This window comes from Pseudomonas sp. MPB03 (genome assembly GCF_046605385.1).
GTDB classification, from domain to species: Bacteria; Pseudomonadota; Gammaproteobacteria; order Pseudomonadales; family Pseudomonadaceae; genus Aquipseudomonas; species Aquipseudomonas zanjanensis.
Genome location: NZ_CP176770.1, coordinates 5,030,857 through 5,088,527, shown reverse-complemented (window position 1 = coordinate 5,088,527; position 57,671 = coordinate 5,030,857). Strand labels below are relative to the sequence as shown.

The window sequence follows — 57,671 nt, the reverse complement described above, 5'->3', positions numbered from 1 at the left end:
CCCGTTGCGAGGGATGCAGTTGAAGTTGGTTTATGTGAACAGGAACGGTGACGAAATCCAAGAGCCCATCGAACAAACGACCTTCACGCAATTATATGGCGACGGTAGCATTACAGAGGCTGGTTGGTATGTCCCGTCCCCAAACTCAACGATGAAGTTCGCCGTGTGTATGGCAGAAAGAGCGAGTGATGAAGATTGGAAGTTTGCTTGCATTATTTTGCCGCTCCCGCTTTTGTAGGTGGATTAATTCACCTGTCTTGAATTAACGGTCTCGCCGTTAACAAGTACAGTCAGAAATATTGTATAGCAGTTAGCTACCGTTCAAAGGAGTTAATCAAATGCCCTCCTCAGAGACGCAGTTGCCTGTCCCACAGATCAAGGAATCCCATGATCTGCACATCTATCCGCGCCCGAGTGGACCAACGATTACCGCGGTCATTGCACCGTATCGGGCCATGCAGGTAGGTGACGTCGTCACCCTCAAGTTTGAAGGTTACGACGACACAGGTGAATTGGACGAGGTTTGGCGACAGCCGAAGACTTTGGAAAAAAGTGATATTGACAAACCCCTGCTGATGAATATTCCCAGAGACCAAATTGACTTTATCGGCGGCGGTCACGCATTGATCAGCTACACCGTGGACTATGTCGGTACCGGTATCTGCGGGCCTTCCATGGTGCAATCGCTGGGAGTTACGGAGCCGACCACACCGTTGGCACCGCTCATTGAGATAGAAGGGTTGTCTGGCGATACGCTGGATCCCACACAATTCCCTGACGGTATTACGCTGCGAGTCGCGCCCTATGGGGAGGCCAATATCGGCGACGGGATAGCCTTGTATTGGTGGACCTCCAGCCTTGATAAGCGTGTGGTTCAGGCCTTCTTGCTCGATCCGTCGAATATTCAGAGCGAGGTCCTGCTGTTTCGGCTGTCTGCCCCAGTGCTGCAAGCCAGCATGGGGGAAGCGGTCCAAGTGTTCTATCAGTATGCTCGGGCCGGTGTGGCTCAGACTTCGCAAGTACTGGAGCTGAGAGTGCGGGCACCGCTGGATCTGAAGCCCCCATCCGTCGAGGGCGCCACTGCCGAAGGCATGCCTGGCGACAATCTGGCCTTTCTAACCGCTGAGTCCACCACGCAAAACGGTGCGTTCGTCACGCTGCCGGCGTCGCTGGCAATCGGCGCTGGCGATCGAGTCGCTGTGCATTGGCAGGGGGATCGGGCGGGAGGCATGCATGTTGCGACCCAACCCTTTGAGCCTGGAAATCCTCGGCGCTTCCAAGTGCCGGTCAGTGCCATCGCCGCCAATATGGAAGCGAGCGACAACGGTGACGCCAAACGCTTTCCAGTGTTCTACCGATTTACTCCGGCCGGGGAGGGTTATCAAGATTCCGATTTATTACACCTACGAATTAAACCGTTACCGATAGAAGTTTATCCCACTGTTCAATGTACCGAGGTGGTAGGCAATCGACTCTCATTGCGTGATGTACATGAAACAGGGGCAAACGTTACCTTGGCAAGATGGTCTTTTATTGCACCTGGACAACAATTAACTATTCGTGCCCATGGCATCAGTACGACGAGTAATCCGATTTCTTTTGATATTCGTAGACCTTCTGTACTTGTCACGACCCAAGAGGCTTTGAACGGTATAAGGGATCAAAAATTATCGAAAGCGTTTTTGCAGCAGTTGAAGTTGAATTCGCACCTCAGATTCGCGGTGACAGTCAGTTTCGATGGAGGGAAAACGAATTTCAATTTTCCTTCGCTTGACAATATTCAAGTAATGGAATGAAAAGGGGGCGTTTTGGCGCCTAGGAACGGCTGGTAAACAGTATCCAATCATTAATTGCGGGAGAACTATCATGGCGCGCGAAACAGTGGCACAGTTCATCGAGTGGCTGGGAGAGAAACCGCGCACTTACGGTTTTGATGCAATCCTGGCTTATGATCAATACAAAACCAATGTGTTGTTGATACAGGAGTATATCGGGCGATTTACCAGTGAACATTATTTTGATCCCGTCAGTTTTGATGCTGAGTTCAGCTCGGGTACTAACTGGGAATATATCTACGACTATCTTCTCGACGCGCCGCGTCTGTCGTTCGAAACCGCGGAAATCACTAAATCTGAAGCAACGCTGACGATGCGAATTATTGGCGGGACGCAGCTTTCCGTGAATAAAGGCGTGGGAGAAAAGGTCAGGTGGGTTTCACGGGTACGATTGGCCGATGCCCTGAACGGTCCTTTATTGCGTATGAGCGTCGATTTGCTGAAAAGCGGCGGCTCGGTGGGTGATGATGGACGTGTGTTGTTGGATATTTCAAAGGGCTCGCGGCTGTTTGTCACTATCGGCGACAGCATGGAGCAGGACCTGATCGCCGGTGAGAAATTTCAGAAAAAATTCGACGAGTGGCCGGAGGAAGAGAAAGTATTCGAATTGAATACCCTGCCCGCCGACCCTACCAACCTTCTTCAACCCGAAAAATTCACGATTCGCACCCATCCGGCGGAGGGAGGTGATGACCGTAATTCGCCCAGCTTTGGCGAGGGCGAGGTATTGTTGTTCATCCAGATGCAAGGGGGCGCGCCGGACGAAGACGTCGCTATTCCAGCTAATAATGCAGGGATGCATTATTTGATCCCCTTGGGCGGGGGTGACGATCCGCTGTCCGCGACAGTGTTGTTGGGCAACCATTTCATGCTCAAGAACATTGTTGCCACTGGGTTCAAGCGCCTCACCGAGCAATCTATCGAGGTCATTCCAGAAGGGGTGGAAGGGCAACATATCTATAAACTGACCCCGGGGAGTGGAGCACGGGCGGTGTCGGTGGGCACACTAACCGGTATTCCCGGCATCAAGAACCTTACATTGCCATCCAAACTCACCTTGCCGTTCCAGGCTGGGACTGGCGGGAAGTTCTTCGCAGAAATAGTCAATAAGGACGTTTTGACATTAATCTGGGACGGGCAACACTCGAACCCAGTGGTTGTGGTGACCGATGACAATCAGACGGTCTCTAAATCGGTGACGATGAAGTGGAGCTGGCAGCAACGCTTCAAGTTCGAGACAGACCCAGAGGGCAATTTGTCGTTGAAGCTACATGGGACGGACCATTTTACTACTTGTAAAGTATCGCCTGACGGTCTTATTGGTACACCTGCAGAGCCGCACTTGGGCGCGATCATTGAACGCCTTGAGTCGTTGCTCGGGGAGCAACTGACGGAAAGCTTCAGGGTCTTTACCGGCACGGTACTCGAGATCAACACCTATCGGCTCCATGGCTTGTTGTTCCGTACGAAGAATGCGGTGGTGCCGAGTGAAGGATACTTCACCGGTGACCTGGCGTTGCTCGGCAGGATTGCTCCAAGCATGACCAACTTTGTCATCGATCCAATCGAACCGGTTGTCGGGCCTGAAGGGACGGTCGAGTTCAAAATCGAGCCAGGAGCGGTCGGCGTTGAGTGGACCGTCATGAATTTGCCTGATGAGGACGGGGATCCTGGCGTGATCGATCGCCAAACCGGCGCTTACCAGGCCCCCCGCGAAATCGACATTCCGGGTTACCAGAAACGTGTACTGGTGAACGCCCGGGCAGCCAATGGCAATACCAGCTTGGCGTTGGTGAGCATCGTCAAGCGCGATATTGGTATCGACCCGTTGGTGTTCGTGGTGACGGCAAGGTCCGAGGGCGACCAGGTATCGGGCCACAAAATGTCCGCCGCAGCGTTGGATGGGGCTCCTCTTACCTGGTCGCTGGCTAGCGGATCCACCGCCGAGATCCGGGATGAGCACGAGCCGACACCGGGTCTGCCCAACCAGAAACGCTTCATACCTCCTCTTTTCCAAGGTAACGACGAGACGCCCATTACCCTTGAAGAAATAACGGTGGCCCGTGTAGCGGGCGGCCCGCAACAAAAGGCTATTGCAGTCGTGGTGCATCAGGCCTCCACCTATTACATCAAACCCGAGATCAGTGACGATAAGCGGAAGGTGACGGTCAAGTTGTACTACACGGACCGGAGTGGGAATGAACAATGGGTACCGACTGATCAAGTCGAGTTCACCAAACTCTACGGCGACGGTACTTTCTCAACGACGGGGGAGTATGAGTTACCGGCCGTCCCGGACGCCAAGTTTGCTGTGCTCATGGCCATAAGGCCGGACGATGAAGTCTGGAAGTACAGTTTTCTAATCGTGCCCAATCCCATTGTGGATGTGCAGTCTTTTACTGATGCAACAGGGTCGTGAGGAGAGTCGTCATGGCTTCGAATAGTGCGGCAGATACATTGATGATCGGCCATTCCAAAACTGAACTGCTTCGGAAACTTACGGGCAAGGGCGTCACTTTAGGTTGGGGGGCGATCGTGGCTTTCGACCGTGCCCATATCAATCAGATATTGCAAAAGCAATACCTGTCTCATATGAACGACTTGAGTTTCCTGATGCCTTTCAATCGTCGGTTCTTTACTCATGAGGAGGAGTTCGAGGAAATCCAACTGGAACGTATGGTATTGGGAGAGCCGCGACTGTCTTTCGAGTCCGCGAGCTTGGTCAACTCCGAGGTGACGCTGACGATGAATATTATCAGCGGCAGTTATACCACGACCGACCATTCGCCGATCTTCCCGAGCATGGTCCGGGAAAGCTTCAACATTCTTGAAGACATGGGTTATCAGGTGCGAATGACCGTCAGCCTGGCAGTGGCGCAAGGGACGGTCGATGAGCGAGGCCGGGTCATACTCGACTTGTCCAAAGGGCTCGATGTCATGTGTAACCTGGGTTCCAGTGACTTTGCCCAGCGTCGTATCGGTGATGCGGTCAAGGCTTACCTTGAACAACACCCTGTTTATCGCAAGATTTTCGTGCTCGGCATCATCGATTACAACGACTACAGCCCATTGGCGCCTCGTTCGTTTGCGCTGCGTACCCAAGCGGCGCCCGGGGCGGCGGATGCCCGGTCGGCGAACTATGGGGAAGGCGCGTTGGTAATGTTCGTTCAACTGACCTCCAATCCTGAACCAGGGAGCCTGCCCGCAAACGATCGAGGCCTTCCTTACTTGATCCCCAATGACTTGGAGAACGGCAAGCCCAAATACTCCGCCACGGTGCTGGTGGAAAAACGCCTGATTCCGTTTGTGGATGGGGCGGAGCTGGAGTTGCTCAAGCATTTGCTGTTTCCCAACAGCTATGTCTTTACGGACAGCGAGCCTCCCCACAAGCCCCATGATTTGGTGGTGTTCGGTAATATTTCGCTGGCATCTGACGGGAGGGTTGTCGAGCCTGCACGTGTCGCGGTGAAAGGCGGTGTGCCGACTCGCTTCAGCGTTGTCAGCGGCACGGGGCGCGCGTCGGCACCGGACGGATGGAGTGCCAGCAGCCTCGATAGCCCTTGGGTGGTCGGCGACATGCAAGGCGACACCTACACACCGAAGGCCTCGGAATTGATGGGATTCAACCAGCAGGTCTCGGTAGTGACGGCCCATTACCAAGACAGTCTCGGAGAGCGAAGCTACTCGGGACTGGTGGTGGAGTCTTACCAGAGCATCGCGGTTTCTCCGCGTATCTGCACATGGGGTGAAGGGATGGACCCTGTCCACCTTAAAGCCTCGAGCCTGGGGAACAATCGATTGGAATGGCGGTTGGTAGGCGATCCGAAGGGGCAGTTGGAGGTGGAGGACGACAGTTACAACGCTGTTTTTACGCCACGATGGGAAACAGGCCAACCGGTATGGATTCAAACCATTGAAGTGAAAGACACCAGCACGGCGGAAACTACCCGTGCAGCGGTCATCATTATCGTGGCGCCGCAGTCTCTCAAGATCGTGCCTTATCATGTGCCCTCCCTCACGGCATCCAGTCGTATACGGTTCAGTGTGGACAATTCGGCTAGGCCGGCCAATTGGGAGGTGTTTGGCGAGGGAACGATTACCTCGGATGGGGTATTTACTCCGCCCATCAGTAACGAGACACCGGTCAGCGTCGTGCTCGGTGAGACCAGTGAGAGTGACTGGGGCTATGCCATTGTGCAGTTGGTCGAGCGGCAGCGGGAAGCGCCGCGTTGGACAGAGCTGAGTGTATTTTCAATCGAGGCGCTGGACACGACGCAGTGCTACATCAATGGTCTGCAGCAAATTCCGCTGCGGATCAAAATCGAAACCAAGGCAGTCGACTATGAAGGGTATTCGATTGATATTCCACTGAGCGACGTCGAGTTGTCGACCTTGAAGCTGGTCGATCTTATCAGCGGTGCTGAAGTACCTTTTATCGAGGCGCATCGGGAGGGGATAGAGGACGGTGAACTGCCTTGGGCGGTCAACGTCCAGCGCAACCGTTTCAAGCTTTACTCTCCGGGCGCCGTCAAGGAGGTAGATCCCAACCGTCCCATGGAACCCCACAACGACCGGACACGCTATCGTGAGTTTTATGTGCAGTCGACATCCGAAGGTACCCGTGAGTTTTATGCCAAGTTCCAGGCTGCCGATAACCGGACATGGTCTTCAAATATGCGTGAGTGGGCGAATGGCACTATTCGGCTGCAGGGCGTTGTACCGCCCACCCCATTGAGAGAAGTCGGGCCCAATGGCCACTATGACTTCGTTCGGACGCGCGTTTTCAATGGGGTAGGTGAGGAGAAACCCGATGATCCGTTTTCTTATCTGCTGGACTCGATCGATTACTGGAAGTTTGCTTACCGAAAGTCGGGGATATACCCCGTCCGCATGGCCACGCTCAAGGTCGCCGGTAACGCTTCGACCTTGCAATACGAGTCGGAGCAGTTGGATGAAGTGTTCGCCAGTTACACCGGGTATGGTTTTTATCCCCAACCCTTTGGCCGGGAAGATAACCCACCGACTAAATTGGTGTTCGATGCTTATTTTAGAGTCTTATGCCACGACCTGAATTATGACGGGCCTTCATCGGACTTTATTGAGCAACATCGCCCTTCCCCGGGCGAACTTATCGTCAGCCTTCATCGAGTCGCGGATATGCCCTACTGGAATGACGGCATGACCGAGGAACCGCTCATGAAGTATCGCGAACGGCTGGATACGCCTGTGGATTTTACACTGACGGATGTGGAAGGTAACCGCCATCGAATGAGTGTGAGTTTTGAGATACCGAGCAAAGCAGACAGCCGCAATCAACTGCTGATCAATTTTAGATAGCGCCGAAGGCGAATCATGGATGATTCGCTGGGTTGCTTCATATCTTGTCCAAGGCGGTGACACATTATGACGTCTTCAACGGTTGTTCATTCCAATGCCTTCAACTTCATGAGTTTCCTGTCGGCCAGTGTTGATCCACGCACCGGTCAATACACCCTCGCCATCGACTTGCCGGAACTCAAGTCCAATGACCTTTGCGGCCCCGCCGTACCGCTGAAGCTGGTGTTCAACCCGCTCAATACCCTGGATTCGGGCTTCGGCGTCGGCTGGAACTTCAACCTGTCCCAGTTCACCCCCCATGACAGCATCCTGGCCTTGTCCACTGGCGAAACCTTCAAGGTCACCGGCAGCGGTGCCACGCCGGAGATCAAGGAAAAGAAACTCGACAGTTTCCATTTCTTCAACGAGGGCAACGAGCTCTATCGGGTCGTGCACAAGGCCGGGCTGGTCGAAACCTTGAAGGTGGGCGGCAGCGGTGAGCAACGAGTGGCCTTGCCCGAGCAGATCCATGCCCCGTCCGGGCACAAGGTCGACCTGGCCTACGTGGGGTTCAATGGTGGCCAACGCCTGGCATCGATCAGCGATGCCCTCGGGCGCCTGCTGCAGATCAACCGCTTCGATGACCGCGCGCTGGTCGAGATGCTTCTGTATCCGGATGCCGGACCGGGTGGCACACCGTTGGCGCGCTTCGAACTCAAGCTCAACGCCAGGCACCAGGTCATCGAGATAGTCCTGCCCACGGATGAGCGCGCCAGTTGGCGCTTCGATTATCAGGACGTGCGCGGCATTGGCTGCATCAGGGAAGTCAAGACCCCGGTGGGCGGGCGCGAAGTCATCGAATATCTCGACGCGGGCCATGCCTATCCGGGCAACACCGGACGGCCGAACCTGCCGAGGGTCACCCGCCATCAGCTCTTTCCCGGCTTCCAGCAGCCGGAGATGGAGGTGAGCTACGAATACACCTTGGAAAATTTCATCGGTAACGGCGCGAACATCCAGTGGGAAAGCAACGGCCTGGATCAACTGTACAAGGCCTCGCGCACCTACTCCTACGGTTCCACCGCCAAGCATAAAATGGCCGGCGTGGTGGCGCGCACGGTGCAGCGCACCTTCAACAGCTTTCACCTGCTCACCGAGGAAAGTACGACCCAGGGCGATTGCGTCCAGCGGGTGCGCACCACCTTCCACACCGTCGACGGCCCCTTCGAACAGCAGCCGGCCTATTTCCAACTGCCTAAAACCGTGGAAAAGCGCTGGGAACTCACCAGCGATGTCACCCAGGTCCGCAGCGAAACATTGGCCACCACCTATGACAATTTCGGCAACCTGCTGCAAGAGCGCCAGCCCAACGGTATAACCACGGACTACGAATACTACCCGGTCGACGGCTACGTCGATGACGACGGAGACGTGCATTGCCCCGCCGACCCGCACGGTTTCGTGCGCAATCTGCGTTGCCAAACGGTGCACCCGGCCGAAGGGCACGAGGGTCAGGCGCCGGTCTTGCGCACCCGGTATCGCTATGTGGAACTGTCGCCGCTGGACAATAGCCTGCCTGAGGGCAGTTTGCTCATGGCCAGTGAAGTGCTGCTTGAGGTTCGGGGGGATGTGGAAACAGAACAGCACAGGAGTCTCTTCGAGTACATCGACCACCCCACCGATGCCTTTCGGCACGGCAGGCCCCTGCAACACGTTGAATTGAAGAATGGCAACGCCACGACCACGGATTTTTGCTATGAAAAGATAGACGGGGAGGCGGGTGCCGAGACCGTGTTGCAGACCCTGGAAACCCTGACGGGCTTCGACCATGGCGAGCCGGATCGAAATGGCAAAGCCCGAAATGTGCAAAAAATAATCACCCGGCAGCATTCAGTGCTTCATGGCCAGGTGCTGCTCAGCCAGGACGACAATGATGTCGTGATCCGCACCACCTACGATGCGCTCCAGCGAGTGACCAGTGAAACCGTGGCGCCGGAAACCGAGTTCGAAGCCACGCGCCACTACACCTATGTCTTGACGTCCCTGGATGGGCAACAAGCGATGCAACAGCTTATCGACGTCAAGGGGGTGCGGACGCGCAGTTTCTTCGATGGACTAAACCGGGTGGTCCTGGAAGATCGCCAAGACGTGGACGACGACCCGGTAGGCAAGCCATGGCGGCCTGTATATTCGGCTCGATACGATGTGTTTGAGAACCTGGTCGAAGAAACCGAATTTGATTGGTTGGAAACACAATTACTGCCATTGGCCAGCGTCTACGAATTTGATGATTGGGGCCAGCAGTCCTGCGTGACCGGTCCGGACGGTGTCAAAACGTTCGAAATCACCGACCCGATCGGTGACAGGGTTGTGCCGATCGTACGTGCCTGGCGTCAGAGCTCCAGTGATGAGCTCTTGCACACGGGCGTGGAGACAACGTGGTTAGGTAAGTTCGAAAAACCGGAACGCATCGAACGTCATGATCTGGCAGGACAACTGATCAGTGTGCACCGTTATGTTTACGATGGTCTCGGGCGTACGGTACGAGAGACTGACGCGCGCGATGCGATCACCGAGTATCGCTACGATGCCTATGACCGCATGACAGTGACCGTGCTGCCCGATAACGCACAGATCGTACGTGCATATGCTGAACACAGCAGCGAGGATCTGCCAACGAAGATCAGTGTCGATGGCGTGGTATTGGGTGAGCAGCGTTTCGATGGGCTCGACCGTATGACGCTGTCCAATACCGGTGGCCGTGTACGTCACATGATTTATGAGCCTGGCCAGGCCCAACCCGCTTCGGTACTCACTGCCTCGGGGCAGGAAGTAGTTTACGAATATGTGCCGTCATTAGGTGAGGAGCCCACACGGCGGCGTTTGCCGGGCGGTGACTCCAGCTACAGCTATGACAAGCTTACCGCTCGTTTACTCGATTGCCAGGAAGGCGATCAGCAACTGGTTCGGGAGTACTACAGCACCGGAGAGCTGAGAAGCGAGACGCGCCGCGAAAACGACCGTCAATACCAGATGGGATATGTCTACAGTTTTCGCGGGCGGCTGTTGCGCTATACCGATGTCCTGGGTCAGACCCAAAGCTATGACTATGACAACGCTGGACGCCTGAGATCGACCCGACTTGGCACTACCGTGTCGCAATTTACTTACGATGATCTGGGGCAGACCTGCGTCATTGAAACCCATGATGGGGTACAGATGTTGTGGTTGCGTATTGGCCTGACATATGACGCGCTTGGCCGCGAGATCTTGCGCACGTTCGACCGGGCGGGCTGGCAGCAGCAATTGATGCAGGCGTACAACGCCGTGGATGCCCTGGAACATAAATGTCTGAGCGAGGGTGGCGAGATTTTGCGTGACGAGCGTTATGAATACGATCTACGGGGGCGTTTGACGAACTACTTCTGCACAGGGCCCCTGTCTCCAATCGACCCTTATGGTAAGGCGATCAGAGCGCAGACATTCAGATTCGACGCACTGGATAACCTGACGCGTGTGCTGACCGACTTCCCAGAGGGGCGCAACGACGCTCACTATTTTTTCGAGGGCGAGGATCCGACACAGCTGAGCAGGGTGACCAACACGCATGCTGACTATCCTCGGCAAATCCAACTTGAATACGATGCCGATGGCAACATGACGCAGGATGAGTTGGCGCGCACGCTGGATTACGACGCGCTGGGGAGACTGATGACGGTTAGTGAGGGCGTCAGCGTTCGGGCCGGTGCCTAAGGTTGAGCGACCCTCTGCTCGTTCGGCACACCGCTGGATTGGGCATGACCGCCATGCTGGGTCAACGATGGCGGTCTCTTGAAGCTTGAGGGATTGCGAGGAGGAGGGTTACTTAATGAGTGGCTTATTGATCAAACCCAGTTCCAGCGCCTTGAACGCCGCCGTCCAGCGCGAATTCACACCAAACTTTCGCCGGATATTGCCAAAGTGATAGTTCACGCCGGCTTCGCTGCAGTTGATGATTTGGCTGATCTCCCAGGAAGACTTTCCGGCGGCGCTCCACTGTAGAACCTCTGTTTCCTTGCGGGTGAGTTTGACCGCTGTCGGTTGTTGCGAATCTTCGGACTGGAAATTGCCTTGGGCAGGTGCGGGATGGGTGCTGATTGGGTCGGTGCGATACATGATGAACACTCCCATTTAACGAAAATGGCATGGGGCGGCGAAGTCTCCCTACTTCTTGACGTGGCTCGCACGACCCTGATTCAGACCTTGGGGGCTGTAGGAACGGTTTCGTTATAGCTCGATTCAAACCACTTGAAACCTGTCAGACATGACAGGTGGTGGATGCGAAATGATGAATGGTTGAAAGGCTGTCATACCGAAACTATTGATATCTTTGGTATTTTTTAAAATTTGGTTGATTCACTGTGGTAAGGGGATTCGCTAGATCCTTCAGCCCAGGTTTAATATTTCTCCATTTAAATTTGCATTCAATCAATCCCGGGTATATACACGCACCATGCTTCCTTCCCAATGTCTGTGCATCAACCTGCGTCGCGCCGCCCGTGGCGTCAGCAGGTACTACGACGGCGCTCTCGATGGCTTCGGGATCAACGTTGCCCAGTATTCCTTGCTCAATAACCTGGCGCGCCTGGACCAGCCGAGCATCTCATCCCTGGCCGAGGCCATGGGGTTGGACCGCAGCACCCTCGGACGCAACCTGAGGGTGCTGGAAGGCGAGGGGCTGGTGAAGCTGGCTGAGGGCGACGATTTGCGTAATCGCATCGTTGTGCTCACCGAGGCGGGGCAGGCCCGGTTGACGGCGGCATTGCCGGCCTGGGAAGCGGCGCAACAGAAACTGATCGATAAGCTGGGTGCCGAAAAACGTGCGACCTTGCTGGCCTTGCTGGATGAACTGGCGTGAAGCCGGTTCGTCCGATGATAAGTGGGTATATACCCGCGACCGGAGAATAAGAATGACATCGATGTGGCGTACCTGTGGTTGGGTCCTGGTGGGCAGCGCGCTGATCCTGGCGTTGTCACTGGGGGTGCGGCATGGCTTCGGGCTGTTCCTGGCGCCCATGAGTGCCGAGTTCGGCTGGGGCCGTGAGGTGTTCGCCTTCGCCATTGCCTTGCAGAACCTGATCTGGGGCCTGGCGCAGCCTTTCACCGGCGCCTTGGCCGACCGCTTCGGCGCGGCGAAAGTGGTGCTCATCGGCGGGGTTCTTTATGCCGTCGGCTTGGCGTTCATGGGCATGGCCGACTCGCCATGGTCCTTGTCGCTGAGTGCGGGGCTGTTGATTGGCATCGGCCTGTCGGGCACGTCTTTCTCGGTGATCCTGGGCGTGGTCGGACGGGCCGTGCCGCCGGAAAAACGCAGCATGGGCATGGGCATCGCCAGTGCTGCCGGTTCCTTCGGCCAGTTCGCCATGCTGCCGGGTACGTTGGGGTTGATCGGCTGGCTCGGTTGGTCGGCGGCGCTGCTGGCGCTGGGGTTGCTGGTGGCGTTGATCGTGCCACTGGTGAGCATGCTCAAGGATTCGCCGTTGCCGGTGGCCGGCCATGAACAAACCCTGGCCGAAGCCTTGCGCGAAGCGTGCAGCCATTCCGGGTTCTGGCTGCTGGCGGTGGGCTTCTTTGTCTGCGGTTTCCAGGTGGTGTTCATCGGCGTGCATCTGCCGGCGTACCTGGTGGACCAACACCTGCCCGCCAGCGTCGGTACCACCGTGTTGGCCCTGGTCGGTTTGTTCAATATTTTCGGCACCTATACCGCCGGCTGGCTGGGCGGGCGCATGTCCAAGCCGCGCCTGCTGACCGGGTTGTACCTGATGCGGGCGGTGGTGATCGGTTTGTTCCTGTGGCTGCCGGTAACGACCACCACGGCGTACCTGTTCGGCATGGCGATGGGCTTTCTGTGGCTGTCGACGGTGCCGTTGACCAATGGCACGGTGGCGACGTTGTTTGGTGTACGAAATCTCTCGATGTTGGGTGGGATCGTGTTCCTGTTCCACCAGTTGGGCTCGTTCCTCGGTGGTTGGCTGGGCGGGGTGGTGTATGACCGCACCGGCAGCTACGACTTGATCTGGCAGGTGTCGATCCTGCTCAGCCTGTTGGCGGCGGCGTTGAACTGGCCGGTGCGTGAGCGGCCAGTGGCGCGCTTGCAAGTCCAGGTCGGTGCGGCATGAGTCGCGTCGGCCCGTGGTTGATCGCTGTCGGTGCCGGCCTGCTGCTGGCGTTTGCCTGGTGGGGTTGGCATCAGGGCGGCTTGGCGTTGATGCAACTGGGCATGGGCACGTGCTGAACAATGGACGGCATCGGACGCGGCGAGTAACGTCGTGGTCTGACACGTTTTTAAGGACATACCGACATGTTGATGCGCTGGTTTGCTGTTCCCGCCCTGTTGCTGGCTGTGACCGGGCAAGTCTGGGCCGCCGACTGCCCGCCGTTGCTGGAGGGTTCGTTGCCCAAGCTGCGGGCCAAGGAAACCGTCGACTTATGCCAGCGCTTCGCCGGCAAGCCCCTGGTGGTGGTCAACACTGCCAGCTTCTGTGGGTTCGCCCCGCAATTCAAAGGCCTTGAGGCGCTCAACCAGCGCTACAAGGACCAAGGCTTGCAAGTGCTGGGCGTGCCGTCCAATGATTTCAAGCAGGAAGCCAAGGACGGGGCAGAAACCGCCAAGGTCTGCTACGTCAATTACGGCGTGACCTTTACCATGACCGAACCACAACCGGTGCGTGGTGCGGATGCGATACCGCTGTTCAAGCACCTGGCTGAACAATCCGCCGCGCCGAAGTGGAATTTCTACAAGTACGTGGTGGACCGCCAGGGTAAAGTCGTTGGCAGTTTTTCCAGTCGGATCAAGCCTGACGATCCGGATTTCATCAAGGCTGTGGAGACGGCCATCGCCTCAAAACCCTGATTGCCCGTCACGAAAAAGCCCCGCTTCCTTGCAGAGAGCGGGGCTTTTTTTGCTTCAGGTGGCGAGAGGTTCAGTTTCGCCGTGAAACATTAGAAGCGGTAGGTTGCACCCACACCGAAACCGTTGGCGCTGTTTTCGTATTTGGCGTTGTAGGACTGGCCGAGGGCGTTGTCGCCGCTGACGTTGACTTTTTCTTCCTTGAGGTAGGAATAAGCGACGTCGATGGTCAGGTCATCGGTCGGGCTCCAACCGGCGCCCAGGCTGAAGATGGTCCGGTCGCCGGTCGGGATGCGTGGCGAGCGGTCGGTGTTGTTGGTCGGCGCCTGGTCGAAGGTCAGGCCGGTACGCAGTACCCACTGCTTGTTCAACTGGTAGGAGGTCCCGATGGCGTAGGCCCAGGTGTCGTGCCAGTTCTGTTCTTCAGTAATGGAGCTGAAGAACCCCGGCGCGAAAGCGCCACCCGTCGCTGGCGTCACACCGTCATTGTTCACGGTGATTTCTTTCAGGCGGCTCCAACGCGTCCAGGTGCTGCCCGCGTAGACGGTCCAGGCATCGTTGATTTGCTGCGTGACCGAAAAGTCCACCGATTCAGGCGTCGTGATGTCCAGCGAAGCATCGTAGCGCGCGCCGTTCAGCAGGCTGGGAGGCGTGCCCGCCCCAGGGCTGATTTCGGTGTGGCCTTCGAGCTTGTACTTGACCTTGGAGTGGTAGGTCAGGCCAACACGGGTGGTATCGGTCGCCTGGACCAGCAAGCCGATGTTGTAGCCATAGCCGATGTCGTCACCCTTGATCTTCACACTACCGTCATTCGGCGACAGCGGCGAGGTCAAATCCGATTCCAGGGAGCCGGAAATACGGTTGATGGTCGGGCCGAAACCGATCGAGACCTTGTCGTTGAAGGCATAGCTGACGGTTGGCTGGAAAGTGACGACCTTCACTTCGCTCTTGCTGCCGAAGTTACGGCCTTGGAAGCCATTTTCATAATCGGTGATCAAGCCGAACGGTGCATAGACACCCAAGCCGAAAGCCCACTGATCATCGATAGGCTTGACGTAGTAACCCATCGGAACGCCAGTGAGCGGAACCATGTCGCCCTTGTTGGTACCGGACTGGGTGCCGCTGGCATCGTCGATGTCGGTCGAGGCATCAATGGCGGCGAAACCACCAGTGACTTGCTGGCGCTTGAGGCGCGACATGCCGGCAGGGTTGCCGAACACGGTGCTGGCGTCATCGGCAGAAGAAGAACGTCCTGCGAAACCAGTGCCCATGCCACTGATGCTTTGTTCGTTCAAGGCAAAGCCACTGGCGAAAAGTTGCGTGGATGCCAAGGTAACGGCAAGGCCAAGTGTGGTTTTGAGCATCATTTTTTTCATTGTTAGAACTCCTGGTGATCACCGGGGCGAAAATTACCAACATTTTCGTTCAAGCGCTATAGCCTGGATGGCTTGATTTAGAGCGGTTTTGTAGGACAATCCGACCAGATTCGCGACCGTTGTGGGAAGTTTCCAAATTTCCCGTCAGCAAGCGACCTGATTCAGCGGTGAAATACAGCTTCGCCAAGCGCAGGTGAAATCTCGCAGGCGCCCTTGGGGATGAAAGGTCTGGCGCCAGATGCGAGCCATGCCCAGCAGGTCATCGGCGTCGGGAAGCGCGGTGTTCTGTTCCTCCACCAACAGCCAGGCGATGGCGGTGGCGTAGCGCAGGTTGACGGTCAATTCCAGGTGCGGGCCGCTGAGAAAGGCGTGCTGGCTGGCCAGGCCGCGCACCAGGCTGGCCCGTTCCGGATCCCGCGCCAGGTAATGGTCCCAAAGGGCTTGGTGTCGGGGCTCTGTGATGCGATACAGGCCATGTCCGCGGCGATCATGCAGGGCTGAACCCAGGGCAGATTGGCTGGCGGCAATACCCAGCAACAAGGATTCCGCGGTTGCGCTGTGACACTCCAGGTAGAGGAGCGTCGGGCGGATCACATATCGACACAGTTCGCTGGCAGCGATACCCATAAAACCCTCGTGATGTGAGGTGGGCGGAGCCTGAGGAGTGTGGGCTTGGCAGCAGTGGATCGGTCCAGGCTCCGCCAGAAGCGGATCATGCCGCTTGACTTGAAGTGTAGTGTCATATTCCCGCTGTAAAGGACTGTTTTTAAAACATCTTCGGCGAACGGTTATAACTGTTATATCCCTTGGTGCTTACGCCGTTTCGCTTTATCGAGAAATTTCGGGCAATAAAAAGCCCCGCTTCATGGGCGGGGCCTTGGGGGTTTCAGCCTTTCTGCGTCTCAGGCAACCAGTGCCTGACGGGTACGCTCGATCACGGCCTGCAGCGGTTCGGCGCTGGAGTACTGGTCGGGGTACAGGCGTTCGCTGTGACGGGCGATGCCGTGTTCGTTGACCAGCGTGAAGCTGAAGCAGCCTTTGCGAGCGGCCATGATCAGGCAGTTCATTGGAGCAAAAGCGTTGGTTAGGGTGCGGATGGCATCCTGTGTCTGGATTTGAGTAGACATGTTATGGGTGTTCCTACAAATGACACGGTTAAGAACCGTGCAACGTTAAAACGTTCCAGTAACGTCGACCACCATTGGTCGAACGAAGAACCCGACTGGAACAAAGCAGCCAGTTTGAGCGCTATATAAAGTGCGCGCTTGGGCTGGCAGGTAGGTACTTAGGAGGGCAGGCAACACATCGAGGGCAAAGGTTCTGGGCCCGGGGTGAAGATCCTGATCAATTTTGCAGGTTGGTTCGGTCAGAGTAATGAGCCTGGCAACACCCTTCGCATTCGATCGAAGGCTGTGTTGGCGCAAGGTTTACCTGGAAACCATCGAGGGGGTCGGTCTCCTTTTTTCGGTGAGCGTCCTTTGGAGGATGGCTGACCGCGGAGATGTGTTCGACCCGGAATTGACTTTCAGCTTGGTACTAACGCCGCGGATACTAACGGATTGAATCTGTGAAGGGAAGGGTGTTGATTAAAAAATATTCAAACGAGCCCTGGCAATGAGTCGAGCCATGACCCGTGGCGAGGGAGCTTGCTCCCGCTGGGCTGCGCAGCAGTCCTAAAGATAGGGCCGCTTCGCGCTGGAGCGCCAGCCCGGCCCAGCGGGAGCAAGCTCCCTCGCCACGGGGTCGGTTTTCAATCTGATCCAAGGATGAACGGCTTAGCACAGGATTCTAACGTCTGCTGGTGTGGTCAGGTTACCCAAGCGTCGCGCATGGCCTCAGGTTATCCCCAGCTTCATACCGCCAGATGCGCCAAAAAATCGCAGCGTTATAACCCGTTCAGCTGTTACTTGTGCACACTCGCCGCACTACTTGTCACCTTACTGTCATGTCGAAACAATCCGGGGTGGGTGCCTGTATCCAAAATTTAAGTCAATGAAAAACATCGCTTTTTTTTACTGGTGAAAAAATCGTCAGTTTGAGCCCAGGCCCCGTTCCACAGGGCTTTGCGCGAGTTCAGGGTGGGTTGTCCACTGACTTATCCACAGCTTCTGTGGATTGTCCCAAGCGCTTGCTCTAGCACGGGCGTGCCGGTTTTTTTTCGGCTTTACCCGTACGAAAAAAGGAGTAAAGTGGCGCGCCTTCCGATCTGTCCCACAGTGTTTATGAAGTTTCGCTCAGTATCAAATCCTGTTACTTCCGCACCCTCTGGTGTTACCCCACCCAAGCGTATGTCGATGCGGGTGGCTGAGTGGCTGCTCGACAGCCCGCGGCTCGGGGACAGCCCCAGCGTCAAGCACCTCGCCGGTCGTTTGCTCAAGCAACCGGCCCGTGAAGGCGTGGTGGCTGCGCAAAGTCGTCTCGGGCAGTTGATGTGCCGTGAATGCGGCAACGCTCGGGATCGACGCATCGGCCACGACCTGCTGCGCCAGGCCGCCCGGGCCGGCGATGATCGTGCCCGCCGGGCCCTCGGTGAAATCGAAGACTGAAATCGCAGACTGCGCTGGGCAACCCCCAGCCGCTTGGTTAACCTTCGGGCTTTATTTGATCGGCAGGAATTGTCATGGCTATGGATTTGACCAGCCTGTTGTTTGGCCTGGCAGGCGCCGCGGTGCCGTTGCTGGCACTGGCCTGGCACCTGCAACGCCAAGCCGCCACTGCCCAGACCGAATTGGCTCTGCTGGAAGAGCGCCTGGCCACGGCCCACATGGCCCACGATGGCCTCAACGCCCAGCTCGATGCCTGCCGCGACGAGATCAGCGACCTGAGCCAGGCCAACGCCGCCAAGCAAGCCGAGCTTGCCGCGGCCTGTCGCGAAGTCGATTTGCTGCAGATCGAGCGCGACAATGCGCGGGATGCGGCCCACGCCTGGAACCTTGAACGCGCCAACAAGGAAGCCGAGCTGCGTCGGCTCGATGCCCAGGCGGCGTCGTTGCAGGCCGAACTGCGCGAGCAACAGGAAAGTCATCAGCAACGCCTGGATGACCTGCAAGGTTCGCGAGATGAGCTGCGGGCACAGTTCGCCGAGCTTGCTGGAAAGATCTTCGATGAACGTGAGCAACGCTTCGCCGAAACCAGCCAGCAACGCCTGGGCCAGTTGCTCGATCCGCTGAAAGAGCGCATCCAGTCCTTCGAAAAACGCGTTGAAGAAAGTTATCAGGCCGAGGCCCGGGAGCGTTTCTCCCTGGGCAAGGAACTGGAACGCCTGCAACAACTCAACCTGCGCCTGAGCGACGAGGCCACCAACCTCACCCGCGCGCTCAAGGGCCAGAAAACCCAGGGCAACTGGGGCGAGCTGATCCTGGAGCGGGTGCTTGAACATGCCGGCCTGGAGAAGGGCCGCGAATATCAGACCCAAGTCAGCCTCAAGGGTCCGGACGGTGAGCGTTTCCAGCCGGACGTGTTGATTTACCTGCCGGGCGACAAGCAAGTGGTGGTCGATTCCAAGGTCAGCCTCACGGCCTACCAGCAGTACGTGGCGGCCGAAGATGACGCCATCGGCCAACTCGCCCTCAAGCAACATGTGCTGTCGTTGCGAACTCACGTCAAAGGCTTGGCCGGCAAGGACTACAAGCGCCTGGACGGTTTGCACAGCCTGGATTTCGTGTTGCTGTTCGTGCCGATCGAAGCGGCGTTTTCCGCCGCCCTGCAAGCCGAGCCGAACCTGTTCCAGGAAGCCTTCGACCGCAACATCGTGATCGTCAGCCCGACCACGCTGCTGGCGACACTACGGGTGATCGACAGCTTGTGGAAGCAGGAACGCCAGAGCCAGAACGCCCGGGAAATCGCCGAGCGGGCCGGGTGGCTGTATGACAAATTCGTTTTGTTTATCCAGGATCTGGACGAGATCGGCAGTCGCTTGCAGCAGTTGGACAAAGCCTACAGCGCAGCGCGCAACAAACTGACGGAAGGGCGCGGCAACCTGGTCAGCCGCAGCGAACAACTCAAGCTGCTTGGCGCCCGGGCCAGCAAGAGCTTGCCCAGCGAACTGCTCGAACGGGCGATGACCGATGCGGATGGGCTGCCGGAGTTGCCGGAAGAAGCCAGCGAGAAAACCCAGGGCTGAAGCGAACCCAAAGCTGAAGCCGCCCTCGGGCTGAATCAGATCTCAAGGCAAAAACAGCACCCTGTGGCGAGGGAGCTTGCTCCCGCTGGGCTGCGCAGCGGCCCTCTTTCTTGTGAGTGCTGCGCACTCAAGCGGGAGCAAGCTCCCTCGCCATAGGAGCTATCATTTGCCGAAGTTACAACGGCAAATGCCGACTCAACAACGCCCGCAACGCCGCCGGCTTCACCGGCTTGGCCAGGTAATCCAGGCCTGCCGCATGCACCAGTGCCACCGTCTCGGGCCGACCATCGGCGCTGATCACCACGCCCGGCACCGGTTCTCCCATGCGCCTGCGCAACCAGGCCATCAGTTCGGTGCCGGTCTCGCCGTCGTCCAGATGAAAGTCCACCAGCGCCAGTTGCGGTCGGCCGCCCTGGGCCAGCCAACGCTCGCATTCCTCGCGGTTGCGCGCCGTCCACACCTGGCAACCCCAGCGCGTCAGCAGGCTATTCATGCCGATCAGGATGCTGTCTTCGTTATCGACGCACAGCACCTGCGCGCCGCTTGGCAAATGACCGTTGGGCTCGGTCACGGCGCTCGGTGCGACAGTTTGCGTCTGGGCCAAGGGAACGCTGACACTAAACACGCTGCCACGCCCCGGCCAGGAGCGCACCTGCAGGCTATGGTCCAGCACGCGACAGAGCCCGTCGGCGATGGCCAGGCCCAGCCCCAGGCCTTTTTCGGCGCGGGTCTGGTGGCTGTCCAGGCGCTTGAACTCTTCGAATATGACCTGCAGCTTGTCCTCGGCGATGCCCGGCCCGCGATCCCAGACCTCCAGGCACAACTCGCCGTTGCGCCGGCGCACGCCCAGCAACACCGGCCCCTTGGCGTAGCGGAACGCGTTGGTCAAGAAGTTCTGCAAAATACGTCGCAGCAGCTTGATATCGCTGTCCACGCGCAGGGATGAGCCGCGAACCCGGAACTTCAAGCCTTGCTCCTGGGCCAGCGCCGTGAACTCTGCACCGAGGGTGTCGAACAGGTCGTTGAGGGCGAAGGGCTTGCGGTCGGGGTTGATCTTGCCGTTTTCCAGGCGGGAGATATCCAGCAGGTCGGTGATCAGGTCTTCCGCCGAGCGCAGCGAACTGTCCAAGTGGTGCACCAGTTGCCGGGCCTCGCTCGGCAACGCGTTGTGCTGATGGGACAACGCTGCGGAGAACAGGCGCGCGGCGTTGAGCGGTTGCATCAGGTCGTGGCTGACCGCGGCCAGGAACCGGGTCTTGGACTGGTAAGCCGCTTCGGCGGTGCCCTTGGCGTCGGTCAGGGCCAGGTTCAGTTGGGACAATTCCCGCGTGCGTTCGGCCACCCGTTGCTCCAGCCCCTCGTTGGCTTCCGTCAACGCCTGCGCGGCCTCGCGGAAGGCGGTGATGTCGGTGAAGCTCATGACGAAACCACCACCGGGCATGGGGTTGCCGATCAGCTCGATGACCCGGCCGTTGGGGAACAGTCGCTCGGAGGTATGGGCGCGGCCCTGGCGCATCCAGTGCAGGCGCCTGGCGACGTGGACTTCCGCCTCGCCCGGCCCACAGAGGCCACGTTCGGCGTTGTAGCGGATGATGTCGGCAATGGGCCGGCCGACACTGATCAAGCCATCCGGGTAGTTGAACAGTTCCAGGTAGCGACGATTCCACGCCACCAGCCTAAGGGATTGGTCGACCACGCTGATGCCCTGGCTGATGTTTTCGATGGCGCCTTGCAGCAGTGCGCGGTTGAACTGCAGCACTTCCGACGCTTCGTCCGCGATCCGGACCACGTCTTCAAGCTGCATTTCCCGACCTTCGATAGCGGCTTTTACCACGGCGCGTGTCGAAGAGGCGCCGAGTACACCGGCCAGCAGGCGTTCGGTGTGGGCGATCCATTCGCTGTCGGCGTTCTGGTTCGGGTTGAAGCCTTTGCCTTGGCGGTAGGCAAAGCGGATGAAGCTCTGCCGCGCCCGTTCTTCACCGACGAAACGCGCGGCCAGTTGCAACAGGTCTTCGATGTGCACCGCCAGCATCGAGCGGGGGTTGGGACGGGCGCTGATTTCCTGGCCGATGAAGCGTCCGGCCTGCCAGTGCTCCGAGACCCGGGTGCGCGACAGCACGGACACCCAGGCAAACAGCGTGAAGTTGCCGGCCAGGGAAAGGACCACCCCTTGGGTCAGCGGGGTAATCGGCAGGTTCAGCGGATTGCCGTGCAACCAGGCCAGGCCCGGGAAGGTGCTGAGCGACCAGCCGAGGCTGTGGGCGGCGATCGGCAGGACCAAGGTGTAGAACCACAGGAAGATCCCCGTGGCGAGGCCAGCGAATACGCCGCGGCGGTTGGCCTGTTTCCAGTACAGCGCACCGAGCATGGCTGGGGCCAGCTGGGTCACGGCGGCGAAGGCGATCTGGCCGATGGTCGCTAGGCTCGCCGTCGAACCCAGCAGACGGTAACTGACGTAGGCCAGCAACAGGATCACCACGATGCTCACTCGGCGCACCGAGAGCATCCACTGGCGGAACACCTCGAAAGGGCGTTCGGCGGCGTTGCGGCGCAGCAGCCACGGCAACAACATGTCGTTGGAAACCATGGTCGACAGCGCCACGCTGGCGACGATCACCATGCCGGTGGCCGCCGAGGCGCCGCCGATGAACGCCAGCACGGCCAGGGCCGGGTGGGCCTGGGCCAGCGGCAGGCTGATGACGAACGAGTCCGGCAGCACCGAGCTGGGCAGCATCATTTGCCCGGCGAGAGCGATGGGCACCACGAACAGCGCGGCCAGGGCCAGGTAGGCGGGAAACACCCATTTGGCCAGGCGCAGGTCCTGGGGCTCGATGTTTTCCACCACGGTCACGTGGAACTGCCGTGGCAAGCAGATGATCGCCATCATCGCCACCCCGGTCTGCACCACCATGGACGGCCAGTTGATGGTTTCTTTCCAGTATTGCTCCAGGCGTGGGGCGAGCATCGCCTGATTGAAAAGGTCGTCGAAGCCGTCATACAGGCCGTACGTGACGAACGCACCGACGGCCAGGAAGGCGAACAGCTTGACCAGGGATTCGAAGGCGATCGCCAGCACCATGCCGCGGTGGTGTTCGGTGGCGTCCAGGTTGCGGGTACCGAACACGATGGTGAACAGCGCCAGGATCAGCGAGACGATCAGCGCGGTGTCCTGGGCGCGCGTGCCCATGGCATCGGCGCCGGCGCCGATCAACAGGTTCACCCCGAGCACGATGCCCTTGAGCTGCAAGGCGATGTACGGCAGCACGCCGACCAGGCAGATCAACGCGACCACCACCGCCAGGGATTGGGATTTGCCGTAGCGGGCGGCAATGAAGTCGGCGATGGAGGTGATGTTCTCCTGCTTGCTGATCATCACCATTTTCTGCAGCACCCACGGCGCGAACACCAGCAGCAGGATCGGCCCGAGGTAGATCGGCAGGAATGACCAGAGCTGTTCGGCGGCCTGGCCCACGGCGCCAAAGAACGTCCAACTGGTGCAATAGACCGCCAGCGACAGGCTGTAGACCCAGGCCCGCACCCGTGGCGGCAGCGGCGTGCTGCGCCGGTCGCCGTAGAAGGCGATGGCGAACATGATGGCCATATAGGCCAGGGCGACAACGGCGATCAGCCCGCTGGACAACGACATGGAAACTCCCCGACAAAGACACCGGGGCTTGAGCCCGGCAGGACAGTCTCGCATGCCCGCTCGGGTTCGTCAGTGTCGACCAAGGTCGAGGCGTGGTGGGGTGTCGCAGGTGGGGGAGTACTCGGGTTATTGGGTGTTCTTTCGGGCCTCTTCGCGAGCAGGCTCGCTCCCACATTGGATCTGTGGTGGATACAAATCTTGTGTCCACTGGAGAACCCATGTGGGAGCGAGCCTGCTCGCGAAAGCGCTGGGTCAGCTTGCATCGATGTTGAATGTGCACCCCGCCTTCGCGAGCAAGCTCGCTCCCACAGGGATCTGGGGTGGACACTCGCTCTATGGGCACCCATGGAACCCATGTGGGAGCGAGCTTGCTCGCGATGGCGGCCTTACTGACCCAACGCAATATCCACCAACCGATGCAGCTCTTCTACCGCCAACGGCGCGGTGGCAAAGAGTATGCGGAACACCGTCGGCGCCACCACCACATTGATCAGCCGCTCGATTGCGTCAGTCGGTGAAACCAGTCAGCGATGGCGTTCGGCCTTGAAACCCGGCATGCAGGAGCCGCCGGCAGTGGGTTAGTCTTGGCACCTCAACCTTCTTACGGCCGGATCCCTTGAAAATCATTCGCAGCAAGTCCTTCACCGGTGACCGTGCCTGGGCGGCGCTCGATATCGCCAACATGAACGGCATCACCACGCGCCTGCACTGGACCGACCAGCCGTACAATTGGCACGTCAACGACGGCCAGGAAGTCTTCGTGGTGCTCGATGGGCAAATGCGGATGTGCTATCGGGAAGAGGGTGTCGAAAAGGCGACCCTGCTGGGCGTTGGGGACATTTTCTACGCCTCGGTGGGCACCGAACATGTCGCCAAGCCTTTGGGCGAAGCGAGAATCCTGGTGATCGAAACCGAGGGCAGCGTCTGACGCTTATCTGTAAAACAGATTACATATAGAGAAATTACCCGTTATATGGATATTCGATCCAGCCCTAGCATGGCTCCACCTCATCCGGGGACAGGAGTTCGCCATGACATGCTATGCCGCCAAAAACCGCTTGCGCCCGTTGAGCCATTTGCCCAGGCCGCTGGAAGCCATTCGCCAATTCACACCTAACTGGTTCGCCGTGACCATGGGCACCGGTGTGCTGGCGCTGGCCTTGGCGCAATGGCCGGCGCAGATGCCGGGCCTGCGCGCCTTGGGCGAAGGGTTGTGGTTGTTCAACACGCTGTTGTTCGTGGTGTTCGCCCTCATGTACACGGCCCGTTGGGTGCTGTTCTTCGACGAAGCGCGACGGATTTTCGGCCATTCGACGGTCTCGATGTTTTTCGGCACCATTCCCATGGGGCTGGCGACCCTCATCAACGGCTTTCTGGTCTTTGGGCTGCCGCGCTGGGGGGAGGGCGTGGTGGCGGTGGCCGAGACGTTATGGTGGATCGACGTGGCCATGTCGCTGGCCTGTGGCGTGCTGATCCCCTTCTTGATGTTCACCCGCCAGGAACACCGGATCGACCAGATGACCGCCGTGTGGTTGTTGCCGGTGGTGGCCGCCGAAGTCGCGGCGGCCAGCGGCGGGCTGTTGGCGCCGCATCTGGCCGACGTCCATGGGCAACTGGTCATGCTGGTGACCAGTTACGTGCTCTGGGCCTTTTCCCTGCCCGTGGCGTTCAGCATCCTGACGATTCTGCTGTTGCGCATGGCCCTGCACAAACTGCCTCACGAGAACATGGCCGCCTCGAGCTGGCTGGCCCTCGGCCCGATTGGCACCGGTGCCTTGGGCATGTTGCTGCTGGGCAACGATGCCCCGCTGATTTTTGCCGCCAATGGCCTGCCCGGCGTGGGCGACATCGCCGCCGGCTTGGGCCTGGTGGCTGGCATCACGCTGTGGGGCCTGGGCTTGTGGTGGATGTTGATGGCGCTGCTGATCACCGCGCGCTATTTGCGCGAAGGCATTCCCTTCAACCTAGGCTGGTGGGGCTTTACCTTTCCCCTGGGCGTGTACGCGCTAACGACACTGAAGCTTTCCGAGCTGCTGGGCCTGGGTTTCTTCGGCGTGTTCGGTGCTGTGCTGGTGGCCATGCTGGTGGTGATGTGGCTGATCGTTGGGCGGCGCACGGTGCTGGGCGCCTGGCACGGTGAGCTGTTTGTGTCGCCCTGCATCGCAGGGCTGGCGAAATAATCGCTAAAGACAGGTAATGTGTGGCCTGGATCGAAAAACGTTCATTCCAATAAGCGTCCACGCCACTCAGGAACATGGAAGATGAGTCACCCTTCGCAGTTCACCTTGCTTCGCACGCGGCGTTTTCTGCCGTTCTTCATCACGCAGTCCTTGGGCGCGTTCAACGACAACATTTTCAAGCAGTCGCTGATCCTCGCCATCCTCTACAAATTGACCATCGAAGGCGACCGCTCGATCTGGGTCAACCTCTGCGCGCTGCTGTTCATCCTGCCATTCTTTCTGTTCTCGGCATTGGCGGGGCAGTTCGGGGAAAAATTCGCCAAGGACGCGTTGATTCGTCTGATCAAGCTTGGCGAAATCGCCATCATGGCGGTGGGCGCGGTGGGTTTCCTGTTCGATCACTTGTGGCTGATGCTGGTGGCGCTGTTCGCCATGGGCACGCATTCGGCGTTGTTCGGTCCGGTGAAGTATTCGATCTTGCCGCAGGCCTTGCGTGAAGATGAGTTGGTCGGCGGCAACGGCTTGGTGGAGATGGGCACGTTCCTGGCGATCCTGGCAGGCACCATTGGCGCCGGAATCATGATGTCCTCGGCGCATTACGCCCCGGTGGTGGCTAGCGCGATCATCGGCATCGCCGTGCTTGGTTACCTGGCCAGTCGCAGCATTCCGCGCGCGGCGGCGGCCTCGCCGCAAATGCGTCTGAACTGGAACATCTTCAGTCAATCCTGGGCCACCCTGAAATTGGGGTTGGGGCAAACCCCGGCGGTGTCCCGGTCGATTGTCGGCAACTCCTGGTTCTGGTTCGTCGGGGCGATTTACCTGACGCAGATTCCCGCCTATGCCAAGGAGTGGATGCACGGCGACGAGACCGTGGTGACCTTGATCCTCACAGTGTTCTCGGTGGGGATCGCGTTGGGTTCCATGCTTTGTGAAAAGCTTTCCGGGCGCAAAGTCGAGATCGGCCTGGTGCCGTTCGGTTCGTTCGGTTTGACCGTGTTTGGCCTGCTGTTGTGGTGGCATTCCGGTGGAATTCCCGCCAGCGTCGAGGGCCACGGTTGGCTTGCAGTGCTCGGTTTTGGCCATGCCTGGCTGGTGTTGATCGACATCCTCGGATTGGGCGTCTTTGGCGGTTTCTACATCGTGCCGCTGTATGCGCTGATCCAGTCGCGCACCGTGGAGAACGAGCGGGCGCGGGTGATTGCCGCCAACAATATTCTTAATGCGTTGTTCATGGTGGTCTCGGCGATCGTCTCCATCATGTTGCTGAGCCTGGCCAAGCTGTCGATCCCGCAGCTGTTCCTGGTGGTGTCGTTGCTCAACATCGGCGTCAACGCCTACATCTTCAAGATCGTCCCCGAGTTCAGCATGCGTTTCATGATCTGGCTGCTGAGCCATTCCATGTACCGCGTGGAGCATCGCAACTTGGAGGCGATACCGGATGAAGGCGCAGCGCTGCTGGTCTGCAATCACGTGTCCTTCGTCGATGCCTTGCTGATTGGCGGCGCGGTGCGTCGGCCGATTCGCTTCGTGATGTACTACAAGATCTACAACCTGCCGGTGCTGAATTTCATCTTCCGCACCGCCGGCACCATCCCGATTGCCGGGCGCCAGGAAGATATCCATATCTATGAAAAAGCCTTCAAGCGAATTGCCCAATACTTGAAGGACGGCGAGCTGGTGTGCATTTTCCCCGAAGGAAAACTGACCGCCGACGGTGAGATCAATGAGTTCAAGAGTGGACTGACGCGCATCCTCCAGGAAACCCCGGTGCCAGTGATTCCCCTGGCGCTGCAGGGCTTGTGGGGCAGTTTCTTCAGTCGCGACCCGGCCAAGGGGCTGTTTCGCCGGTTCTGGTCGCGGGTGACATTGGTGGCGGGTTCGGCGGTGGACGTCGAGGCGGCAACGCCTTCGAGTTTGCAGGCGTTGGTGGGGGAACTGCGTGGGGCTGTCAGGTAACTGCTGACTGTGAGGGCCCCTTCGCGAGCAAGCTCGCTCCCACATTGGACCGAATCGCCTAGGCTGCATGCGGTCAAAGTGTGGGAGCGAGCTTGCTCGCGATAGCGGCAGTGGCTAGGCGCTGACCTTGAGGCCGATCAATCCGACGACAATCAACGCCACGCTGGCCAGGCGAACCAGCGCCATCGACTCACCAAACAAAATGATCCCGGCGATCACCGTGCCCACGGCACCGACCCCGGTCCAGATCGCATAGGCCGTCCCCAGCGGAAGTTCCTTCATCGCCAGGCCGAGCAGGCCGAGGCTGATCGCCATGGCGGCGATGGTCAGTGCGGTGGGAAGAGGGCGGCTGAAACCGTCGGTATATTTCAGGCCGACAGCCCAGCCGACTTCGAACAGGCCGGCAAAAAACAGAATGATCCAGGACATCACGCACCTCATCGATGGGTGGGGTCGTCCCCGGATAGTGAACTCTTTGGAGTTGCGGGGTCGTCCCCGCATTGGGCGCAAGAGTGCCCAATGCTGACTGTTTGGTCAAGTCGCTCGGTCAGTCTGCCGCTTGACGGTCAAGTAGCTCGCGGTCCTGTTTTTCGCTCATGCGCCGGAAGTACGTCGAGAGCAGGGCTCCGGAAATATTGTGCCAGACGCTGAACAGCGCACTGGGCACCGCCGCCAGCGGCGAAAAGTGCGCGCTCGCCAGCGCCGCGCCGAGGCCGGAGTTCTGCATGCCGACTTCCAATGAAAGGGTTTTGCGCTGGGCCAACGGCAAGCCGAACAAACGCCCGGTGAAGTACCCCAGCAGATAACCGAAGCTGTTGTGCAGCATCACAATGGCCATGATCAGCAGGCCGGATTCGGCGATCTTCGCCTGACTGGCCGCGACCACCGCCGCCACAATGATCACGATGCTCACCACGGATATCAGTGGCAGCACGTCTATGGCATGACGAACCCGGGCACCCAACAGGCGTTGGGCGACGATGCCCAGGGCGATCGGCACCAGCACGATTTGCAGGATCGACCAGAACAACGCCGAGAACGACACCGGCAACCAGGCCGAGGCCAGCAGCCAGATCAGCGCAGGGGTCAGCAGCGGAGCAAGCAGGGTGGTGATGGCGGAAATCGCCACGGCCAAGGCCAAATCACCGCGCGCCAGCCAGGTCATGACGTTGGACGATGTACCGCTCGGGCAGCAACCCACCAGAATGACGCCGACGGCGATCTCCGGCGGCAGGCTGAATATTTGGCAAAGCAACCACGCCGTACCGGGCATGATCACGAATTGGGCAACCACCCCCAGGGCTACGCGTCCTGGATGGCGGGCGACTTCGGCAAAATCCTCCAGCTTCAATGCCAGGCCCATGCCGAACATCACCAGGCCCAGTAGCGGCACGATGGCGACTTTCAGGCCAACGAACCATTGCGGTTGCAGGAAAGCCAGTACCGCGAAAAACAGTACCCAGTAAGCGAAGGTGTTGCCGACGAAGCGGCTTAATGCAGCCAATGCGCGCATGACCTGATCCTTATTATTAAGAACACCGAATACTAATGTGGGAGCGAGCTTGCTCGCGATAGCGGAGTGTCAGTCAACATCTTGGTGGCTGTCATACCGCTATCGCGAGCAAGCTCGCTCCCACAAGGGTAACCCGTTGCTTTTTTAGATCCCCTGGGGAATCTCTTCACCACCCAACGCTTCCACCAGCGCCGGCAAGAACTCGCCGAACGTCAGCATCATCAGCGTGAAGCTGGCGTCCAGTTGGCCGAGCGCTTCGTCGCCGCCGTCCTGCTCTGCCTGGTCCTGCAACAGGTCTTCGAACTTCAGGCGCTTGACCACCATCTTGTCGTCGAGCACGAAGGACAACTTGTCCTGCCAGGCCAGCGACAATTGCGTCACCACCTTGCCGGTGTTCAGGTGCAGCTGGATTTCGTCGCTGGTCAGATCCTGGCGCTTGCAACGCACGATGCCGCCGTCTTCATGGGTGTCGCGCAGTTCGCATTCATCCAGAACGAAGAAGTCGTCCGCGGCCTTTTGGGTTTTGACCCAGTCGGTCATGGTTGCGGTCGGGGCCATCTTGACCGTCAGCGGGCGTACCGGCAGCGAGCCGATGACTTCGCGCAGGGTCGACAGCAGGTCTTCGGCGCGTTTCGGGCTGGCCGAGTTCACCAGGATCAGGCCCTGTTTCGGCGCGATTGCGGCAAAGGTGGACGAGCGACGGATGAACGCACGGGGCAGGAACGCCTGGATGATTTCATCCTTGAGCTGGTCCCGTTCCTTTTTATAGACCTTGCGCATTTGCTCGGCTTCGATCTCTTCGACCTTTTCCTTCAGGGCATCGCGCACGACGCTGCCCGGCAAGATGCGTTCTTCCTTGCGCGCGGCGATCAGCAGGAAGTCCTGGCTGACGTGTACCAGCGGCGCGTCTTCGCCTTTGCCAAACGGCGCGACGAAACCGTAAGTGGTCAACTCCTGGCTTGCACATGGACGCGCCAGTTTGCTGGCCAGTGCAGTTTCCAACGCCTCGGCATCAAAAGGCAGATCTTGGGTCAGGCGATAGATAAGCAGGTTTTTGAACCACATGGGGTGAGTCTCTCCTTTATACAAAGGGGGGCATTATTCTCTTCGCGGCGCCATAGGCCAACCCTTCGCTAAGCCTTTGGAAGGCCTGAAAAAATTAATTTAAAAAGTGCTTGCCAGCTTAAAGAGTGCTCCGTAGAATGCGCGCCACACCGAAAGCGAAGGGTGATTAGCTCAGCTGGGAGAGCGTCTGCCTTACAAGCAGAATGTCGGCGGTTCGATCCCGTCATCACCCACCATTCGCTCAACGTGTTACGCGCAGCGGTAGTTCAGTCGGTTAGAATACCGGCCTGTCACGCCGGGGGTCGCGGGTTCGAGTCCCGTCCGCTGCGCCATATTCGGTAACCTGGAACACTGAACGCCAGGTCACCACGGAAAGCCCGCTCACGCGGGCTTTTTGCTGTTTGCAGTTCCCGCGGTGTGTGTTGCTCATGTTTTTTGCTAAATTTGCTAATTAAATCAGCACGTTACAAAAAACTGTGAGAGAATGCGCCCCGCATCGAAAGTGAAGGGTGATTAGCTCAGCTGGGAGAGCGTCTGCCTTACAAGCAGAATGTCGGCGGTTCGATCCCGTCATCACCCACCAAACTTTCAATGTTACGCGCAGCGGTAGTTCAGTCGGTTAGAATACCGGCCTGTCACGCCGGGGGTCGCGGGTTCGAGTCCCGTCCGCTGCGCCATATTCGGTTACCTGGAATGCTGAACGCCAGGTGGCTACTAGAAACGACGCTTTTCCTTTACGAGGGGAGAGCGTCGTTTTTTTTGTTCTCTTTTTTTGTGTGTGTTTCTGTTGCTGCAGTAACGGCGACTTAGGGTTCCGCCCTGGCGGCGGGTCACTTTGAAGAGCCCGGAAGCCGGCCCAGTCGAAAGTAACCAAAGCGCTCAAGCCCACCACGGTTTCATAGTCGATGAAGGTGCTGGATGGTCTGGCCTCATCGCGAGCAAGCTCGCTCCCACAGGTGATCTCGGGCGTCCATGAGTCTTGGGTTCATCGCAGACCCATTGTGGGAGCGAGCCTGCTCGCGATAGCGGAACGGATATACACCCAACCCCCCCCGTCTACTGCTCAGCATTCCGCCGATGCCGATAATCGCTGACCGCCTCATACACCGCCTTACGCAACCGATTAATCCCCCCGATCGGCCGATGCGCCTCAATCCCAAACCAAGGATTGAACGACTGATTATCACAAGCCAGATTCAACTTGGGCGTATCAAAATCCTGAGCCGGCACCTTAATGCGCGCCACGGTTTCGAACGGCGCATCACTTTCCTGCCATTCAATACTGGTGTCTTCGATCGGCATGTACTTGCTCGGATCCTGACGCTGGACCTGCAAGACAAAACACGCCGGCATCCGGTCTGTGGATAACTGCTGGTTCAGCGCGCTGCGCAAGAAATTCGGCAAATCCTGATTCTGCGGTGGCAGGGTATAGCTTGGACAGCTGTCCGGATCCGGCGCGACGCGAAACTTGGCGTTGGCCTCGCCAAACTTATAAGGCGATACCGAGAAATAAGTGGTCTGGGTCGGACTGGCCGGAGCCGGCGAGAGGGTCGCCAAAGCGATGAACAGATGCCGAATCTGCCAAGTGCGCGGGTCCAGGCTCGGAAAAAAAGCCATCGCCTTCTTCCCGTCAGCCTGAGCGGCCACATTCTGACGGTACTCGGCGACATCGCTGACAAAGAAGTTCGGATGATTGAACATCACGAAATCCTGCTCGCCGAATGATTGCCGGTCCGCCAGCAATTGCTTACCGGGCACGTTCAGCAGCTTGATCGCCATCCCCCGGGCATCGCGCAGGCTGTCGAATTGCGGATAAGCGTTGCCGTTGGACAGGCGGATTGTGGCCTGCCAGGTCTTGCCCGGTTCGGCGAACACCCCCTGGCGCAACGGGCTAGGCAGGTCGCTCTGCACCTGGACCTCGGCCATGACGCAACCGTGCGCCTTGGCATGGGCATCCCGCAGATAGCGTGTGCCTTCGCGGTGCTGATCGACGATGCGGATCGCAGTCTGGATGATGTCCTGGGTCATGGCGGCTTCGCCGGGTGCCACCTGTTCCTTGTCCGGGACAGGCCCCCTGTGTTGCCAGGCAAACCAGGCCGAGGACAGTGCCCAGCCGAGCAACCCGATGCCCAGCAGCCATAGGAGCGTCTTGCCCAAAAAGGCGCCGAGGCGCAGCCAGAGCGTGATCAACATGCCAACATCCTTTTACCGGTGGGGTTCATCATTACAGTTGCGACTCCAGTGGCCCGCCCAGCACTTTTAAATACTCCAGCAAGGCCCAGCGTTCCTGCGGTTGCAGCAGGCGGCCAATGACGCCGTTGCCGCGTTCGCCCGCGCGGAATTCATGGCCGCTGTTGTGATTGCCGGTAATCCGGGTATCGAAGTTAAAGCCGTTAGTGAAGGCTTCGGTGCGATAGCCCAAATGGCGTGGGTCGTATTCGAAGTTGCCTTTATAGAAGGTGGTCGCCCGCTCAGCCTGGGGGGACAACAGTTGGTAGATCGTCGGCACCGAGCCGTTGTGCAGGAACGGTGGCGTGGCCCAGACACCCGCCAACGGCCGGGCCTTGTAGGCGCGCAATTCACGTACGCCGATGGGCAGGCCGAAACCGTCCAGGGCCGGGCGTTCGGCGGGGGTGACCCCGGCGTCACGGTAAGCGCGGTTTTCGACGAAGGCAGTGACGTAGGCCAAGCCTTTGGCGACCGAGAGTTGGCTCAGGTCCAGCGGCTCCGTCGGGGTCGGGTGCAGTTGCACTTCCAGCTTCGCCAGTTCAGCCGGGTCCCATTGCAGGCTGGTCAGGTCGTAACGGTGATCAGCAATATTATTGGCAGTGCCCGGGTCGGTGCCGATCACTTTCACCGGCAGCATGTGCAACTGCTGTACCGGCCTGTCGGGCCCCTGGACCACTTTGGGCACATGGCAGCCGGCGCAGTTTTCGACGAACAGGGCCCGGCCCTTGGCGGCCAGCGGTTTATCGACCGCGCCCAGCAACGCTTCCGGCCACACGGGCGCCTTGAGCAGTTGCAGGGTCTCTTCGATCTTGTTCAAGTCCCGCACGCGCACGCTGGAGGGGTATCGCGCGTCGCCCTGCAGCGGTTTGCCCTGGGCGTCGAAAAAATTCAGTGTGGCGCCGACTCCCAGCGCTTCACCGACGTTTCGGGCCATCGGTTGCTGGGCCGATCCGTTCCACTGCACCCAGTCGAAGGTCCACATTTCCCACAACTGTGGGTAGTCCACCGGCGCGTTGGCGACCCGGTAGTTTTCCGCCGAGATGGCGTCGCCGAAGCTGGCGTTGGCGATACGGCCGAAGGCGTCGGTACGGCCAGGGCCTTCTTCGGTGGGGTAGAGGCCGCGATGGGTATCGTTCCAGGCCACCCGCAGGAAAGTATCCAGGGAGTCCTTGAACGCCTTGCGCAGGTCCTCGTGGCGGGCGTCGTAGTCCTTGCCCAGGACTTGGCGGGCGAAGCGTTCGAATTTCCAAGGGTTGTAGTACGTAGATGCCAGACTGGCGACTAATGCCTGTCCGAAACTGCCACCGCGTAGCGTAGGAACGCTGGAAGGCAGCACGTGCTGTGCCGAGCCGCCGTCGATTCGTATCGCCTGGCCCTTGAAGCGCAATTCGCCGGTGTGGCACGCAGCGCAGGTGATATCGAGGAATTGGTCGGCGCTGCCGGCGTTCTGGTGCCGGGTGAAACCCACCGGCAGATTGCCGGGATTCTCAGGCGTGGCTTTCTGGGCCGGATCGATCAGGAAGCCAAAGCGCGCCAAGTACTCCGGCGATGCGAAGCGTTGTTGCGAAAACGGCAGTTCGAGGGCCGTGAACCAGTCGTAGCGCAGGCCTTTGACCTGGGTGCCCTGGGGCGTGAAGTAATAGGTCTGGCGTTCGGCGGCGCTCCATTGATCCAGGTAATGCACCTGTTGGATGGGCTCATAGAACGGCAGCCGGGGATTGGCGACGTAATAAAGCACCACGGCCACGACGACGATCAGCAGCGCGAGGAGCAGCAAGAGAATGCGAGAGAGGAGGCGCACGGTAACGTCCTTGTTTTTTTTGATATGCCCTTATGCCTCAGCGCTGCGCGGCGGGCAAGTGGCCAGTAGCCCCGGCCTGTGGGGGAGCGGCGAGGTGTCCCTGTGCGTAACGGATGACAGATGCTTCATTTGCCTGGGATTAAAAAGCGTTTGCGGACCTGAACTTATCATCACTTTGCGGCTCACATGCCGGTAGCCATTGGTCGTGGCCGCCTGATAAGCTCGCGGCTTTACTCGATTGCCCTTTAGGCGCATGAACAAGGAAATAGCATGAAACAGCATCGGTTGGCGGCGGCGGTAGCCCTGGTTGGCCTGGTACTCGCGGGTTGCGACTCGCAGACCAGCGTAGAGCTGAAAACCCCGGCGCAGAAAGCTTCCTACGGTATCGGCCTGAACATGGGCAAAAGCCTGGCTCAGGAAGGTATGGATGACCTGGACTCCAAAGCGGTTGCCCAGGGCATCGAAGATGCCGTCGGCAAGAAAGAACAGAAGCTGAAAGACGAAGAACTGGTCGAAGCCTTTGCCGCGCTGCAAAAGCGTGCCGAAGAGCGCATGGCCAAGATGAGCGAAGAGTCGGCAGCCGCCGGCAAGAAATTCCTCGAAGAAAATGGCAAGAAAGCCGGTGTCACCACCACCGCTTCCGGCCTGCAGTACGAAGTGGTCAAGAAAGCCGATGGCGCGCAGCCTAAGCCGACCGACGTAGTGACCGTTCACTACACCGGCAAGCTGACCAATGGCACCGTGTTCGACAGCTCCGTCGAGCGTGGCAGCCCGATTGACCTGCCGGTCAGCGGCGTGATCCCAGGTTGGGTCGAAGGCCTGCAACTGATGCACGTCGGCGAGAAGTACAAGCTGTACATCCCGAGCGACCTGGCCTACGGCGCCCAGAGCCCGAGCCCGGCCATCCCGGCCAACTCGGTCCTGGTGTTCGACCTGGAGCTGCTGGCGATCAAGGATCCGGCAAAAGAAGACGCAGCCAAGTAACCGCGTCTGTTATAACGACAACGCCTCGCTTATGCGGGGCGTTGTTGCATCTGGGCGGCGGCAAGATGGCAAAAAAACGAACGCCCGGCGCACGCTATAGTCATAGGCATTACAGGCGCTGTGCTAGACGCAGTCGGCTGGTCAAGTCAATGAAATATTGGGTTTTTTTATGTGAGTAAAAAACGCCCGATCTAAGCCGGGCCCTTATGGAACGGGGGCTTCAGCGGTGAAATGCAGCTCTGTTCACAAGGTTATCCACAATTTGTGTGGATAACATTTCAGTGGGAGAAAAAATGAAGGCCCCGTGGAATTTTGCGCGATTTCTGCCCTTGGCAGGCCGCCTGTTGGCCCGCGGTCGATTGCCGACATTGCTCTTCGCCGTCGCCAGCAAAGGTGCCCGAGAGGGTGGGCGGCTGGGCAAGCTCAAGGAGGACCTGCGCCTGTTGCAGGCCTTGTGCCTGGCCTACTGGCGCGGCGAATACCGCGCGGTCAGCGCCAAGTCGATGCTGTCGATAGTGGCGGGGCTCATGTACTTCCTCAGCCCCTTGGACGCCATTCCAGACCTCTTGCCCATGTTTGGCATGTTCGATGACATCGCGGTGCTGGCCTGGATCATGAAAACCCTCGACGTTGAGCTCGAGGCATTCCGCGCCTGGCGTTATCGACAGTCACCCGAGACGCTGGCCAAAGTCGAAAGGCTTCCCGACACTCCGGAACAACTCCAGCTCCAAGGTCAGAAAAAGCCCTGATCCCCTGAGAATGCATCACCCCGCGACCTTAGCCGGCATTTAGGATTACACTTCCAAGGAAAAAGGCTGACTCGCTAAGTGTTGTTGTCCTACGGGGTAGACATGGATATTCAAATAATCACACGTGACGGAGAGCCCGAGTACGCGGTTTTGCCGTGGGATCAGTACCAAGCGTTGTTGAAAGCAGCAGGTGTCAATCAAGCTCCGCCGCGCGAAGCGACAGTCCGGCACGCGGCGGCACCCGACCAGGTTCTCCCTGGCCTGGATCAGTTACGCAGTTTGCGCGAAGGAAAGGGCATCGCCATTGAGGCGTTGGCTCGCACGGTAGGTATCAGCCCGTCTTATCTGGCCTTGATCGAGAGCGGCGAGCGACAGCCCGATGCCGCGATTCGGCGCAGTCTGGCCTGGGAGTTGACGGTGCCGGGTTGGAGGGAAGAATCGTGAGCGTACGTATCAGTCGGCAGCATTGGGATGGGTTGTTGGGTGAATTGGACCAGGCGCGGCGCCAGCGCCATTTATTGACTTACCGCGCCTTGCTGGAGCGCTTGCAACTCCCCAGCCCGGCCATGCAGACCTTGACCGCGGCCCTTGAGCATCTGGCGGCGCTGGACGCCCGGGCAGAACAGCCGCTGCGCAGTTCCCTGGTGATCAGCCAGGGCGCGAGCCGGTTGCCGCGTACGGGGTTCTTCGAGTGCGTAGAACGCCTGGGCCGCTTTTCCGGGCCTTCCGATGGGGTGGCCGCCGCTTCCTGGCACGCTTCGGAAGTGGTCCGGGTGTTTGAATACGAATACCCCGAGTCGGCGGAGGCCTGAGTGCTCTGGCGACTCAAGGCGCGGCTCGGTTATTGGCTGGCGCGTCGGTTGTTTCACTGGTCGTGGTTCGTTCGCCAGGCGCGTGGCTGGGCCTGGCTCGAGGGCCAGTTCTCGCGCATGGCCAACCTGGGCGATGTCGGTGCGCAAAGTTTCTACGGGCACATCCTCACCTTTCGCGGCCAAGGGCTGGGCGCCCGTGAAGAAGGGGTTCGCCTGCTGCGCCTGGCGGCACTGGCCGGTGATGGCAAGGCCGCCTACCAAGTCGGCGTGATCAGCCTGGCCGGTACCACCAACAAGGCGCCGGACCCGCTCGAAGCGGCACGCTGGTGGACCTTGGCGGCGAAAGCCGGGCATCCGTTGGCCGAGATCAAGCTCAAGGCCCTCGAAGCCCGCGACCCTTAGCGTTATCCACAGGCTATTCGTGGTGCAGTCGGGCGAATTTAGCGAATCGCCCTACATCCTTTGTCCCGTTCCCCTGACTTAATTCCTCCGCCATCCCCGGCACAGTCTCGCGCTCCTTGAGTGCTGCGAGACATTGCCCATGTTCGACCGTTTTTTCCTGCCGGCCCTTGAGCGAGCCCTGTCCTGATGGAGCAGGTTAGCCGTATCGAGCAGGAACTCGACAGCTTCAAAGACACCTTGTCGGTCTACCGCGAGCAGCTTGAGCGCTGGTACAGCCGGGCGGCGGACCGGGCCAGCCACGCGGCCGACTTGCCCTCGCTGATGGGCATGGAACGGCTGATCCGCTTCGGCGACAGCACCACTGCCGTCGGCACCCGTGACGATGATTTTCTCTCCACGGTCGTCCAGTGCCCCCAGGGCGGCGTGATGACGATCGAGAGCAAGTTCGAGTCGGTGTACGACATCCCCTTGGGCGACATCGTGGTGGATGTGGTGGCGGTGGAGGGCGGCGAGGTTACGCCGGTCACTCTGGACGCCCAGGGCCTGGGGACCTTCACAGGGGAGGCGGGCCAGTCCTATCGGGTTCACGTTCAGGGCGAGGTGTCTGCCAAGCAAATAGAGAACTTGTTTTCTTCCTACGATGGCTTGGCCGGTGATCTGACGGACTGGCTACGCGGCGAGTGGCAAGGTTTCAAGCCGCGATGGGCGCAGCAGTCCTTGGCGACGTCGGCGGCTGCGGTGGGGAACGGGTTGCTCGCTGGCAGTTGGGCAGCGATTGAAAGTGTGTGGGACAGCATCAGCTTGCTCTCGGACATCCTCAAGGATCCCGGTCAGTTTGTTGATCGGTTGGGCGAAAGCGCTGATCAGTTGAAAAAGCTGGCTCAGGACACGCCGCAAGTGATGGCCAGGCTGCAGCTGCTGACCAGCGACGAAGCGGCACTGTGCCTGTTGGTGCGCACCGCCAGTCTCTGGCTGGACATGCTGCCGCCCAGTGAGATTGCTGGTGACACGGCCGAAGCCTTGTCGAGGGTGACGGTGCAGTTGTTGATCGATCTGTTGATCGGTGTCGTCCTGACCTTCACCGGGGCGGGGGCCGGTATCGCTTATCTGTCGATGCGCCTGGGGAATGTAGGTGTGCACCTGCTGGGTGCCCTGCAACGTTTCATCCGTGCGATCTTCGCGATGGTCAACGGCTTCATGACCTACGTGGACCGCTACAAAACCGTGGCGGCACGCGGCATCGCGGCGGGAATAAAAAAAGGTCGGATGCAACTGCGCTGGGATGCGCAGCGCCATACCACGCTGAAAAAACACGAACATCACGACGACGCCCCCGCCCAATCGAAAAACCCCAACGGCGACAGCGCCGACACCGCCGCCCAGACCCAGACCAGCGGCTGCCCGGTGTCGATGGTCACCGGTGAAGAGCTGCTGACCCTCGACGATGGCACCCTCGACGGCCGTTTGCCGTTCGTTTTTACCCGTTTGTACCGCACCAGCGCCGCCGACCTGGACGTCGGCCTCGGACGCGGCTGGCGCCATGCCCTGGCCCATCGCCTGGAACTCGACGGCGAACAGGTCACCTGGGTCGACCAGGAAAACCGCCGCACGCTCTTTCCATTGCCCACCACCCAGCGCCCGGCAATCCACAACAGCCTGGCCCGCGCAGCAATCTACCTGGGAACCGAGCCGGACGAACTGATCGTCGCACAGCCTGGGGAAAACGCCCCGTTCCTGCATTTTCGCGACGGCCACCTGATCGCCCTCAGCGACCGCTACGACAACCGCCTGACCCTCCAGCGCAACATCCACGGCGACATCTGCCGTTTGGACAACGGCGCCGGGCGTTCCCTGCGCCTGCGCTACGAACAGCGCCACCTGATCGCCGTCGACTACCAGAGCTTCCACCCGGCCATCACCCTCGACGAGGCCTGGCGGACCGAGCAGACGCTGGTGTCCTACCGCTACGACGGACGTTTCCGACTGATCGAAGCGACCAATGCCGCCGGAGAAAGCGAACGCTACGACTACGACGACCAGCACGTCATCCTCCAGCGGCAATTGGCCGGCGGGGCGAGTTTTTATTGGGAGTGGCAAGGCGTCGGGCCGGCGTCCCGTTGCGTACGGCATTGGGCCTCGTTTGCGCAGATGGACAGCCGCTACACCTGGGGCGAGGACGGCAGTGTCACGGTCCGGCACCTGGATGGCAGCCAGGAGGTGTATGTCCACGACGACCGGGCGCGGCTGGTGCGCAAGGTCGAGCCCGACGGCGGCGAACACCTCAAGGCCTATGACGAGCAGGGCCGGCTGATCGCCGAACAGGACCCGCTGGGGGCGGTCCGCGAATACCGCTACGACGACGTCGGACGGCTGCTGGCGTTGATTCCACCGGACGAGGCACCAACCTCCTACGAATACCGCAACGGTTTCCTGCACACCCGTTCCCGTGGCAAGGCAGTGTGGACTTACCGGCGCAATGACCACGGTGATGTGATCGCCAGCATCGACCCGGACGGCCAGCGTACGGAATATGCCTACGACGCCCATGGGCAACTGCTGGCAAGGTACGACCCGGACGGCGGCGAACATCGCTTCACCTGGAGTCGCCTGGGCCAACTGACTGAAGAAGTCCTGCCCGACGGCAATCGCCGGTGTTTTTCCTACGATGCCCTGGGACGTTTGCTCAGCCGCCGGGACGAACACGGCGCCCTCACGCACTACCAATGGGACGCCGTCGGCCGACTGCTGCAAGTGACCCTGCCCACCGGCGCCATCCGGGCCTGGAGCTACAACGCCTACGGCAAGGTCATCGCCGAACGCGACGAGCAGGGCCGGACCACCCGCTACGAATACGCCGATGACCTGCACCTGGTCAGTCGTCGCCTGAACCCCGACGGCAGCGAGCTGAAGTATCGCTACGACTCGGCGCGGCTGTTGCTGACCGAGATCGAGAACGAATCCGGCGAACAATATCAGCTGGACTACACGCCCAACGGCTTGATCCGACAGCAAGTCGGCTTCGACGGCCAACGCACTGCCTACGCCTACGACCTCAACGGTCACCTGCTGGAAAAAATTGAACACGGCGAGGACGGTTCGCAATGGGTCACCCGCTACCAGCGCGACGCGGCCGGACGGCTGCAACTCAAGACCTTGCCCGACGGCCAGGCCATCGAATACCGCTACGACGAACTGGGCCGGCTGGTCTACGTCGATGATGGCAGCGACCATCCGCTGGCCTTCGAATACGACGCCCAGGATCGGCTGATCACTGAGCACCAGGGCTGGGGCACCCTGCGTTATCGCTACGATGCCTGCGGGCGCCTCAACCACCTGCGCCTGCCGGACGACAGCCAACTCGACTACCACCACGCCCCAGGCGGTGTACTGACCGCCATCGACCTCAACGGCGCGCGCCTGACCGAACACCGCTTTGACGGCAGCCGCGAACGACAGCGCCAGCAAGGCCAGTTGCTCAGTGACTACAGGTACGACGAACAGGGCCGCCTCAAGGCCCAGACCGTGTGGCAGAACCCACAGCAGCAACTGCTCTGGCGCGACTATACCTACAGCCCCAAGGGCAACCTGCAAACCCTTTCCGACCACCGAAGCCGCCGCAGCTACCAGTACGATTCTCTAGATCGCCTGACCCGCATCGACTTTTCCCACAGCGAACCGCCGGAACACTTCAGCCACGACCCGGCCGGCAACCTGCTGATGCAGGACCGCCCCGGCCCGACCACCCTCAAGGGCAACCGCCTGCTGAAGGAGGGCGACCGCCACTACGACTACGACGCCTTCGGCAACCTGATCCGCGAACGCCGCGGCGAGGCCCTGGTCAGCGCTTATCGCTACGACAGCCAACACCGCCTGGTCGGCATCACCACGGCCGACGGCTGCGAAACCTCCTACCGCTACGACGCCTTCGGCCGACGCATCAGCAAGACCGTGGACGGCCTGACCACGGAATTTTTCTGGCAGGGCGACCAGCTCGTCGCCGAAAACAGCCCGCGCCACCACCGCAGCTACGTCTATGAACCCGGCACCTTCCGTCCACTGGCGATGCTCGACGGTGAAGGCCCGGAAAAAGCCGCGCCGTTCTACTACCACCTCGACCACCTGGGCACGCCCCAGGAACTGACTAACCCCGCCGGCCAGATCGTCTGGTCGGCGCGCTACAACGGCTACGGCAAAGTCACCGCACTCACGCACGGTGACGGTGAACAGCTTGAGCAACCGCTGCGCTTCCAAGGCCAATACTTCGACCCCGAAAGCGGCCTGCACTACAACCGCCACCGCTACTACAATCCCGAGACTGGCCGCTATTTGACGCCTGATCCGAGCAAGTTGGTGGGTGGGCTCAATGGGTACCGGTACACCCTGAACCCGACGGGGTGGGTGGATCCGTTGGGGTTGGAAGGTTGCCCGGGCGACGGATGTAGAAAGCCCGCCGTCGGTAAGCAAGACCCGACGGCCAAGCTTGGGGTGGATGAGGGTGCGCCGGCGCTGCCGATGACGGCGGAGCAGCGGCGGGCGCGAATTGATGAGTTGGGGGAGGCGAATGCCTACCGGCGCTTGGATGAGATGGAGCGATCGATTGAGGGAGCGCATTTTTTACAGAAACATGGTGCTCAGACTACGGCGGATGCTCAGCTGGAACGCGTTACGACAGGGCGAAACCCTGGGACCGGGGAGATTGAGATTCATACCAGGGGCCGTAGGGAAGGTCAGCCAAAAATTCCTTCAGCGGCGACACGCTTCGTAAGTCATAGAGATCAATTGAACGCTATATATAGGGCGAAACTCGTTTTCAAGCGCAATGATTTGTTTGAAAGTACTAAGCCGATAGATTTTGGGCGAACGATTGGAGAGGGATATAAGCGAGACGGTTTGCAATACAATACATACAACCATGCGATAGTTATATTGAATGAAAATGGTGATCCAATAACAGCTTATACAGGGCCAAAAAAATGAAACCCAAACCAAGCATGATGCCGTTGATCGGGTTGTTGTTTGTATTTAATATTGAGAATGTTCGCGACGAGAAACGGGAGGAAGTGATAGTTTCAAAAAACATAAATATCGATTCTGAACTCTCTGAGTTGTTTGATATTTTGCTTAAGCCGGAGTTTTTGCGTTATCCGCCCGGTGCGCAGCATAAATATATTGAAGCAATCAGCTATTATCTGGAGGTTGGCGACAGCTTTGATGATTTGTTTGAAGATATGGATACATATTTTGATCAAGAAATTCACGATCAGCGACACTTTATGGAAGTATTGCTGAGCTGCCTCAAGCGCTATCAGTCATAGAATGCTCCAGAATCCTGAACTCATAGAGAAATTGCATTTGAGAAAGTCCAGAAGATACGGCTCGTATACACCTAATGGAAGTTCAACAGAAAGCCGTGCCGAAAACGTAAAATCCCCCAAGCCGAGGCAGTGGTACGCTAACTGTAGTACCAAATTCAATAGTTTTCGAATACAGCATCAAGCCATAAATGAAGCACTGACCCGTGAAGCAAGAGGTCTCCCTCGTTTTACTGGCGAAGACAAAAGAGGGAATCCAGTCGTGCGTATGTATTTGCCAAAGGTTGGGCAAGGATACATACCAAACGTACATGACAGGGAAAATCCAATATTTCAAAGCGAAATTAATGTATTCGAAGTCAGATTCGATTACGAAACGCTACGTCCGGTCACCGCTTATCCCGTAGGAGGTTTTGATGTTGATGCATCCGTTTCTTGATCGTCCCTATGATCCTCAGATCGGACATTTTCTCGGCGGCTTCGAAATATATGATTGCGAAGAGACTCTGGGTGAGGAATTATCGCAGTATGATCTCGAATGTGCCGAAGATCGAAAAAAGCTGATTTATAAGTACGTGGTTCATCGTTTTAGAAATCTAAGCTATCGTCACAAATTTTTATTTTTTTGTGTGCTCGCAATTGCACTCGACGATCCGGAGTATGATTTTGGTGAGGTGTTCGAACACGAAGTGGTTTCACATTCAGCCCTTCCGCCGGGATGGGATGAAATGGAGGATTGCAGAGTTTTCTTTGAGGATATCTATAAGTATCTAGCAGAAGAGTGGAGCGAGGAGCTTGATAAGGCTAGCCAAGAAGATCCAGCGACCTGGTAGTTCAGATAAGGCGAATTTTAATCACCCTCCACCGCACCGTTTTTCGTGCCGAGGGAGCCTTCTCCTACTGGGCCTGTAGGAGCTGCCGAGCGAAGCGAGGCTGCGATCTTTTCCCTGACAGTTGAATCTCAAGCGAAAGAGCAAGATCAAAAGATCGCAGGCTTCGCCAGCTCCTACAAAGCCCAGCGGGAGCAAGCTCCCTCGCCACGGGGGCGGCAGATAGTCACACCGACAACTCCACCACAACCTCCCGCTCAGCCAAACCCTCCACCAAATACACACTCCCTCCCAAAATCTCCTTGGCATGGTGCTTGGCCTGCGAAGCCAATTCCGCCAACTGGCTGGCATCCAATTCCCCACAAGCCTCGGCACGCAAGTGCACCACGCCAATCGACAATGACAACAACGCGAACTCCTGCCTAATCCCCTGCCGATTCAACGCCGTAAAGCATCCCGCCTCCAAATGCTCGGGGCGGTAGAAGCGGCGGCAGTGGGTCTGGAAGTCGCTGAGCAGCTGGTCCAGACGCTTGCGCCAGTCGTCCGGGCCGAGGACCAGCAGGAAGTCGTCGCCGCCGATGTGGCCGACGAAGTCGCGGCTGGGGTCGATGCGTTCGTTCAGGCATTGGGCCAGGCACAGCAGGACTTCGTCGCCGCGACCGTAGCCGTAGATGTCGTTGAAGGGTTTGAAGCTGTCGATGTCGACGTAGCAGATCACCGATTCCTGCCGTTGTTGCAACAGGCGCGTGAGGCATTGCTGGATCGGCACGTTGCCCGGCAGCAGGGTCAGGGGGTTGGCGTAGCGGGCCTGTTGGATTTTCAGTTCGGTGATGAGTTTGAGCACGTCGATCACCCGGCCCAGGCCCAGGTAGCCGCCGTTGAGGGTGATGATGAAATCTTCTTCGATGCGTTGCCGGGCGCGGCTGGTGATCAGGCGGCTGACTTGTTGCAGCGACTGGTTCAACTCCACCGCCAGGAAGTCATCGCTCATCAGCCGACTGATGGGCTTGCGGGCGAACAGGTCGGTGGCAAAGGGCTTGAGCAAGGCGTCCGAGAGTGAATGGCGATGGACGATGCCACAGGGCTGATTCTGATTGTCCAGCACCGCCAGGGAGTTGAGATTGGCCTGGCGCCGGAACGCTTCCAGCACGGAGGCTGTCGGCGTGTCGTGAGCCACCGCCGGCTGTTCGTTGAGCAGCGCACCGAGGTCGTTGACCTCATCATTCATTGCCACCACGCCGCTGTCCTGCCGGGGCATCAGCGCCCTGGCATCGCGGGACGGTTGTTCCTGGGGCCGGGCCAGCAGATAGCCCTGGACCAGGTCGACGCCCATTTCGATCAGCACCGCCAGTTCTTCCGGCAGTTCGATGCCCTCGGCAATCACCTGGGCGCGGGAAGCCCGGGCGATTTTCAGGATCGAGCCGACGAACTCGCGCTTGAGGGCGTCTTGATGAATGCCGTCGATGAAGTGCCGGTCGATCTTCACATAGTCGGGTCGCAATTCGGACCACAGCCGCAGGCTCGAATAACCGGCACCGAGGTCGTCCAAGGCAATCGAGAAACCCATTGCCCGGTAATGATGCAGGGCGGTTTGCAGAAGCTGGAAGTCATCGATGGGGGTCTGTTCGGTCAGTTCGATCACCACCTGGCTGGGGGCGATGCCGAAGTCTTGCAGCAATTGCAGTGTGCGTCCTGTCTGGTGCGCGGATTCCAGCAGGGATTCGGGCGAAACGTTGAGAAACAGCTTGCCCGGCAGCTTTTGCTCATTGAAGCGTTGGCAGGCGCTGCGGCGGCAGGCCAGTTCCAGCTCGCTAAGGCGTCCGGCTTGGCGCGCTACCGAAAGCAATGCGATAGGGGAGTGCAGCGGGCTGTTGGAAGGGCCGCGGGTCAAGGCTTCATAGCCCACGATGCGCCGTTCGGAAAGGCAGATGATCGGTTGGAACAGGCTGTGCAAACCGCTTTGAGCCAGGATCGAACTCAAGGCACCCAGCTGTTCTGTCGTGGTCATGGCAATCTCTGGCGATAAAAAAAGGACCGGGTGCGGGGCACCCAGTCCTGTATTTCACGACAGACTGATGTCAGTTTGATGACACTCCGACGAGCATCACCATTAAATGGCCATCATCTTAGTGCTTAGCGATCGCCGTGTTGAGTTTCAGGTAATCCAGCAGGATCCGCCCGGTCTCGCTCAGGTAGGCGTCGTCTTCCGGCTTGGTCTTCTCCGGCTCGGTGATCAGGTCTTCGTCCTCTTTCTTCAGCTCTTTGAGCGGTTCTTCGCCCTTGGCCTTGCGACGCAGGTTTTCCATGGCCAGTTGCTTGGCCTCGATGTCGGCATGCTGCGCGCGACGGTCGGCTTCGTTGAGGGTGACGGTTTTTTCCATCATCAACTTCTGCGCCAGGGCCAGCTTGTCGCGGATGAACACGAATTCCGCGTCCTGGGATGAGCGCGCATCATGGTCGGACTTGAGTTGGGCCAGGTACGGCTTGAACGGGTCCACGGCCGGTTTGATCGCCGGCCGGATGGTGTCCCATGGCATGGCTTCGGGCAGGGCGCTTTCACCGATTTCCTTGGTGTCGATGATCGACGGGTAATCGATGTCAGGCAGCACGCCTTGGTGCTGGGTGCTCTGGCCGGACACTCGGTAGAACTTCGCCAGGGTCAGCTTCAGTTCGCCGTGGTTGAGCGGCTGGATGGTCTGCACGGTGCCTTTGCCGAAGGTCTGGCCACCGATGATCAACGCACGGTGATAGTCCTGCATGGCGCCGGCGAAAATCTCCGAGGCCGACGCCGACAGGCGGTTGACCAGCAAGGCCATCGGCCCCTTGTAGAGCGCGCCCGGATTTTCGTCTTCCAGCACATCCACTCGGCCATCGGCGTTGCGCACGAGCACGGTCGGGCCCTTGTCGATGAACAGGCTGGTCAGTTCGGTGGCTTCCTGCAGGGAGCCGCCGCCGTTGTTGCGCAAGTCGATGACCACGCCGTCGACTTTTTCCTTTTGCAGTTCGGTCAGCAGTTTCTTGACGTCGCGGGTGGTGCTCTTGTAGTTCGGATCCCCGGCGCGGAAGGCCTTGAAGTTCAGGTAGAAGGTCGGGATCTCGATGATGCCGATCTTGTAGTCCTTGCCATCCTGCTTGAGGTTGAGGACCGATTTCTTCGCTGCCTGGTCATCCAGATTCACCGCTTCACGGGTGATGGACACGATCTTGCTGGTCTGGTCGTTCGGCGCATTGCTGGACGGAATGACCTCCAGGCGCACCACCGAGCCTTTCGGGCCGCGGATCAGCTTGACCACTTCCTCCAGGCGCCAGCCGACCACATCGACCATTTCCTTGTTGCCCTGGGCGACGCCGATGATCTTGTCCGCCGGGCTGACCTGCTTGGTCTTGTCCGCCGGGCCTGCCGGGACAAGGCGCACGATTTTCACCTGGTCGTTGTCGCTCTGCAGCACCGCACCGATGCCTTCCAGGGACAGGCTCATGTTGATGTCGAAGTTTTCCGCGTTATCCGGCGACAGGTAATTGGTGTGTGGGTCGTAGGACATGGCGAAGGTATTGATGTACGCCTGGAAAATATCCTCGGCGCGGGTCTGGTCCAGGCGCGCCAACTGGTTTTTGTAGCGCTTGGTCAGGGTTTCCTGGATCTGCTTGGAGTCCTTGCCGGCGATCTTCATGCGCAGCACTTCGTCCTTGACGCGCTTGCGCCACAGGTCATCGAGTTCGGCTGTGCTTTTGAGCCAAGGGGCGTCCTTGCGGTCGACTTGCAAGGTTTCCTTGGCATTGAAGTCGATTTTGTCGACGCCTTTGTTCAGTTCGGCCAGGGTGTAGTCCAGGCGCGCCTTCACGCGGTCCAGGTAACGCTTGTAGATGGTGAACCCGGCGTTCAGGTCGCCGCTCTTGAGGAAGTCGTCGAACTGGGTTTTCCACTTGTCGAATTCGGCGATGTCACTGGCCAGGAAGTAACTGCGCGATGGATCGAGCAGCTTCAAGTAGCTGTCGTAGATGATGACCGAGCGCGCGTCATCGAGCGGTGGCTTGCTGTAGTGATGGCGCTTGAGCAATTCGACGACGTTAAGGCTGGCAATCACTTCGTCGCGATCGGGCTGAAGCTTGTCCCAGCTGTTGGCCGCGAACGTATCGTTCGACAACGGTAACAGGCCGAGGCCAATGACGAGCGCGAGGGCGGTGCTGGGGAACAGGTGCTTCATGCTGATTCGACGCAGGGACAATTGATAACGCATATTAGGCCGTCTTTGAAGTCGCCGGTTCCATGTGGCCCGGGCGCATAATGCAAGAAAGCCCGGCGTTGAAGCAGCGGGCCCAGTCGAGACTCACTATGGAGGCACCGTGAAAGCATTGCAAGGCGTTGAAGGCCAAGTGGTATGGGCTGATGAGCCAAGTCCGGCATGTGATGTCGGGCAAGTTCGCATCCGTGTGGCGGCCGCCGGCCTGAATCGGGCCGATTTGTTGCAAAAAGCCGGGCTTTACCCGCCGCCACCCGGCGCCAGCCAAGTGTTGGGGCTGGAATGTTCGGGGGTGATCAGCGAGGTGGGGCCGGGCTCGTCCTGGCAGGTGGGCGACCGCGTTTGCGCGTTGCTGGCCGGCGGCGGGATGGCCGAGGAAGTGGTGGTCGATGGCCGGCATGTGTTGCCAGTGCCGGAGGGCTTGTCATTGGCTGAAGCGGCCGCGCTGCCTGAGGTCTACAGCACCGCGTGGCTGAATCTGTTCCAGTTGGCGGCGCTCAAACCGGGCGAGAAAGTGCTGCTGCACGCCGGCGCCAGCGGTGTCGGTTCGGCCGCGATCCAGTTGTGCAAGGCCTTTGGCAACCCCTGCTGGGTCAGTGTCGGTTCGGCCGAACGGCTCGCCTATTGCGAGGCCCTGGGCGCCCAAGGCGGTGTAATCCGCACCGATGACCTGGAGAGTCTGAACGACCTTGGCCCCTTCGACGTGATCCTCGATCCGGTGGGCGGCAGCTACGCCAAACTCAACGTGAAACTTTTGTCAGTTGACGGCCGCTGGGTGTTGATCGGCCTGATGGGCGGGCGCACGACCGAACTCGATCTGGCACAGGTATTGGGCAAGCGTATCCAACTGCTCGGCTCGACCTTGCGCAGTCGCGACGAGCAGTTCAAGGCCGACCTGATCAGCGAACTGGGGCAACAAGTGTGGCCGCTGTTTGCCGACAAACGCCTGAGCCCGCAACTGGCCCGGACCTTCGCGATCAAGGATGCTGAAGCGGCGTTTGCCGAGCTGGCGACCAACCAGGTGTCCGGGAAGTTGGTGCTGCTGATCGATGAAAGCCTGAGCTGATACAGATCCTGTGGGAGCGAGCTTGCTCGCGATAGCGGTGTGACAGTCAATGACGTTGTTGAATGATCGACCGCCATCGCGAGCAAGCTCGCTCCCACAGGTTTGTTTATTTGCAGGGCCGGCTGTAGGTCGGGTGCCTACTTTGCACCTTCGGTCGGCCGCCCGTATCCGATGCGCGCGTCCTGCTAGCGTTAACTAATGGGGATGGGGTAACCGCAGCTTTCATTTCACCAGCAGGTGAAGAGGTTGATCATGGCCATCGCCGAATGGCGCATGCAGGGCGTCGAATTCATTGCCTGCAACTGCAATTGGGGCTGCCCCTGCCAATTCAATGCGCCACCGACCCACGGCCACTGCCAGGCGGTGGCGTCGATGCGAGTGGAACACGGGTATTTCAATCAGGTGGCGCTGGACGGCTTGTGCTGGGCCGCCACCTTCGCTTGGCCGGGCGCCATCCACGAGGGCAACGGCAGTTGTCAGGTGTTCATCGATGAACGTGCCGACGAGGCGCAACGCCAGGCCCTGTTGACGATCCTTTCCGGGCTGGAGAGCGACCCTGGGGCCAACGTGTTCCAGGTGTTCAGCAGCACCATGACTGAAGCGTTCGATCCGCTGTTCGTGCCCATCACCCTATCCATCGATGTCGACCAGCGCTTGGCGCACCTGGACATTCCAGGCGTGTTGCAGGCCAGCGGCGAGCCGATCCGCAGCCCGATCGACGGCTCACCGCATCGCGTCCGCCTGTCCCTGCCCGAGGGCTTCGAGTTCCATGAGGCCGAAGTCGCCAGCGGCAGCTACCAGACGCATTCAGCCCTCAAGCTGCAGTCCCAGGGCAGTCATAGCCACCTCGCCCACGTGCACTTCACTGGCCACGGCATAGAGCCGTAGCGATGGCAGAACCTCAGGCGGCGACCCCGAGCAAGCGGCTGACAGGCGAGCAGTGGCTCCTGCTGCTCTGTCTGCTCGGGCTGACCACCCTGGCCTGGCTGACACTGCTGCGCATGGCCCACGACCTGAGTGCGCCGGGCGGCATGGCGGATGCGGCAATGGCCGGCATGATCATGCCTTGGAGCCCGGCCGATGCGCTGCTGATGTTCGCCATGTGGACGGTGATGATGATCGGCATGATGCTGCCCAGCGCGCTGCCCATGTTGCTGATCTACCAGCAGATGCTGCGCAAGCGCATGCCGACACCGCAGCGACACCTGGCCCTGCTGCTGTTCTGCAGTGCCTATGGCGTGGTCTGGGCCGGCTTCGCCCTCGGCGCCACGGCGCTGCAATGGGCGCTCGAGCAGCTCGCCTTGCTCAGCCCGGGGATGCGCACCACCAGTACCGCGCTGGGCGCCGGCCTGTTGCTGGTCGCTGGGGTCTATCAGTGGCTGCCAAGCAAGGCGGCCTGCCTTGAGCATTGTCGCGGGCCGCTGCATTTTCTTCTCGCCTACTGGCGCCCCGACGTGCTCGGCGGCTGGCGCATGGGCCTGGCCCATGGCGCTTACTGCCTGGGCTGCTGCTGGGCCCTGATGGGCCTGCTGTTCGTGGTCGGTGTGATGAACCTGCTTTGGGTGGCAGTGATCGGTGCCTTCATCTTGCTGGAAAAAAACCTGCCCCAGGGACTCTGGCTCAGTCGTCTCTGCGGTGTGTTGTTGCTCGGCTGGAGTTTTTGGCTGCTGCTAGGTTGAACCTGTGGGCGAGCAAGCTCGCTCCCACAGGTCTTGTATTCGCAGGCATGGATCGCCCCCGTGGCGAGGGAGCTTGCTCCCGCTGGGTGGCGCAGCCGCCCCAATCGGGACGACGCAAGTATCCGGGTAGACCGCGTCAGCCGGTTTACGACTGCTTCGCAGCCGAGCGGGAGCAAGCTCCCTCGCCACAGGGACCGGAGTTTTGTTCCCGTCCGGTATTTATTTCCAGGTATGAATCGGCCAGCCGGCCGATTCGGCATGGGCCTTCAATACCGGGTCGGGGTTCACCACGTGCGGGTGATCGACCTTGAGCAACAGCGGCAAGTCATTGCGCGAGTCGGAATAAAAACTCGCGCCTTCCAGGTTCTCTTCCTCGGCATCCAGCCAGTCCAGCAGCCGGGCGATCTTGCCTTCGCGGTAGGTCAGGGTGCCGACGGTCTGGCCGCTGTACACCCCATGGGCCACTTCCAGTTCGATGGCCAGGATTTCGTCGATGCCCAGGCGTTCGGCAATCGGCTTGACCAGGTGTGTGCCCGAGGCGGAAATCACCAGGATCCGGTCACCCGCCTTGCGGTGTTCGGCGATGGCCTTGGTGGCGTCGCTGAAGATGATCGGTTCGATGAAATCTTCCACCCAGGGCGCCACCAGATGCTCGATTTCCTCGGGCGTACGGCCGATCATCGGCTCCAGGCTGAAGTCCATGTACGTTTCCATGCTCAACTTGCCGTGGCTGTAGGCGTCCATCAGCTCGTTGTTGCGCCGCATGAACGACTCGGGATCGACCCAGCCCAGGCGGCCCATTTGCTCACTCCAGAGGGTGGCGCAGTCGCCGTGGATCAGGGTTTCGTCCAAATCAAAAATTGCCAGGGCCATCAGCAGGTTTTCCTTCTTAAGATCAGCTTCAAAATCAACAAGGCCGTCAGGCTACCTCACACAGGGCCGACGGATCGATGGAAAGTGCCAGCCGTGTGCCGTCAGCATGCAGGTCGGCGGCCGAACGATTGAGCACATCCACCACCAATTCCACGCCGCGGGCCTCGACCCGGTAGCGGATGACGTTGCCCAACAGGCTGTGGCTGCGGATCAGCGCGTCGGCCTCGCCGCTACGGCTCAGCTCGATGGCTTCCGGGCGGATGGCAATGCGACCGCTCACCGGCCGCTGCAGCAGTTTGCTCGCGCTGTCGGCGTCCAGCAGGTTGTAGTTGCCGATGAAGCCGGCGGCAAAGACATCGACTGGCGCCGTGTAAAGGGTTTCGGCATCGCCGCTTTGTACGATCTTTCCCTGGTTCATCAGGAAAATCCGGTCAGACATGGTCAGGGCTTCTTCCTGATCGTGTGTGACGAAGATCGTGGTCAGGCCCAACTCACGCTGGATCTGTCGGATCTGTTCGCGCAAGTGCTTGCGAATCCGCGCATCCAGGGCCGACAGCGGCTCGTCCAGCAGCAACAGGCGCGGCCGTGTGACCAGGGAGCGGGCCAGTGCGACGCGCTGGCATTGGCCGCCGGAGAGTTGATGGGGATAGCGGCCGGCAAACTCATGCAGCTCCACCAGGCGCAGGATCTCCAGTACGCGCTGGCGGCTGTCGCCAGCATCGACCTTCTGCATGCGCAGGCCGAAGGCGACGTTCTGCTCAACGGTCATGTTGGGAAACAAGGCGTAGCTCTGGAAAACCATGCCGATGCCGCGTTTCTGCGGGCTCAGCGGGACGATGTCTTGTCCGTCGAGGATGATCTGGCCGGCATCCACCGCAGTCAGGCCGGCGATGCAGCGCAACAGCGTGGATTTGCCACAACCGGAAGGGCCGAGGAGGGTGACGAATTCGCCCTTGCCGATCTCGCAGTTGATGTCGCTGAACACCGGCGTGCCGGCGTAGCTTTTTTGCAGGTGTTGGACGCTGACGTAGCTCATTGGCTTTTGTCCTTGCTCAAGATGTTGGCCGCCCAGGTCAGGACCAGTACGAAGAAGAAGTAGGAGATCACCAAGGCACTGGTGAAGTGACCGCTGCTGTTGCGCATGTTGTTCAGGTAGACCTGCAGGGTTTCATAGCGGGTGCCGACGAGAATGTTGGCAAACACGAACTCGCCGAACAGGAACGAAAAGGACAGTAGCAGCGCCACCATCAGGCCCTTGCGCAGGTTCGGCAGCACCACCAGGAACGCGGCCTGGAAGGTACTGGCGCCGAGCAGTTGGGCGGCGTCCATCAAGTCGCGCAGGTTGATCGCTTGCAGGTTGTTGGTAATCGCCCGGTACATGAAGGGCAGGGCGACGGTGAAGTAGCAACCGATCAGGATCCACGGCGTACCGACCATCGCCAGCGGCCCGGAGCCGTAGAGTTGTAACAGCCCCACCGACGACACCACCGGCGGCACCGCGAAGGGCAGCAGGATGAGGATGTTCATCAGCGCGTCGAGCTTGGGAAAGTGGTAATGCACCACGAACAACAACGGCAGGATCAACACCACCGAGAGCACCAGCGCACCGACGCAGACCAGCAGCGATTGACCGAAGGCGTGGAGAAAACGCGGGTCGCTCCACAACTGCACATACCATTTGAAGGTGAAGCCGCTGGGCAGCACGGTGGCCGACCAACTGCTTGCGATGGAGTAGACGAGTGTGCCGGCCAGGGGCAGCAGCAGGATGGCGAACAGCAGGTATACCACTATCCGATGATAGAGCCCGACGGAGCCCGGTTCAGCGCGAGACATGGTAGCTCCTCTTGAGCAGCAACTGATGGACGACGGTCACCACGGTCATCAACGCCACCAGTATCACGGCCAGGGCACTGGCCATGTTCGGGTCGAGGGAAATGTCGCCGGAGACCATGGCGGCGATGCGGATCGGCAGCACGTTGAAGTTGCCGGTGGTCAACGCGTAGACCGTGGCGTAGGCGCCGAGGGCGTTGGCCAGCAGGATCACGAAAGTGCCCAGCAGCGCCGGGGTCAGCACCGGCAAGCCGATGTGCCGCCAGAACTGCCAGCCGTTGGCGCCGAGCAACTCGGCGGACTCGCGCCAGTCTTCGCGCAGGGCGTCGAAGGCCGGGTAGAGCAGCAGCACGCCCAGGGGAATCTGGAAGTAGGTGTAGAGAATGATCAGCCCGGTTTTCGAATACAGGTTGAAATCCTCGATGATCCCCGCCTGCTTGAGCATGAGCGTGATGCTGCCGTTGAACCCCAGCAAGATGATGAAGGCGAAGGCCAGGGGCACGCCGGCGAAGTTGCTGGTCATGTTGGCGAACGCATTGACGAAATTGCGCAGCCGCGAATCCACCCGGCGCAGCGAATAGCTGCCGAGCACGGCAATGACGATGCCGAACACGCTGGACCAGAAGCTGATCTCCAGGCTGTGCTGGATTGCCTGCCGATAAAACTTCGAACTGAAGATTTTGCTGAAGTTGGCCAGGCCCCAGCCGAACTCCTCCGATTCCAGGCTGTTGACCAGCACCCAGAGCAGCGGGGCGATCTGGAACACGATGAAGAAAATCGCGAAGGGCACCAGGCACAACGCTGCCAGCCATTTGCCGCGCGTCATGGCGTTCACTTGAGTAGCTCCTGGCAATAAGGTTTGTCGTGGTCGACGCCGAGCAATTGGCAAATCGTGCCGCACAGTTCGGTCTGCTTGGGCGCGGCAGCGGGATCGAGGCTGAAGCTGTCACCCAGCACGAACAGCGGCACTTCCCGTTCTTCAGCCAGCAGGCCGTTGTGGGAACGGTCGTTGTTCATGCCATGGTCGGCGGTCACCAGCACCTGGTAACCGGCGTCGAGCCACGCTTGCAGATAGACCGCCAGGTTGATATCGGCCGAGCGGGCGCTGTTGCGGTATTGCGGGGTGTCGAGGCCGTGCTTGTGGCCGGCGTCGTCGATATTCATCGGGTGCACCAGCAGGAAGTTCGGCAAGTAGCGCAGGCGCAGGTGTTCGGCGTCGGCGAACAGATGGGAATCGGGGTAGTGGTCATTCCAATAGAAATGCCCGTATTGGATCGGCAGGCCGGGGTTGTCGGTGTGCCGGTCGCGACCGGCGACGAAGGGGGACGCGTTGTAGAGTTCGCTGACCCAGTGATACGCCGCAGCCGCCGTGCTCAGGCCGGCCTGGGTGGCGTAGTGGAAAATGCTGCGCTGGTTCGACAGGCGCGAGACGTTGTTGTGCACGATCCCGCTGTCGATGGGCACGACGCCGGTGAGGATGCATTCGTAGAGCGGGCGGGACAGGGCGGGCAACTCACATTCCAGTTTGTAGAGGGCCGCGCGTCCTGCGCCGACGTAAGCCTGCAAATGCCCCATGGCATGCCGGGCGACCTCATGGTTGAGACCGTCGAGCACCACCAGGATGACGTTGTGCTTCATGGGTACCGGGACTCCGGGCAGATACCAGAAAACTCGGATCCTCCAGGAACCTGATGTGAGAACCAGCTTCTGTGGGAGCGAGCTTGCTCGCGATGAGGGCGACACGGTTCAACTGCGGGACCGTGTCATCGTTCATCGCGAGCAAGCTCGCTCCCACGGGGCTTGCTCTCACAGTTGGATTTCCAGTGGATCTCCGAGCGGGAGCGACCGCCTTATTGCATGTTGATGATCACTTCTTCCTGCCACTTCTGCGGCAGTGCCTTGGAAGTCTTCTCCCACGCATCCGCATCCTTGATCGGGGTCACGCCTTTGTACTGCTCGTTCGGCAGCAGTTTGGCCTGGACCTCTTCCGGCAGTTTCAGGTGCTCGGCGCGGATTGGACGGGCATTGCCCTTGGCCAGGTTGATCTGGCCGGCGTCGCTGAAGATGTACTCACGGGCCAACTTGGCGGCGTTCGGGTGCTTGGCGTATTTGTTGATGATGGTGGTGTAGCCGGAGATCACCGAGCCGTCGGACGGAATCAGTACGACGTAGTCATCGGGGTTGGCCATCTTGGCCTTGTAGCTCAGGCCGTTGAAATCCCAGACCACGCCGACTTCGACTTCACCTTTCTCCATCGTGGCGATGGTCGGGTTGGCCATGGACAGGCGTCCTTGCTTGGCGATATCGGCAAACATCAACAGCGCCGGCTGGACGTTCTTCTCGTCGCCGCCGTTGGCCAGGGCCGCGGCCAGCACGCCGTTGGCGGCCTGGGCGGCGGTGCTCACGTCACCGATGGAGACTTTGTACTTGCCTGTCTTCAGGTCGGCCCATTTGGTCGGCACTTCGGAACCGTGCAGCAGCTTCTTGTTGACGATGAAGGCGATGGTGCCGGTGTAGGCCAATGCCCAGTTGCCGTCCTTGTCCTTGGCCCAGGCCGGTACTTGTTCCCAGGTGCTTGGCTTGTAGGGCTGGACCACGCCCTGCTTGACCGCGATCGGGCCGAAGGCCGCACCGACGTCGCCGATGTCGGCGCTGGCGTTGTCTTTTTCGGCGGCGAACTTGGCGATTTCCTGGGCCGAGCTCATGTCGGTGTCGATGTGTTTCAAGCCGTAGAGCTTGGCCAAGTCCTCCCAGGTGCCTTTCCAGTTTGCCCAGTCATCGGGCATGCCGACGCTGTTGACGGCGCCTTCCGCTTTCGCAGCGGCTTCCAACGTTTTCAGATCGGTGTCAGCGGCCATGGCGGCGGTGCACATGGCAATGGTCGAGCCTAACAGTGATGCCAGGAAAAGCTGTTTCATCCGAAGCTCCTATGGGCGTTTTCAACGCTGCGATTGCGGTTGTGTTGGTCTAGGTCAGCAATACCTGAGCCAATGTAGGCGAGCCCTGTGACATTTTGATGTCGGTGCCGCAGGCGGCGGGAAATGCCCGGCTCGTGGGGGTTGGCTGCGAATTAAGCGTAGACCATGGTTAAACGGCTGATCTGCAAGGACTTGGCCGTTAATTTGCACGCTGGCAAAACGACCGTTCGGCGGCTCTGTCATCTACCAGTCATGTGCAGTGCCTAGGCTTGCTGGACTCAGAAGCGGATCGATGAGCCGTCGATCCTGCCCCGAAACAGTGCTGGTCTAGTCCAGATAGGTAACGTTGATGCGCATCGATGCAACCAAAGCGGTGACAGCCATTGGGCAGGTGCTGCAAGAGCAACTCGACCACGGGTTGCTGGCGCCCGGCAGCAAGTTGCCGGCCGAGCGCAAGCTCAGTGAATTGTTCGGGACCACGCGGATCACCGTGCGCGAAGCGTTGTTGCAGCTCGAAGCCCAGGGGCAGATCTATCGGGAGGAGCGCCGGGGCTGGTTCGTCTCGCCGCCGCGCCTGGCCTACAACCTGATGCAGCGCAGCCATTTCCACGCCATGGTCGCGGCCCAGGGGCGGGTGCCTTCTACCCAAGTGATTTCTGCACGCCTGCAACCGGCTTCGGCGGCCGTGTGTGCGTGGTTGCAGTTGCCGGCGCTGTCCAGCGTGATCCAGATCTGCCGTGTGCGGCGTATCGATGAGCGGCTGGTGCTGTACGTCGAGCACTACCTGAACCCGCAGTATTTCCCGGATATCCTCGGGTTCGACCTCAACCAGTCCATCACCGAGCTGTACGCCCGCCATTACGACCTGCACTACGGCCGGGTGAAGTTCGAAATCGTGCCCACCTCGTTACAGCCGGAAGCGGCAGCGGCGTTGAGGGTCTCGGTGGGCAGCCCCGGGCTGCGCATCGCACGGGTCAACTATGACCAGCACCAGCGGCTGATCGACTGTGACCTGGAGTTCTGGCGCCACGATGCGATCCATGTCGGGGTGGATGTGCCGGAGCAACCTGTGCCGGAATAATCGCCGGTGGCCGGCGCCAGGCTCAGAGCGATTCGTTGAGCTTGCTCAGGATCTTGATCACCACCGTGGCGAGGATCAACAGCATGCCGATCCACATGGCGAAGACACCGACGTTCTTGTCACGGAAGTTGAAACCGATGGCCAGCAGGATCATGCCGGCGATGATGGGCACCAGCATGGCGTTGAGCGCAGACATCGAGGTCATGACGACGGCCTTGTCGAGGGGGATAAGGACAGTCTAGTTGGGGTTTGGTTGGGGTGGGCTGATGTGTGTCACAGCCTCCCCAAATCTTGAGGTGGACATCATTGTGGCGAGGGAGCTTGCTCCCGCTCCAGTGCGCAGCACTGGCCGATCTGCATTCAGTTACAGATTAGGGGCGGCTGCGCCACCCAGCGGGAGCAAGCTCCCTCGCCACAGGGGGCAGCTACAACTATGGCAACTCGCGAGACGCGTAGAACGCGCTCAGCACCTTCACCAAATGCGCCAGGTCATGGCTGCCGCACAGTTCGCGGATCGAATGCATGGCGAAGGTCGGCAGGCCGATGTCCACGGTGCGCACGCCCAGCTGACTGGCGGTGATCGGGCCGATGGTCGAGCCGCAGCCCATGTCGCTGCGCACCACGAAGCTCTGCACCGGCACTTCTTCGGCCATGCACAAATGGCGGAAGAACCCGGCGGTTTCGCTGTTGGTGGCGTAGCGCTGGTTGCTGTTGACCTTGATCACCGGACCGGCGTTGAGCTTGGGGCCGTGGTTGGCGTCGTGCTTGTCGGCATAGTTGGGGTGCACGCCGTGGGCGTTGTCCGCCGAAACCAGCAGGGATTTCTGAATGGTCCGTACGAATTCTTCACCTTCGGGCAGCAGGCGACGCAGGGTCTGTTCCAGCATCGGACCGTCGGCGCCACAGGCCGAGCATGAGCCGACCTCTTCGTGATCGTTGCACACCAGCACGCAGGTTTCTTCAGT

The 57,671-nt window shown here is 59.5% G+C and carries 45 protein-coding genes, 4 tRNA genes and 1 pseudogene (2 of these 50 only partly in view); 29 read left to right on the top strand and 21 right to left on the bottom strand.

The window, feature by feature from the left end:
* The 5 genes from ACLH0I_RS21975 to ACLH0I_RS21955 form a co-directional block, all read left to right on the top strand.
* Positions 1 to 238, top strand: partial view of a hypothetical protein gene (locus ACLH0I_RS21975; RefSeq protein WP_411385375.1) — the end only. Its footprint begins 2,117 nt before the window's first position; 238 of the gene's 2,355 nt are visible here — the last part of the coding sequence; its start codon lies beyond the left edge, outside the window; it ends in the stop codon at positions 236 to 238.
* Positions 239 to 338: 100 nt separating this feature from the next.
* Positions 339 to 1,796, top strand: a complete 1,458-nt coding sequence (locus ACLH0I_RS21970) for a hypothetical protein (RefSeq protein ID WP_250965866.1) — start codon at positions 339 to 341, stop codon at positions 1,794 to 1,796.
* 70 nt (positions 1,797 to 1,866) lie between these two features.
* A complete protein-coding gene (locus ACLH0I_RS21965) occupies positions 1,867 to 4,254 on the top strand; it encodes a hypothetical protein (RefSeq protein ID WP_411385374.1) in 2,388 nt (795 codons plus the stop codon).
* Between the two features lie 11 nt (positions 4,255 to 4,265).
* Complete coding sequence (locus ACLH0I_RS21960; RefSeq protein ID WP_411385373.1) at positions 4,266 to 7,172, top strand: hypothetical protein; 2,907 nt, start codon at positions 4,266 to 4,268, stop codon at positions 7,170 to 7,172.
* Between the two features lie 66 nt (positions 7,173 to 7,238).
* Complete coding sequence (locus ACLH0I_RS21955) at positions 7,239 to 10,904, top strand: RHS repeat domain-containing protein (RefSeq protein WP_411385372.1); 3,666 nt, start codon at positions 7,239 to 7,241, stop codon at positions 10,902 to 10,904.
* A 108-nt stretch (positions 10,905 to 11,012) separates the two neighbouring features.
* On the opposite strand, the gene ACLH0I_RS21950 is transcribed toward ACLH0I_RS21955, so the two are convergent.
* Positions 11,013 to 11,306 (bottom strand): helix-turn-helix transcriptional regulator, encoded by a 294-nt coding sequence (locus ACLH0I_RS21950; RefSeq protein WP_250964642.1) that lies wholly within the window; start codon positions 11,304 to 11,306, stop codon positions 11,013 to 11,015.
* Between the two features lie 337 nt (positions 11,307 to 11,643).
* Between ACLH0I_RS21950 and ACLH0I_RS21945 the strand changes: the two genes are divergently transcribed.
* From ACLH0I_RS21945 to ACLH0I_RS21935, 3 genes are all read left to right on the top strand, one after another.
* Positions 11,644 to 12,048 carry a MarR family winged helix-turn-helix transcriptional regulator gene (locus ACLH0I_RS21945; RefSeq protein WP_250964643.1) on the top strand — a complete coding sequence of 135 codons (405 nt, stop codon included), beginning with the start codon at positions 11,644 to 11,646 and terminating at the stop codon, positions 12,046 to 12,048.
* A gap of 52 nt (positions 12,049 to 12,100) precedes the next feature.
* The gene (locus ACLH0I_RS21940; RefSeq protein ID WP_411385371.1) at positions 12,101 to 13,309 is read left to right on the top strand and encodes an MFS transporter; all 1,209 of its coding nucleotides are present in this window, start codon (positions 12,101 to 12,103) and stop codon (positions 13,307 to 13,309) included.
* A 182-nt stretch (positions 13,310 to 13,491) separates the two neighbouring features.
* A complete protein-coding gene (locus tag ACLH0I_RS21935; RefSeq protein WP_186709893.1) occupies positions 13,492 to 14,043 on the top strand; it encodes a glutathione peroxidase in 552 nt (183 codons plus the stop codon).
* A gap of 89 nt (positions 14,044 to 14,132) precedes the next feature.
* Here ACLH0I_RS21935 and ACLH0I_RS21930 read toward each other — a convergent pair whose 3' ends face one another.
* From ACLH0I_RS21930 to ACLH0I_RS21920, 3 genes are all read right to left on the bottom strand, one after another.
* The gene (locus ACLH0I_RS21930; protein WP_250964646.1) at positions 14,133 to 15,416 is read right to left on the bottom strand and encodes an OmpP1/FadL family transporter; all 1,284 of its coding nucleotides are present in this window, start codon (positions 15,414 to 15,416) and stop codon (positions 14,133 to 14,135) included.
* A 144-nt stretch (positions 15,417 to 15,560) separates the two neighbouring features.
* A complete protein-coding gene (locus ACLH0I_RS21925) occupies positions 15,561 to 16,043 on the bottom strand; it encodes a hypothetical protein (protein ID WP_250964647.1) in 483 nt (160 codons plus the stop codon).
* Positions 16,044 to 16,318: 275 nt separating this feature from the next.
* The gene (locus ACLH0I_RS21920) at positions 16,319 to 16,543 is read right to left on the bottom strand and encodes a hypothetical protein (RefSeq protein WP_008051046.1); all 225 of its coding nucleotides are present in this window, start codon (positions 16,541 to 16,543) and stop codon (positions 16,319 to 16,321) included.
* A 1,095-nt stretch (positions 16,544 to 17,638) separates the two neighbouring features.
* On the opposite strand from ACLH0I_RS21920, the gene ACLH0I_RS21915 reads away from it, so the two are divergent.
* Positions 17,639 to 17,962: a sel1 repeat family protein gene (locus tag ACLH0I_RS21915; protein ID WP_186728746.1), complete on the top strand. Its 324-nt coding sequence runs from the start codon at positions 17,639 to 17,641 to the stop codon at positions 17,960 to 17,962.
* Between the two features lie 188 nt (positions 17,963 to 18,150).
* Positions 18,151 to 19,539 (top strand): DNA recombination protein RmuC, encoded by a 1,389-nt coding sequence (gene rmuC / locus ACLH0I_RS21910; protein ID WP_411387547.1) that lies wholly within the window; start codon positions 18,151 to 18,153, stop codon positions 19,537 to 19,539.
* 175 nt (positions 19,540 to 19,714) lie between these two features.
* On the opposite strand, the gene ACLH0I_RS21905 is transcribed toward rmuC, so the two are convergent.
* Both ACLH0I_RS21905 and ACLH0I_RS21900 read right to left on the bottom strand, forming a co-directional pair.
* Positions 19,715 to 23,185: a NahK/ErcS family hybrid sensor histidine kinase/response regulator gene (locus tag ACLH0I_RS21905; RefSeq protein WP_411385370.1), complete on the bottom strand. Its 3,471-nt coding sequence runs from the start codon at positions 23,183 to 23,185 to the stop codon at positions 19,715 to 19,717.
* 386 nt (positions 23,186 to 23,571) lie between these two features.
* A pseudogene (locus tag ACLH0I_RS21900) lies at positions 23,572 to 23,685 on the bottom strand (TetR family transcriptional regulator); the annotation flags it as partial.
* Positions 23,686 to 23,801: 116 nt separating this feature from the next.
* On the opposite strand from ACLH0I_RS21900, the gene ACLH0I_RS21895 reads away from it, so the two are divergent.
* The 3 genes from ACLH0I_RS21895 to ACLH0I_RS21885 all read left to right on the top strand — a co-directional run bounded on the left by ACLH0I_RS21895 (position 23,802) and on the right by ACLH0I_RS21885 (position 27,321).
* Positions 23,802 to 24,113, top strand: coding sequence for a cupin (locus ACLH0I_RS21895; RefSeq protein ID WP_411385369.1), 312 nt, complete (start codon positions 23,802 to 23,804; stop codon positions 24,111 to 24,113).
* A gap of 103 nt (positions 24,114 to 24,216) precedes the next feature.
* The gene (locus ACLH0I_RS21890; protein ID WP_411385368.1) at positions 24,217 to 25,365 is read left to right on the top strand and encodes a TDT family transporter; all 1,149 of its coding nucleotides are present in this window, start codon (positions 24,217 to 24,219) and stop codon (positions 25,363 to 25,365) included.
* Between the two features lie 81 nt (positions 25,366 to 25,446).
* Positions 25,447 to 27,321, top strand: coding sequence for an MFS transporter (locus tag ACLH0I_RS21885; RefSeq protein WP_411385367.1), 1,875 nt, complete (start codon positions 25,447 to 25,449; stop codon positions 27,319 to 27,321).
* 114 nt (positions 27,322 to 27,435) lie between these two features.
* Here ACLH0I_RS21885 and sugE read toward each other — a convergent pair whose 3' ends face one another.
* From sugE to rdgC, 3 genes are all read right to left on the bottom strand, one after another.
* Complete coding sequence (gene sugE / locus ACLH0I_RS21880) at positions 27,436 to 27,750, bottom strand: quaternary ammonium compound efflux SMR transporter SugE (protein WP_411385366.1); 315 nt, start codon at positions 27,748 to 27,750, stop codon at positions 27,436 to 27,438.
* Between the two features lie 118 nt (positions 27,751 to 27,868).
* Positions 27,869 to 28,834, bottom strand: coding sequence for a bile acid:sodium symporter family protein (locus tag ACLH0I_RS21875; RefSeq protein ID WP_411385365.1), 966 nt, complete (start codon positions 28,832 to 28,834; stop codon positions 27,869 to 27,871).
* Positions 28,835 to 28,978: 144 nt separating this feature from the next.
* Positions 28,979 to 29,899, bottom strand: a complete 921-nt coding sequence (gene rdgC, locus ACLH0I_RS21870) for a recombination-associated protein RdgC (RefSeq protein WP_014339706.1) — start codon at positions 29,897 to 29,899, stop codon at positions 28,979 to 28,981.
* A 160-nt stretch (positions 29,900 to 30,059) separates the two neighbouring features.
* Here rdgC and ACLH0I_RS21865 point away from each other — a divergent pair.
* The 4 genes from ACLH0I_RS21865 (at position 30,060) to ACLH0I_RS21850 (ending at position 30,576) form a co-directional block, all read left to right on the top strand.
* Positions 30,060 to 30,135, top strand: a tRNA-Val gene (locus ACLH0I_RS21865).
* A gap of 19 nt (positions 30,136 to 30,154) precedes the next feature.
* Positions 30,155 to 30,231: transfer RNA gene (locus ACLH0I_RS21860), tRNA-Asp, on the top strand.
* 175 nt (positions 30,232 to 30,406) lie between these two features.
* A tRNA-Val gene (locus tag ACLH0I_RS21855) sits at positions 30,407 to 30,482 on the top strand.
* Between the two features lie 17 nt (positions 30,483 to 30,499).
* Positions 30,500 to 30,576, top strand: a tRNA-Asp gene (locus ACLH0I_RS21850).
* 379 nt (positions 30,577 to 30,955) lie between these two features.
* On the opposite strand, the gene ACLH0I_RS21845 is transcribed toward ACLH0I_RS21850, so the two are convergent.
* Both ACLH0I_RS21845 and ACLH0I_RS21840 read right to left on the bottom strand, forming a co-directional pair.
* Complete coding sequence (locus ACLH0I_RS21845; RefSeq protein ID WP_411385364.1) at positions 30,956 to 32,092, bottom strand: catalase family protein; 1,137 nt, start codon at positions 32,090 to 32,092, stop codon at positions 30,956 to 30,958.
* A gap of 31 nt (positions 32,093 to 32,123) precedes the next feature.
* Positions 32,124 to 33,929: a di-heme-cytochrome C peroxidase gene (locus tag ACLH0I_RS21840; RefSeq protein WP_411385363.1), complete on the bottom strand. Its 1,806-nt coding sequence runs from the start codon at positions 33,927 to 33,929 to the stop codon at positions 32,124 to 32,126.
* 270 nt (positions 33,930 to 34,199) lie between these two features.
* On the opposite strand from ACLH0I_RS21840, the gene ACLH0I_RS21835 reads away from it, so the two are divergent.
* The 8 genes from ACLH0I_RS21835 (at position 34,200) to ACLH0I_RS21800 (ending at position 43,021) form a co-directional block, all read left to right on the top strand.
* Positions 34,200 to 34,913 carry an FKBP-type peptidyl-prolyl cis-trans isomerase gene (locus tag ACLH0I_RS21835; RefSeq protein ID WP_030142016.1) on the top strand — a complete coding sequence of 238 codons (714 nt, stop codon included), beginning with the start codon at positions 34,200 to 34,202 and terminating at the stop codon, positions 34,911 to 34,913.
* A gap of 293 nt (positions 34,914 to 35,206) precedes the next feature.
* The gene (locus ACLH0I_RS21830; RefSeq protein WP_186709871.1) at positions 35,207 to 35,662 is read left to right on the top strand and encodes a YkvA family protein; all 456 of its coding nucleotides are present in this window, start codon (positions 35,207 to 35,209) and stop codon (positions 35,660 to 35,662) included.
* A gap of 102 nt (positions 35,663 to 35,764) precedes the next feature.
* Positions 35,765 to 36,106 carry a helix-turn-helix domain-containing protein gene (locus tag ACLH0I_RS21825; protein ID WP_186709869.1) on the top strand — a complete coding sequence of 114 codons (342 nt, stop codon included), beginning with the start codon at positions 35,765 to 35,767 and terminating at the stop codon, positions 36,104 to 36,106.
* On the top strand, positions 36,103 to 36,474 hold the full coding sequence (locus tag ACLH0I_RS21820) for a hypothetical protein (RefSeq protein ID WP_003179080.1): 372 nt from the start codon (positions 36,103 to 36,105) through the stop codon (positions 36,472 to 36,474). The genes ACLH0I_RS21825 and ACLH0I_RS21820 overlap by 4 nt, the downstream gene beginning before the upstream one ends.
* Positions 36,475 to 36,876 carry a sel1 repeat family protein gene (locus ACLH0I_RS21815; protein ID WP_411385362.1) on the top strand — a complete coding sequence of 134 codons (402 nt, stop codon included), beginning with the start codon at positions 36,475 to 36,477 and terminating at the stop codon, positions 36,874 to 36,876.
* Between the two features lie 186 nt (positions 36,877 to 37,062).
* Positions 37,063 to 41,853 (top strand): RHS repeat-associated core domain-containing protein, encoded by a 4,791-nt coding sequence (locus ACLH0I_RS21810; RefSeq protein ID WP_411385361.1) that lies wholly within the window; start codon positions 37,063 to 37,065, stop codon positions 41,851 to 41,853.
* The gene (locus ACLH0I_RS21805) at positions 41,850 to 42,191 is read left to right on the top strand and encodes a hypothetical protein (protein WP_411385360.1); all 342 of its coding nucleotides are present in this window, start codon (positions 41,850 to 41,852) and stop codon (positions 42,189 to 42,191) included. Before ACLH0I_RS21810 ends, ACLH0I_RS21805 begins: the two co-directional genes overlap by 4 nt.
* A 413-nt stretch (positions 42,192 to 42,604) precedes the next feature.
* A complete protein-coding gene (locus tag ACLH0I_RS21800; protein WP_411385359.1) occupies positions 42,605 to 43,021 on the top strand; it encodes a hypothetical protein in 417 nt (138 codons plus the stop codon).
* A 223-nt stretch (positions 43,022 to 43,244) separates the two neighbouring features.
* Here ACLH0I_RS21800 and ACLH0I_RS21795 read toward each other — a convergent pair whose 3' ends face one another.
* Together ACLH0I_RS21795 and ACLH0I_RS21790 are read right to left on the bottom strand one after the other, a co-directional pair.
* Positions 43,245 to 45,026 (bottom strand): bifunctional diguanylate cyclase/phosphodiesterase, encoded by a 1,782-nt coding sequence (locus ACLH0I_RS21795; protein WP_411385358.1) that lies wholly within the window; start codon positions 45,024 to 45,026, stop codon positions 43,245 to 43,247.
* A 118-nt stretch (positions 45,027 to 45,144) separates the two neighbouring features.
* On the bottom strand, positions 45,145 to 47,223 hold the full coding sequence (locus tag ACLH0I_RS21790; RefSeq protein WP_411387546.1) for a carboxy terminal-processing peptidase: 2,079 nt from the start codon (positions 47,221 to 47,223) through the stop codon (positions 45,145 to 45,147).
* A 139-nt stretch (positions 47,224 to 47,362) separates the two neighbouring features.
* Between ACLH0I_RS21790 and ACLH0I_RS21785 the strand changes: the two genes are divergently transcribed.
* From ACLH0I_RS21785 to ACLH0I_RS21775, 3 genes are all read left to right on the top strand, one after another.
* The gene (locus ACLH0I_RS21785; RefSeq protein ID WP_411385357.1) at positions 47,363 to 48,325 is read left to right on the top strand and encodes a zinc-binding dehydrogenase; all 963 of its coding nucleotides are present in this window, start codon (positions 47,363 to 47,365) and stop codon (positions 48,323 to 48,325) included.
* A 252-nt stretch (positions 48,326 to 48,577) separates the two neighbouring features.
* A complete protein-coding gene (locus ACLH0I_RS21780) occupies positions 48,578 to 49,213 on the top strand; it encodes a DUF1326 domain-containing protein (RefSeq protein WP_186710137.1) in 636 nt (211 codons plus the stop codon).
* Between the two features lie 2 nt (positions 49,214 to 49,215).
* On the top strand, positions 49,216 to 50,004 hold the full coding sequence (locus tag ACLH0I_RS21775; RefSeq protein ID WP_411385356.1) for a DUF2182 domain-containing protein: 789 nt from the start codon (positions 49,216 to 49,218) through the stop codon (positions 50,002 to 50,004).
* Between the two features lie 219 nt (positions 50,005 to 50,223).
* Here ACLH0I_RS21775 and ACLH0I_RS21770 read toward each other — a convergent pair whose 3' ends face one another.
* The 6 genes from ACLH0I_RS21770 to ACLH0I_RS21745 all read right to left on the bottom strand — a co-directional run bounded on the left by ACLH0I_RS21770 (position 50,224) and on the right by ACLH0I_RS21745 (position 55,625).
* Positions 50,224 to 50,877, bottom strand: coding sequence for an HAD family hydrolase (locus ACLH0I_RS21770; protein ID WP_186710133.1), 654 nt, complete (start codon positions 50,875 to 50,877; stop codon positions 50,224 to 50,226).
* A 46-nt stretch (positions 50,878 to 50,923) separates the two neighbouring features.
* The gene (locus ACLH0I_RS21765; protein WP_411385355.1) at positions 50,924 to 51,913 is read right to left on the bottom strand and encodes an ABC transporter ATP-binding protein; all 990 of its coding nucleotides are present in this window, start codon (positions 51,911 to 51,913) and stop codon (positions 50,924 to 50,926) included.
* Positions 51,910 to 52,710: an ABC transporter permease gene (locus ACLH0I_RS21760; protein WP_250964667.1), complete on the bottom strand. Its 801-nt coding sequence runs from the start codon at positions 52,708 to 52,710 to the stop codon at positions 51,910 to 51,912. Before ACLH0I_RS21760 ends, ACLH0I_RS21765 begins: the two co-directional genes overlap by 4 nt.
* On the bottom strand, positions 52,697 to 53,533 hold the full coding sequence (locus ACLH0I_RS21755; protein WP_186710146.1) for an ABC transporter permease: 837 nt from the start codon (positions 53,531 to 53,533) through the stop codon (positions 52,697 to 52,699). The genes ACLH0I_RS21760 and ACLH0I_RS21755 overlap by 14 nt, the downstream gene beginning before the upstream one ends.
* 5 nt (positions 53,534 to 53,538) lie before the next feature.
* Positions 53,539 to 54,345: an alkaline phosphatase family protein gene (locus ACLH0I_RS21750; protein ID WP_411385354.1), complete on the bottom strand. Its 807-nt coding sequence runs from the start codon at positions 54,343 to 54,345 to the stop codon at positions 53,539 to 53,541.
* Positions 54,346 to 54,557: 212 nt separating this feature from the next.
* Complete coding sequence (locus ACLH0I_RS21745) at positions 54,558 to 55,625, bottom strand: ABC transporter substrate-binding protein (protein ID WP_411385353.1); 1,068 nt, start codon at positions 55,623 to 55,625, stop codon at positions 54,558 to 54,560.
* Positions 55,626 to 55,974: 349 nt separating this feature from the next.
* Between ACLH0I_RS21745 and ACLH0I_RS21740 the strand changes: the two genes are divergently transcribed.
* Positions 55,975 to 56,706, top strand: coding sequence for a UTRA domain-containing protein (locus ACLH0I_RS21740; protein WP_186710122.1), 732 nt, complete (start codon positions 55,975 to 55,977; stop codon positions 56,704 to 56,706).
* Between the two features lie 22 nt (positions 56,707 to 56,728).
* Here ACLH0I_RS21740 and ACLH0I_RS21735 read toward each other — a convergent pair whose 3' ends face one another.
* Both ACLH0I_RS21735 and ACLH0I_RS21730 read right to left on the bottom strand, forming a co-directional pair.
* Positions 56,729 to 56,911 (bottom strand): hypothetical protein, encoded by a 183-nt coding sequence (locus ACLH0I_RS21735; RefSeq protein ID WP_186710120.1) that lies wholly within the window; start codon positions 56,909 to 56,911, stop codon positions 56,729 to 56,731.
* A 226-nt stretch (positions 56,912 to 57,137) separates the two neighbouring features.
* Positions 57,138 to 57,671, bottom strand: partial view of a M18 family aminopeptidase gene (locus ACLH0I_RS21730; protein WP_072406529.1) — the 3' portion only. It continues 756 nt past the right edge of the window; the window shows 534 of its 1,290 coding nt (coding positions 757-1,290); its start codon lies beyond the right edge, outside the window; its stop codon occupies positions 57,138 to 57,140.

Excerpts from the sequence above, each read along its gene's own strand:
- ACLH0I_RS21795 (WP_411385358.1), bottom strand. The coding sequence starts at position 45,026 with ATGACCACGACAGAACAGCTGGGTGCCTTGAGTTCGATCCTGGCTCAA.
- ACLH0I_RS21800 (WP_411385359.1), top strand. The coding sequence starts at position 42,605 with ATGTTGATGCATCCGTTTCTTGATCGTCCCTATGATCCTCAGATCGGA.
- sugE (WP_411385366.1), bottom strand. The coding sequence starts at position 27,750 with ATGTCCTGGATCATTCTGTTTTTTGCCGGCCTGTTCGAAGTCGGCTGG.
- ACLH0I_RS21775 (WP_411385356.1), top strand. The coding sequence starts at position 49,216 with ATGGCAGAACCTCAGGCGGCGACCCCGAGCAAGCGGCTGACAGGCGAG.
- ACLH0I_RS21875 (WP_411385365.1), bottom strand. The coding sequence starts at position 28,834 with ATGCGCGCATTGGCTGCATTAAGCCGCTTCGTCGGCAACACCTTCGCT.
- ACLH0I_RS21740 (WP_186710122.1), top strand. The coding sequence starts at position 55,975 with ATGCGCATCGATGCAACCAAAGCGGTGACAGCCATTGGGCAGGTGCTG.
- ACLH0I_RS21735 (WP_186710120.1), bottom strand. The coding sequence starts at position 56,911 with ATGACCTCGATGTCTGCGCTCAACGCCATGCTGGTGCCCATCATCGCC.
- ACLH0I_RS21890 (WP_411385368.1), top strand. The coding sequence starts at position 24,217 with ATGACATGCTATGCCGCCAAAAACCGCTTGCGCCCGTTGAGCCATTTG.
- ACLH0I_RS21915 (WP_186728746.1), top strand. The coding sequence starts at position 17,639 with ATGAAGTTTCGCTCAGTATCAAATCCTGTTACTTCCGCACCCTCTGGT.
- ACLH0I_RS21935 (WP_186709893.1), top strand. The coding sequence starts at position 13,492 with ATGTTGATGCGCTGGTTTGCTGTTCCCGCCCTGTTGCTGGCTGTGACC.
- ACLH0I_RS21805 (WP_411385360.1), top strand. The coding sequence starts at position 41,850 with ATGAAACCCAAACCAAGCATGATGCCGTTGATCGGGTTGTTGTTTGTA.
- ACLH0I_RS21945 (WP_250964643.1), top strand. The coding sequence starts at position 11,644 with ATGCTTCCTTCCCAATGTCTGTGCATCAACCTGCGTCGCGCCGCCCGT.
- ACLH0I_RS21780 (WP_186710137.1), top strand. The coding sequence starts at position 48,578 with ATGGCCATCGCCGAATGGCGCATGCAGGGCGTCGAATTCATTGCCTGC.
- ACLH0I_RS21955 (WP_411385372.1), top strand. The coding sequence starts at position 7,239 with ATGACGTCTTCAACGGTTGTTCATTCCAATGCCTTCAACTTCATGAGT.
- ACLH0I_RS21760 (WP_250964667.1), bottom strand. The coding sequence starts at position 52,710 with ATGTCTCGCGCTGAACCGGGCTCCGTCGGGCTCTATCATCGGATAGTG.
- ACLH0I_RS21810 (WP_411385361.1), top strand. The coding sequence starts at position 37,063 with ATGGAGCAGGTTAGCCGTATCGAGCAGGAACTCGACAGCTTCAAAGAC.
- ACLH0I_RS21755 (WP_186710146.1), bottom strand. The coding sequence starts at position 53,533 with ATGACGCGCGGCAAATGGCTGGCAGCGTTGTGCCTGGTGCCCTTCGCG.
- ACLH0I_RS21950 (WP_250964642.1), bottom strand. The coding sequence starts at position 11,306 with ATGTATCGCACCGACCCAATCAGCACCCATCCCGCACCTGCCCAAGGC.
- ACLH0I_RS21835 (WP_030142016.1), top strand. The coding sequence starts at position 34,200 with ATGAAACAGCATCGGTTGGCGGCGGCGGTAGCCCTGGTTGGCCTGGTA.
- ACLH0I_RS21940 (WP_411385371.1), top strand. The coding sequence starts at position 12,101 with ATGACATCGATGTGGCGTACCTGTGGTTGGGTCCTGGTGGGCAGCGCG.
- ACLH0I_RS21770 (WP_186710133.1), bottom strand. The coding sequence starts at position 50,877 with ATGGCCCTGGCAATTTTTGATTTGGACGAAACCCTGATCCACGGCGAC.
- ACLH0I_RS21825 (WP_186709869.1), top strand. The coding sequence starts at position 35,765 with ATGGATATTCAAATAATCACACGTGACGGAGAGCCCGAGTACGCGGTT.
- ACLH0I_RS21830 (WP_186709871.1), top strand. The coding sequence starts at position 35,207 with ATGAAGGCCCCGTGGAATTTTGCGCGATTTCTGCCCTTGGCAGGCCGC.
- ACLH0I_RS21965 (WP_411385374.1), top strand. The coding sequence starts at position 1,867 with ATGGCGCGCGAAACAGTGGCACAGTTCATCGAGTGGCTGGGAGAGAAA.
- ACLH0I_RS21745 (WP_411385353.1), bottom strand. The coding sequence starts at position 55,625 with ATGAAACAGCTTTTCCTGGCATCACTGTTAGGCTCGACCATTGCCATG.
- ACLH0I_RS21905 (WP_411385370.1), bottom strand. The coding sequence starts at position 23,185 with ATGTCGTTGTCCAGCGGGCTGATCGCCGTTGTCGCCCTGGCCTATATG.
- ACLH0I_RS21970 (WP_250965866.1), top strand. The coding sequence starts at position 339 with ATGCCCTCCTCAGAGACGCAGTTGCCTGTCCCACAGATCAAGGAATCC.
- rdgC (WP_014339706.1), bottom strand. The coding sequence starts at position 29,899 with ATGTGGTTCAAAAACCTGCTTATCTATCGCCTGACCCAAGATCTGCCT.
- ACLH0I_RS21960 (WP_411385373.1), top strand. The coding sequence starts at position 4,266 with ATGGCTTCGAATAGTGCGGCAGATACATTGATGATCGGCCATTCCAAA.
- ACLH0I_RS21925 (WP_250964647.1), bottom strand. The coding sequence starts at position 16,043 with ATGGGTATCGCTGCCAGCGAACTGTGTCGATATGTGATCCGCCCGACG.
- ACLH0I_RS21750 (WP_411385354.1), bottom strand. The coding sequence starts at position 54,345 with ATGAAGCACAACGTCATCCTGGTGGTGCTCGACGGTCTCAACCATGAG.
- ACLH0I_RS21920 (WP_008051046.1), bottom strand. The coding sequence starts at position 16,543 with ATGTCTACTCAAATCCAGACACAGGATGCCATCCGCACCCTAACCAAC.
- ACLH0I_RS21765 (WP_411385355.1), bottom strand. The coding sequence starts at position 51,913 with ATGAGCTACGTCAGCGTCCAACACCTGCAAAAAAGCTACGCCGGCACG.
- ACLH0I_RS21885 (WP_411385367.1), top strand. The coding sequence starts at position 25,447 with ATGAGTCACCCTTCGCAGTTCACCTTGCTTCGCACGCGGCGTTTTCTG.
- ACLH0I_RS21790 (WP_411387546.1), bottom strand. The coding sequence starts at position 47,223 with ATGAAGCACCTGTTCCCCAGCACCGCCCTCGCGCTCGTCATTGGCCTC.
- ACLH0I_RS21845 (WP_411385364.1), bottom strand. The coding sequence starts at position 32,092 with ATGTTGATCACGCTCTGGCTGCGCCTCGGCGCCTTTTTGGGCAAGACG.
- ACLH0I_RS21930 (WP_250964646.1), bottom strand. The coding sequence starts at position 15,416 with ATGAAAAAAATGATGCTCAAAACCACACTTGGCCTTGCCGTTACCTTG.